The following is a 53,654-nucleotide window of genomic DNA, read 5'->3' on the forward strand; positions in this document are numbered from 1 at the left end:
TAATGAAGCATTGTTCCAATATAAATAATATCGGTGTAATCATCACCAGCTTTCGATACTGCCTTATAAAACCAGTCGGATAGTTTCTTTCGCTGGTCAACCGTTCTTACATTTTCATCATTCTCAATATCATCAAGAACCAATAAATCAGGCCTCCAATTCTTGTGCTTTCTACCACGAATCTTTTTGCCTGAACCAATAGCTTCAATTTTTATGTTTGTCTTTGTTAATAAAACGTTCGAACGCCATACCTTACCATCTAGTTTTCCGAAATCTTCGATGATATGTTCATTTTCTTCCATCTCGGTTTTAATGGAATCTAAGAAACTCTCAGCCTGTTCTGAACTATCGGACAAGATAATGATGTAGTGCTTATACTCATATAACGCTGCATGAAGTGATCCTTTGAATGTAAGGTTCGTTGATTTAGCATGACCACGAGGGGCAGCAATCGCTCTTTTACAGCCTGCCATTCTGCTTATCTTCTTTTGAACGCTTTTTGAAAGTGGTACTTCGTCTTTCATAACGCCATGCTTCCAAATATTGTCGAGTTCTTCGTGGAAGCGTGGAGACTTCCTGACAAAGTAATGAGGGAGGTAGGCTCTTCCAAAAAATTCCATATCAAACGAAGCTAATTTTTTTCGTATACCATTCTTGCCAGTTAAGGGAGCTCCTCTTTCAAAATCATCAAGAAGTTGTTTTCTTAAAAGGTTGTTGTCCTTTTTTAAAAACTCTTTTAAAAGGTCGTTCAAATAAACTTTATATTCTTGCGTATCATATGCTTCGCTATCGGCAATTTGATTTTCAGCTTCTAAAATTCCATCCAAAAGCATGTCTAAACTTCTTTTTTTGAGTCTTCCCATCCTATCATCTCCTTTCGCCTTATAAAAAAATCGCTATAAAGCGATTTTAAGCGTTGTTTTTGCTTGTACCCCACAATTACTCAACTTTATGCCTAATTCGTTTTTTAAAGGGGTTTTTGCGCGAATTAAAAGGTAATGCGCCCTTTACGAACATTAGAGTGTGCTTCGCCATCCCAGATATTTTATTTTCTAGGATAGTTCATGCTATTTAACCACCAATTTCCGCTTACAGGACGAATCAACCGTTTGTTTCTGTTGGCTTTGTAGTGTCAATCACATTCAAACTCAACGTGATTTCTTTAATTTCATTACATACAGTAATTTCAAATGTTGCTTTTCTTTGTCTTTTATTAAAACTTTTTATTCTGCTTTTAAATTTTAAAAGGATACCTTTTAAAATGATGACATTTCCATCTTCATCTACCGTTACCTCAGTTGGTTCTAATGGATGACCATCGTTGTTTAAAATTTTTACCCATTCTTCTTCCAGGAAGGTAAGAGTGGATGGGGAAGTTTTGTCCCCCAAGAAACGTTGAACCCCATTAATACCTTTGATTTTGTAAAAGTCTTCGGCTTTGAATTCGGTTTGTACGAAAACATAGTTAGGAAATAATATGTATTCTCTTTGCATCCAAGCGCCTCCTGAACGAATCAAGCGACTTTCTCTTGGAACAAGAGCTTGATACCCAGCCAACTCTAATTGCTTCTGTATTTGAAGCTCTTGGCTTCCTTTCACTTGTATCACGCACCACATATCTATCCCTCCATTTCTTCTGTTTTCTTTGTGTTTAAATACTGGACAAGTTCCTTGTATAGCTCAGGTTTTTCCTTCGCCATGGAAGAGAACAGTAATGTTTTAAATTCTTCAATCGCTGCATCCTTAACATCTTGGTTTTGGATTTCAACTCTTTTCTTATAAGCAGTCGCACGAATAAGTGCATTTGACTCCTTCATAAGTTTCGCTAAATCTACTTCATCCCAATCTTCTTCTTTCGTGCTTGCTAAGCGATTAAACACGTTTCCTGATGTGATACGAATGATTGCTTCTGCCATATCTAAATCAGGATTACGATCCAATTCTTCTTTTACTAACTTGAAGTTCTGATGTGTCATCTTCAATGCTTCCATATTGGCATTGAACGAACGAGCATATCTACACACACTAGCTACTGATACCGATTGTTCATTTGCTTTTAGAAACTCTACAATTTCAGTATAAGTTGCATCAGACTGAAGCATAGTTTCAACTACAGATTTAAGATCTTCAGGCAAGTTGTCAATCTTACTGTGTTTCCGATTGGCCATAGGTTTAAACCTCGATCATATCGTCTACAATGTTTCTTGCTAAAAGCTTTATTCCTTTGCTAGTAAGTTTAGCTTCAAGGTTTCTGTAGTTGACATCCTGAGATAGCTCCAACACTTCATTTCTTGTAGCGATATCTCTTAAACGAATATATTTTTCTTCAGTCAAATAGTTGATGCAGTCTAAAAACTCCCATTTTTCAACTCCATCCATTTCTAACACTGTTTCAACGCTTTTAAGTTCGTTGTACTTGTATCTAAGAACATTAATCGTTCTTAACACACGACCATTGTTGCTGATAAAGTTTGCAGCTTCTAGTCGCTTCTTTAATGTTTCTTTATCTGCCATTTCTATACCCTCTCTTTCAATAGTAATTTATAGATTTCATCTAGTTTATTTTCTGTTTTTCGTTGTTCACGAATAAAGTCTTCTTTCGTTAAGAACTGTTTTTGTGCTTCTTTTAAATCGTTTCTGAATTCTTTGACCGATTCTTTGAATTCGGTTTTAGGTGTGTAGTCAGTTTTAATATCTTGAATATCTTTCTTGACTTCTTTAATGATCTTTTCATGAGCAACTTCGGTAAGATAATCTTTTTCAATCTCTTGTATTTTTAAATCTGTTTTATCAATCTTGTCCATGGTCTTTTTTAAAAAGTAAGTGATAATTGTAATTACTGTACCAATTGCCAATTCTAAAAAATAATCCATTTCTATACCTCCTTGCTCGTTATTACAAGGCAAATTTTAGATAAAAAAAAGAAAGTGGTAAAATAAACTACTTTATAGTTAAACTTTACTACTTTCTTTAAATTTTCTATAAATCAAACAATGTGACTTGTCCTTCGTATGGATCGATTTTTTTGTTTTTGAACAAATCGCCGATGATTGTTCGTATCTGTATTTCTGATAAGCCATACTTCAATGCGAGTGCTTTGATATCCCCATTTTTTTCATACTCAATGCGTATTTTCTCGTTACGTTTTCTTCGCTCGATTTCACTGAACTTAGGAATATAAATGCTTGTTCCTGCATAATAGTGAATCAACCTCTTATAGGCTTCTAAACCAATGACTTCAACGACTTGTAACTGTTCTTCATTTAAATCATCTAATGTTACATCTGCACTTTCTGTCATTAATTCATCCATTTTCTTTCAGCCGTCCTAACGTAGTTTTTTAAAATTTCAATCAGTTTGTTTCCATCATCTCTTGAAAGACGATTAAATATGCGTTGTGGGGTTGATTTTACTTGGAACTGTCTTTCTATAATACCCGCCAATCTTTCGCCTACAGGAGCATTATTTGGTTCTCTATCCAAAGATTGAAGCTCATACATCAATGACCAGCACTTTTTCTTTTGTCCTGCTGTCATAACTTCATCAATCTTATTATTCTGTTGTTTTTCCAAGTAGGCGATGATTTCATTGGCTTCACGATAAGTTAGTTCTTTAGTTGAATGTTTACCTGCCTGACTAAAAATAATCATATGCAAGATGTCATTATCTTTATCTTGGCGGTCAACATATCCTAATGCATTTGCAATAGCATATATTTTTTTGGTTTGCCAGCTCTCAACAGTTTTCATAAGATTGCTCCTTTCCGTTATTCCGCTTCTAGCGTTACCTTGATTGAATCTTCAACAATCAATGAACTCTTGATTTTAGCGACTGCTTCTTCAACCGTTCCTTCAAATCCTGAAGCTTCAATAATTCTCAAGATATTTTGATAAGCCATAACATCCTGTACAAGAAAAGCATAATCACTCGCTTCTTTTTCACTAAGGTCAGTGTACTTCAGGATGTTCTTTTGATCTTGTTTGTATTTTCCTTTTAACCGTTTCATAAGAAGCGTTTGTTTCTTCTGATCAGGAGTCATATGAGTGACAACATTGGATAATGTATCTTCAATATAATCTCCCTTAAACATATTTGCCAACATTGTTTTTGCAACATCGGTCAATGAAAACTTTGTTTCTTCTTTAATAAAATCAGGAACAGTCTTTCCTAAAACCTCTTTGATAACGACCCACGAAATTGGTTTGACTGTTGCTGCATTTTGTACGATGACTTTAGCACCATTATTTCCATAGATTTCTACGGTTTTTAGTTTTGTATCCTGCAAATCTTTTTCGGCGTATTCTTCAAAATCAGCCTTTAAATTTTCCATTTCATTTTTGATGCCAGCCAATTGTGCATCTAGCTCTGCATAACGATCCACTTTCTCTCTAATTTCCATGTTCGCTACCTCCAGCGAATTTACTAGCACATGTAGTGCATAATTCTACATTATTAAATACTTTTACATGTTCAGCCGTTCCACAACACATGCATGTAGGGATATGCTTTTTGATGAGAAGGCTATTGTCTTCCGTTTGAACGATTTCTACTGCTGCACCTTTTGGAATGTTCATCTGATGTCTAATCTGTGCAGGAATCGTAATTCCACCAGTTCTAGAAATCTTTTTAAATAGTTTGTTTTCCATCTGTTTTTCCTCCTTTGCTTTCCTATGCTCCACTCTGCATTATCCGAGGGCTTGTGACCTCCGTTGGCTGCATTAGAGCAATGGGTTATTTATCCCCAGTGCATTTTTTGTATTCATCTTCTGTAATCGGATAGGCTTCTTTAACATATAAAGAAAAGTAAGCCATAAACTCTTCCGCTGTTAGCTCTTCATCAACCTCGACAAATCGCTTTTCACCGTTCAGATTCTTGATCACAAAATACTGTGATTTCATATTGAGTACCTCCTATCAGTTCTTTTGCTTTTAATACTTTTTTAGAGTAGTCTGTTTCATAAATGCCTTGTTCCCATAACTTTTGAGCTCCTGCAACACCAATGTTATAAGCCATAAGCATTTGATGTTCGCTTTCGTTCCATTTCAGCTTGCTTAATAAGAAGATGCCAGCCTTAGCGCCTTGGTATGGATCAAGCATATTTGTTAGTCCTAACTCTCTTTCTACCTCTTCAAAATTGACTTTATTGACTTGCATAAGTCCAAAATCATCTGTGCATGATATAAGTTCTGGATTGAAATTACTTTCTACTTTCATAATCGCAAGTACTAATTTCATATCTAATCCTGCATCTATGCATTCTTGTCTTATATAATCTTGCAAATCCATATCAAGAGGGACATTGTAGTATGTTTGAGTTTTCAATATCTCAACTTTTTTAGGTTCAACCCTTTGAGTTTTAATTTCTATTGATTTATCCACTGGCGCAATTGCCAAGGCATATATCTTATTCGCTACTATGATAGTGATTATTATTGAAACCATCAGAAGAGATCTTTTCATTGCTCCATCCTCTTGCATTTACTCATTTCTTTTTGAAGTCTTCTTTTGTGTTTTAACAGATCTCTTTTTCTCATTGGTGAAGAAGTGCTTTGTAAATCTACTTCGCAGTTTTTAAGTTTGTTTAAAACCTCTTTTTTATCCATGTTAAACTCCTATTTCATCGTCACTTTCTCTTATTTTTTCTAGATCTTGATACATAAGAAGTACGCTTAAGTATGCAATTGAACCTAACAAGGTTGATGTAAGGACTTTTGGCTTTGACTTTAGATATTGCATTTGCGTATTGAAATGTATGTTGCTTTCGTATAAGTGCTTGTATCTAGGGTTTTTAGTTACTTTTTCAAAGAATTCTTGTCCAGTCATACTATTTTTCGTTTCTAGCTTCCAATATTGCCTGAAGCGTTCTTTTTTCCTTTTCATACTCGTGTACTAAACTCCAATCACAAGCATCCCATCGGTCTTTCATATCGATATAGAACAACTCTCTGTCAATCCATTCAATTCTTCTTTTGATTTCTTCGTTGGTCATATTCTGATATTCCATTTTTATCACCTCACAATTCCCATACAGGCTTAAGAACTTCAATGATCTGTTCATATGTCATCTTATTATCGTTCTCTTGAAATTTTTGATCCAACACCATCGCACATTTTTTAAGTTTTAAAATACCAAGATCTTCTTTACTTACACTCCCATATCGACCTGAATTCGTCATCATTCCTAAAACGATCATGAATGTATTCAGTTTCGCATAATCTCCTAAGTGGTAATCTTTCCATTCATCACAAACTTCTTGAGCGAACTTCTTTCTGTTTAGTCTTGGCTTATCAGGTGGAAGAATCCCTTTTTCCTGCAAATTCTTTTTGATACGTTTTCTTTCGTCTTTTTCACGATTGGTCATACGTTTATATTTCTTCGTTGCCATATACTCCTCCTACTTTAAGAACTAGTTTCCATATCTTCTTTTATCGTCATGTTTTTTCAACTTGCATACTAATTCAAAAGTCGTTTGTATCTTTTCTGCATTAAACAATGCATCTTCTTTGATTCGATAAACATATAGATATCGTCTGTCATCTCGGATATAAACTGTTTTCGTTGCCAACTTTAACAATTCTTCAGCAAGATAAGTATCACCAAACCAATGCAATGAGCCGACCATAGTGATAACTCTAGCTTCAAAGTATAGAGAATCTTTTTCTAATCTCATTAGCTTCACCTCCTCACTCTGCATTATTCGAGGGCTTGTGACCTCCGTTGGCTGCATTAAGGAGGACTTTATTCGTCCTCAGTTTTGAATGTGTGTGTGCATTGGCAATTTAGCGTTTGTTTGCCTTCTAAATAGGCTTTTTTAATTCTAATCTCTAGATCTTCAGCCATAATAGATGCAGTTACAATCACAAGAATCAATAGAATAGATGCGAATAACAAACAGTCTTGTATGCTTAGCTTAGAAGTCACTTGACTAAGCAAAACACCCAAAATCACTCCGAATACAACGCTAATCAATGTCTTTTTAATTTTTCTCTTTCCCACTTTCGTTTCTCTCCTTTTTATTGTTTTTTATACTTACATAGATTGCATATACAACTATGGCAGTGCAGATTTTATAGATCATTTGTACTAATTTATTTAGCATTTAAATAACCTCTATTCCTAACGTTCTAGCCATGGCAAACAGTCCATTCACTGAAACATCATCATTGTTAATGCTATTTTCATAAACATTGGTTGCTCCACGAATGCCCCATTTTGATTTACAAACACCTTTTAAGAAGTTCAATTCTTTATTCAATCCTTGTTGTTTTAACGCTGGGAATAATTTTTCTACATCATCATCGGTAACATTGGATGTTGAATAGTATCGGCTCATCTTAATTCTTGAAAACAGCTGAGCGAATTGTGCTTCCTGTTTTCCTTTCATCTTTGAATAGACCTCTGTATTACCAATCAACACGATTCCAACACCCTTTGTTCCTGTGATTGAGTTTGGATCAGCAAGGGTTCTTATCTGTTCAAGAGCAGATAACTTCAAGTGTTGAGCTTCATCGATGATGATCACTCTGTTTGTTCCTTCGAGCTTATCTCTAATCGAAAGCATCAACTCCATCTTGTTTCTGCTTTCAGGAATTTTAAGTGTCCTAGCTAGAAGTCTAAGCATATTGCCTAGAGTTCCAGCTACAGGACTCATTTCCATATAGATTGCTTGCGTTAGATTTTCTCTTACATATTTCTGCGCTGCTTTTGTTTTACCAATTCCTGCATCACCATGAGCGATTGCGATACCTCCATTTAATTGAGCATATCTAATCATCTTATAAATATCTTCGCTGATAGAAATAGGAATGTAATCTTCCATCGGTTTATATGTTTGAACCTTTTCTTTGATTTCCTTTTGTTCAGTAATAGTGTCTAAATATTCAACGATTTTAGCTTCTACTGCTGTTACATCGCCTTTGTATTTACCACCTCTATACTGCGAAAGAGCTGTCATACTCACGCCAATCAGTGGCGCAATCTTCGCTTGAGAAACACCAGCTTCTTTCATGTATTTCTCAAGTCTTTCTTTAACTGCAACGTTAAGCATAATAATCTCCTCCTTGTCGCTTAATTGAGTTTATATTCATCTTGTCTAAATCCACATCATGCACTTTGTATAACATTGGCTTTTCATCCGCATTTAAGATCTCTAAATCGTAGTTTGGTTTAGAAACATCACTGTCTTTGTTGTCTTTAGCAGATTTCAGCAACAATTCAAGTGCAGTATTTCTATCGATATTAGCAATGATTGAATCCTTGATTGCTTCCTTAGCAACTTTCTTAAGTTCTCTAGTTTTAGCCATCGCAAGTTTTACTTCGTCCTTACTTGCTCCATATTCAAGCACTGCTACATTGTCGGATTCAACTTCCATGATGAATCTATCATCAAGGTCATATACTCTAACTTTGGATAAATCATCAGGATCATATCTTAGATATACTTTCTTATTCAGCATTTGCATGATTAATTCATTATTGAAGTAATCTAGCTGAGTTCCACCAATCTTCAAACTAACGCCACGTCTTGTCACTTTTTGAGCTCGAGTGGATCTTAACATCATAAGATTTAACTGCTCTTCGGTTGCAGTTGTCTTCGTATGTAGGTTTTCCTGATAAACATCAATCTTTCTTTTACCTTTATCCGCTGCAACTGCACCGTTGTATTCTTCATAATTCAAGTAATATTCAATCAGCTCTTCTATTTCTTTGATAAATGCTTGTTTTTCAGGTATATTTCCGTTTTTAAGTTCAACTTTTAATATTTCAGGCTTTTCAACTACGTTACCGCCTGTATAAGTTGCAAACAATCTAGAAATACTATTTTTGAAATCTAAGAATCTTCGTTCAATGATCTTAGCTTTTGCGTTTCTAACGAGTGCATTGACCATATTGATTCCTAAGCGTTCAAGAATTGGAGGAGGAGTAAATTTATCTTCGTCCTTTTTCTTCTTTCTGTGTCCTGAACCGCCGAAGTCAAATGTTAAGAACTCTCGTCCGTTGTCCAGGTAAACATTCTTAGGTATTCCATACTTCTTAATGCCTCTCCTTAATGAATAAATTGAAGCTTGCGATGATGGGGTATCTGTAATGTAGATACATGTCATAATTCCGCTTCGTGCATCCATAAAGGCTGTCAGATATAGCCTGAAGGTCTTTTCGCCATCCCCAACAATTACATCAATTGTATGGTTATCACCAATCCAGTAATCGTTTGAATCCATGTTGTCGTACGTCCTTCGGATGTATGGCGCACATCTATCGTCAAATGCCTTATCTCCATCTCTTCCAAGAGTTAGGATTGCATCAGGAATATCGGATTTTACATGCCTTGTAAAAGTGCAATAAGCTGGTATATCCTCATATAACTCAGGTGCTTTATTTTGAATATATAGTTGAGTATATTGATAGCATTTTCTAAGTGGATGCTTTGCTTGATCTAACAAGAAGCTCAAGAACACCTGCCACACATGTTCATCAATTTTTGTGTAGCCTTTCTTGGCTTTTCCTCGTTTATCAATCAAGCCTTCTAGATCTCCATTCTTTAAGGCTTTAAACTTACGATAAAGAATACTTGTAGAGATATTAAGTTCAGGATGTTCTAACTTCATCTTAGTGATGAATAGTTCATCAACTTCACTCTTATTTCTTGCGTTTTCTTTATTCCTGAAGGATTGCCATTCATTAATGACGTTTTCCCAAAATACACATTCCTCTCTTTCTTCGGTACTCATAAGCTCCAGCTTTTCAGCATTCTGTACTTCAATTTTGGTGTTTAAGATACCTTTAGATTGGTAGTATTTTTGTTGTTCCTCTTCTGTCAGTTGATCTAGAGGTATGGCATGAACTAATCTACCTCTTGAATTTTTAACTTGTACAGATTTATAAAAGCCTTCTGTAACAAGTTGTTGAATTCTAACTCTGTGACATCCTTTTAATTCTGCTAATTCTTGAAGTGTTAGCGTCTCCATTTAACCACCTCCTCACTCTGCATTATTCGAGGGCTTGTGACCTCCGCTGGCTGCATTAAGAAGGAACTACTGTTCCTTGTAGTGTTTTTCGTAATAACTTTTTACTGCTGGAGAAGAAATTGGATAACCAGCTACAACGCAATATCTAGCGATTGAACTAAAATTGAATTTCTCTTGATATATCATTTCTTCCATCATCGCATTTACTGCTTTCTTGATTTCATCAGGGAATTGATCCAGCTTACACTTTGAATAATCAATTACGACTTCTTTTTGTGTTTGTTCAGCTTTCTTTTTATTTTCCAGCTTGCTTTCTTTAATTACCATTGCTAGATATTGACAAATTTCTGTCGTTGATTGCGTTAGAGTTAACAAATTTTTTGAAAGTTCAATCATATTTTCAATTACAACTTTATTACCATCCTCAGCATCTTTGTTTTGGTTAATTGAATATGTGCCTCGTTGTCTAAGAGTAGGCAACACTTCGCTAGTCACCCATCTTTTGACTTTTCTTGCTTCAGGTAGTTTAGAGCCAAATATAAGAGAGTAAACACCTGATTCATTTATAAGAATAGGTTTCTGTTCTCTGCCCATGGAGTCACGAATAGTTACCCCATTTATTTTGTCTTCGTTATCAACATGATCAATGATTGCCTTCCTTGGATTTGAAAATCCAAGTACTGTAGCAACATCTTTTCCAACAAAGTATGGATTTCCTTCAATTAACATACTTCTCACTTTTTGGCCTTGAAAATCAAATTTAATTATTTCGTTCACTTTAGCTCCTCCTTAATAATTAGTTCTTTAGAATCTACATTTAGTGCATCAGCTATAGCTTTAATACGTACTAAGCTACATTTACCAGCTTGATTATTTTCAATTTGCGAAATTGCATTTTTACCTAAACCTGCTTTTATACTTAATCCATGTCTTGTTAAGCCTGATTTCAAACGCAAGTTTTTTATTTTTTCAATATTTACTAGGACTAACATATTTACCTCCTTAAACTTACCTCTTTCGGTAATCTTTAAAATAAGTATATATTACCCTATACGGTAAGTCAAATGTTTTTGTTGCTTTTTATTCCCTTAAACGGTAATAACTGATATACTAATCATTAGGTGATAAAGATGGATACAAAAAAAGAGATTGCAAGAAAAATTAAATTATTAAGGCAGGAAAAAAATTTAACTCAACAAAAACTATCAGAGCTTACAGGCATCACACTAAGATCTATAATCAATTATGAAAATGCTGTTCATGAACCTAATTCAAAAAGTATGGTTTTATTGGAGAATTTTTTTAATGTATCAGGATCATATCTTCGTGGAGAAACAGAAGAAAGGGATCAAATGGTTTGGGATGATTCTGAAATCATGGACGAAGTTGAAAAACAACTGATATCATCGATGAAAGCTTTATCTAATTTAGCCATTGCTCAAACAGACGCTAACAAAAAGATTCTGTTTAATTTTTTTGTTGAGTTTAGAGGTTTAGTCGAATCTTTGGAAAGCAACGATGATTTCTATTTGTTAACTGAAACGATGATTAAAAATTTCAACACGTTAGAAAGAATTATCAGACATTCTAAATCATCCCAAGACTAAAATACTATATATGGTACACTTTATCTTCCCTTATATCCAAGCGTGATAGGATATATCAAAATACGATATTTTTATAAAAAAAAGATGCAAATTCATTATAAAATCTGCATCATTTTTATGTTTTCATTGACATAGTAGGCATACTATGTTATAATAATAATGTAAAGAGGGAAGGAGGTGTTAAGATGGATGAACATATTAGCGAGATTATAAAAGACCTCTCAGAAGCTTTCCTAGCAATTGTTAGTTCGATCTGCTTAATCATTACTACTGCTAGAAAAAAATCCAAGAAGTCCAAATCCAAATCTCGAAAAAGGGTAAGATGAGGGAAACCTCATCTCCCTATTTCAATTATAATATAACATGTTCGTCTATCATCATCAATGAAAATCTTAGATATTATTGTATGCGCATTATCCTTAGTTGTTATTATTGAAGGCTTCGAAGGAGAGTTTGCCAATCCTACTATTTTTGATATTACGAAATGGATCAGCTGTATAGCAATGATTGCATGCTATATCAACTACAGAAAAAGAGATAATATGAAATGACTGAATTTAATGAAAATGAATATAAACGAGAATGGAGAAAAGAGAACATGAAACCCGTTCGTGCGAGTTTTAAAAAAGACTTCGTAGATCAATTCAAAGAGGCATGTAAAATTCTTGGAATTAGTCAAGCAGACGCTATTCGTGAAGCCATGAATAATACTATTCAAAAAGCTGATAAAATCAGTAAAAAATAATAGCTTAAAATCACCTTTTAAGAAACGTAAAAAATTAGTCTTTTTTTGAAAATCTCACTGTAAATCCATTTTTATTAAAAGGTTGTTGAAAACTATAAAAAAGCCGATAAAATGGGGGTTTTTGAGAATTTACAGTGAAAATCCTAAAAACTTACAGTGAGATTTCTTTTTTTACCTCTTAAAATTAAATTTATATATACAGATTTTTAATTCTTTTAAAACCTTAAAACTTACCTTTTAAAAGTCATAAAAGCCTTTATTTATCGGCGATTATTGACTTTTTTTATTTTTGTTTAAAAGGTAGTAAAAGGTTTTTAAAAGTTCATTTTTCATTATTTTTTTAAAATTCTTTTATTCTTCAAAAATGCTCTTTTTTTACGATTTTTTTGTTGCAAAATAAAAATTACTGTTTTTCATAGTATTACAGTAATTTCACTCAAAATTGCACGATTTTATGGGCTTTTTTAAACTTTTTACGGGTTTTTACGGATTTTTTCAGCTTAATTTCTCACTGTAAATCTTTTCTATTCTATTTGATAACTCACACTGATCATTCAATTTTTCCAGTTCTGCATGATTTTCCGTTTTCAGTAAATCATCAAATTTATTTTCACGGAATCTGATCAGAATTTCTTCCAACTGGTCTAAAACTTTCTGATGACATGCATCTTCTTTTTTCTTCCAATAAAGTAAAAAAGTCAAAAGAAGCACGCATATCACAGTGCTTACAGCACCGGTCACCATAACCTGATGCCGGAATTGCAAATAAAATGCATTCCCTTTATTCCCCCAGTATCCATATTGTTCCAATAATCGCCTTCCCTGTTCGTTAGTTTCAATATCCTTATCCTTAAGCAATTCCGAAATAGCATCCAGCTCGGAAAATTCTTCCTTTGTAGCAATCTCTGTCATAAGATTCATTTTATATTTATAATCTTCATAAAACACATACGTGGTAAAGCAATTTAATATTGCAAACAATACTATGACAGGCAATACCCCGAAGAGCACTACTGTGATCTTCTTGAGATATCTCTTTGTCACTGCCTTACCTCCTGATTCCATATATACCCAAGACCTCTGATATTCTTTATATAGACCGGTGCAGCCGGATTGTCTTCAATTTTCTCACGGAGTCTTCTGATATTGACAGCGATTGTATTTTCATCCACAAAATCCCCTTCCAGATCAAACACATTTTCCAATATTTGTGTTTTTGAAAGAATCTGTTTCGGATTCTGAAGAAAAAAAGTCAGCATTTTCAACTCTGTTTTTGTCAGACTGATTTCACGACTCTTTATCAGGACTTTCATTTCTCCTGCGATAAATACGATATCTCCCGAAATCATCTTTTCGGCTTCCTTTTTCTCCTGTCTGCGGCGGAAATGTGCTTCTATTTTCAAAAGAAGTACCGAAAGACTAAACGGCTTTGTAATATAATCATCTGCCCCTGCTTCATATCCCATGACCTGATCCATCTCCTGATCTAGTGCTGTAAGGCAAATAATGTATGTATTATAATTGCATCTCATCCACCTTACAAATTCCAGTCCATTCCCATCCGGAAGATTCACATCACAAATGGTAACATCCACATTATGATCACTTGCAATTCTTTTCGCTTTTTTTATTGATTCTGCTGAAAAGACCTCATATCCGGCTTTTTTCAGTGAGAATATAATTCCACGATTTAAATTTTCATCATCTTCAACCACGAGTATACCTGGCATAGCATATGTACCTCTCTTTATTCACTTTCAAGAATGCCTCGACACATTCTTTTCCTTGTCACGCATAAATGTTTTCATAGCGGTTTGAAATTGTTGCACCTCAATTTTTCTATATTTGATTATATCACAGATGCATCTTTCTTTATTATATGTTCTGACAGTATTTCCGTAATTTGTTTCGACGTCAGCGATTCCCAACTGATATGCGGACTGTTTTTCCTAACGCACGATTACACCTTTGCTTCTCAATTGTTGATTGCCAAATTATTTAAATAGGAAATCTTTGATAACTGTTTATAAGCCAAACCTCAACCTCCTTGTGCTTAAAGTATATGAAGTTTTGGCTTTATCTTGCAGTTTGCGAATATCTGTATAAATAGAAAAATCCCTTTGAGAATAGGATTTCTCCACTCTCAAAGGGCAAGTTGGCAAACTGGAAATTGTCAAATTCTTTGTAATAGGGTAATCCTAATCTATAAATTACCATTTAGTCATTGCATTTTTTATAAAGAAAAACAGCTACGATCCATGCAAAAATAATAGTAAATATACCTGTTTCACTCACAAAAAACATTTTGTTATTAGCAACGGTTACTGTTCCAAAAATCAACTGGTCAAAAGTATTATGAGCTGCATGCAAAAAGATAGCAGGCCAAATACTTTTTGTTTTTATCGTTATTATTCCGTAAATCATTCCAACAGGTATAATCATAAAAAGAAAAGCCGGAACAGAATACCATGCGGGAGTTCCCGGCATATACAGACCTGATATAAGAATAGGCAAGTGCCATACACCCCAAAATATAGAAGTATATATTAGTGCCTTTTTTATTCCTACTCTTTCTAAGGTAGCTGGAACTAAATAACCTCTCCACCCAATTTCCTCACCGATAGCTGTAATCAAGCCTATGAAAATCCCAACAACAGACATAAGAACCAACTGAATGACGGATGCTTTACTCATATCTAAACTATTGGGAAAAGCAATCCAAAAAAGCACATATGGTATTCCTATGTAAACTGCCGGAATTAAACAAGATAATAGTATCCATTTAATTGATGTCTTCTGAAATCCAATACTCTGAAGTAATTTTTTGAATGATATTTTTCCGTTACTTTCTTTCTGCGATATACATCCTGCAATTATTGCCGCTATTGTGGGAACCCACATTAAAAAAACAGCTAACCCCATAGCTCTTAGTGCAATAACTATCGTTTCGAATATTGCACTAACTGAAATGACTATTACTAAAAAAAGTGTAACTGATTTATTCGTAAACATTTTTTTCTGTTCATCCATTACTTTTTCCTTCTTTCATAATTCCGATTTGTATTTCTGTTAGTTTTAAAAATGAGCAATCCCGATTGGAATTGCCCACTCTTTGTACTATTTATGCGATTTTTTTGCTTGCACAAATCTCAGCATCAATTGATGTAAATCACTGTTTTTTCAGTTGTTTATCAAATGAAATACGTCCCGTCTCTTTGGTAAAACGGTACATCTTAGTAAAGCTTAGCTCCTGCAGGAATATTGTCATCAACCATCAATAAGTTCAAGCATTCATGACCATCTTCTTCATGTACAGCTGAGATCAACATACCTTCAGAATTGATACCCATCATTTTTCTTGGTGGTAAGTTTACAATCGCAATCGCAGTCTTTCCAACCAATTCTTCTGGTTCATAATATTCGTGAATTCCGCTTAAAATAACGCGATCTTTACGTTCTCCGTCATCCAAAGTAAACTTTAATAGCTTCTTAGATTTTTCTACAGCTTCACAAGCTAAAACCTTAACAGCACGGAAATCTGACTTACTGAATGTTTCAAAATCTACCATATCTGTGAAGATTGGTTCGATTTTTACATTCGAGAAATCAACCTTTACAGGTGCAGCTTCCACTGGTTTTTTAGCTGCTGCTTTCTTGTTTGAATCCCCTAAGTTCTTCATGTGAGGGAATAATAATACTTCACGAATTGTTCTTTGATCTGTCAACAACATTACGAAACGATCAATTCCAAGTCCTACACCACCAGTTGGAGGAAGACCATATTCCAATGCTTCTACATAATCTGTATCTACTTCGTTAGCTTCATCATCACCTAATTCACGAAGCTCTAATTGTTTTTCGAAACGTTCTCTTTGATCAATTGGATCATTTAATTCAGAGAATGCGTTCGCATATTCGTGTCCACAAATGAACAATTCATAACGATCCGCAAATCTAGGATCTTTCTTATTCTTTTTAGCTAATGGAGAAATGGATGTTGGATGACCATATACAAATGTTGGTTGTACAATTGTTTCTTCAACATATTTTTCGAAGAACAAGTTAATAATGTGTCCAACTGTATTATGGATCTTTTCAACTTCAATATCATGTTCCTCAGCCAATTTCACAGCTTCTTCATAACTCATATCTTGCCAGAAATCTACACCACAAGCTTCTTTGATCGCATCCACCATGTGAATACGTTTAAAAGGAGCTTTTAATGATAATTTTGTTCCTTGATAAGTAATATCTGTAGTACCCAATACTTCATTAGCTACTGAATCAAACAATCCTTCAATCAAGTCCATCATTCCGTGTAAATCACTATAGGCAACATAAGCTTCAACTGTAGTAAATTCAGGGTTATGCATCGCATCCATACCTTCATTACGGAATAAACGACCAATTTCATAAACACCTTCTAAACCACCAACGATCAAACGTTTCAATGGCAACTCAGTCGCAATACGCAAATAGAAGTCCATATTTAATGTGTTGTGGTGCGTTACGAAAGGTCTAGCACTTGCACCACCTAAGATTGGCTGCATAACTGGAGTTTCAACTTCCACTAAACCTTGACCATCCAAATAGTGTTGGATTGCACGAATGATTTTTGGTCTTGTTAGTGCAATATGCTTAGCTTCTGGATTCATGATCAAGTCTACATAACGACGACGGAAACGCTCTTCAACATCTGTCAAACCATGGAATTTTTCTGGTAATGGACGAAGTGATTTTGAAAGATGTGTATAATTTTTAGCACGAACAGACAATTGTCCATGATCTGTCTTCATGACAGTACCTTCAATACCTACAATATCTCCAATATCATTTTTCTTGAAGATTTCATATTGATCATCACCAATTTCATCTTTACGAACATAAATCTGAATTTGACCTTCACGATCCTGGATGTTCATAAAACCAGCCTTACCCTGACGACGCTTCGTCATGATACGACCTGCAATTTTAACAGTTACTTGTAACTCATCTAATTCTTCTTTTGTCTTGTCTTCATAAGATGATTTGATAATACCTGAATTTGAAGTACGATCATAACGAGATCCAAATGGATCAATACCCATGTCGATCAAATCTTGCATCTTTTGACGACGAACTTGTTCTTGTTGCGTTAACTTTTCCATTGTTTTCTCCTTTTTCTTTTATCCATAAAAAAAGGCACTTGCCACAAAGGGACGAAGTGCTCGTGTTACCACCCTAATTTACCAGACAAATCACTTTGTCTAGCCTTAGTCACTGTCTATAAACAGCGCTTCCTTTAATGCAGGAAATACAAATAGCTCCAAGTCTTTATTCCCAATTAGTCCTACGCTTTTTTTCACCAACCAAAAGCTCTCTAAAGTATTTCTAAAAGGTACTCGCCCTCTTCATTGCCTTTTTATACGCTTTTATCCTACTAGACAATACACAATTTGTCAATTTAAGATTTATCCATATATCGAATATTTAATTCTTTAATACTGTTTTTAAATAAAACATCGATCTTGGCATAATATGTTTCTACATCCGGCTCAAAATTACGAGAAATCCAATACTTTAAAAAGTATAACAAATCATTCGCATAATAATCCACTAAAAAATCTACTGTAAATCTTGAATCCATCCCACTCACATCTAAATAAGAAAATACATTTCTAAATATTTCTTTAAACACATTACTCATTAAATCTTCAAACCCATTCTGTCCTGTGATTCTGTAACAAGACTTAAAGAAATCACGATTATCACTTACAGTCTGAAAGATGTGTTTTATAATTTGAGGATTGGATTCATGCTCAATCCCTTTATAAAACATACGATGAATCAAGTATTCTAAAGCCTCATACTTATCCATAAAATGATTATAGAAAGTTCCACGAATAACACCTGTTTTATCGCAAATCTGTTTGATTGTGATCTTTTCGAAAGGCTTTTGTTGCATCAAAATATACAATCCCTCGCTCAGAAGATCTTTCATTGTCACCTTTTCATTTAACGTCATGAAATCACCTCTACAATCGAATTAATTTAAAAATTAATGATAAGCTCATAAATAAGTATACGACACCGCAAAGAAAATAATAAGCCTTTTGATATCCGGCCCCATTATAATATCCAATATAGAAGTGAATCATATAGCCAGCAAGTACAATTAAAAATAAGACTAAAGACTCCATCAAATAAGGAAGATTCATATAATAACAGCCAACTCCAACAAAGAAACAGTCCAGTCCTCCAATAAGAGCCAATTTAATAATTTGTTTTGTATCAAACTCTTGTAGCCTTTCCACAAACTTTCCACGCTTAAAACTATAAATGATCATTCCATTTCCAAGAATCAAAAAGACAAATATCGCAACATATTTATTCAATGTTGCCAATGGACGTCCAAAAATATATGTGGACATTTCATGTCCTAATAAAAACATACCCGAACTGCATAGCGCAAAAATCAATCCATAAACCAATGCTTTTGAAAAGCGAATATTACGAATTGAAGCCCCCTGTTCTAGTGCACATACAAATACGTCTAAACTCAAACAAATACACAAAATTCCAAATATCAACATATACAATCCACCTTCACTAACCTTATTGTATACGAACTTGGATTATTTTAAAATTATCGATGAACATATTTCAATAAATGTATTTCTGAACTACAATAAAGCTATGAAAAACATCATTGACTACATTAAAGAATACGGAAATTTAACCCTTGAAGAATATCCATTTAATAACGTGGACTCTTTGATTCTTTCACAAATTTCCTATATTAAATTTGAAAACTCAAGCATTGACATCGAATCTGAAATCCATTTATTAAGCGATTTTGAAAATGAAATTGATACTTTATGCATCGATACCCGAGTACCTGAATTAAACGAAGAATTATTCCTTCAGTGCATACACTCCCTTCGTTATGAATCCATTACCATTTCTCATCTACAAACGAATTTTGACAAAGATAATGAAAAACAATTCTGTGCTATGACTTTTCATTTACCCAACCAAACAGACTACATTGCCTTTCGCGGTACAGACGCAAGTTTTGTAGGATGGAAAGAAGATTTTAATCTATGTTTTCAAGAAAATATTCCAAGTCAAATTTCTGCCTTAAACTATGTGAATAACTATAAGACAAATCACAAGCTCATCTTAGGAGGACACTCCAAAGGAGCAAATCTTGCCCTATATGCCGGTATCCATACACACAACCCCATTTATTGTATATACAATCATGATGGACCTGGATTTCTTACACCTTATCAAACCGATAAGAAAGTATTTAAAACCATACCACAATCGAGTGTTATTGGACTCTTACTTGAAGAAACACATAATTATCAAATCATCCAAAGTAGTGCCATATCCATCCTTCAACACGATCCATTTACGTGGTGCGTAGAAAACGGAGACTTTATCTATCTCAAACAAAATGATCAACTATCCAAACATACACAATCCACACTATCAAAATGGCTTAAATCTATTGATGTCAATACCCGCAAACAAGTTATTGATACCATTTACTCTATCTTTTCAGATTATGAAAACCCAAAAGATTTAAGGAAGAATATCGATATAGCTGAAATGATCAAATCCATTCAAAATATGGATGGTCAAACGAAGAAAATGATTAGTGAAACGATTCAAGTCTTATTCAAATGTATTCATAATGAAATCAAGCGAGGATTCTAAATTCCTCGCTTAAATAATATATAACTATAGATACACGGAATAATAGTCGCTACAAGAATCACAACAATGCCCATTGTCATATAACCAAGTAATCCAAGTACTATATATAAGATTCCAGCTATCACCATACAATAGCCACCCACACGATTTGACAACACCCAGTTTTCATCACTATTTAATGCCCATGAAGTTTTAATTCCAACCGCATAATTCCGTTTTACTTTTGGCAAATAATTTCCTAATACAATTAATAATACACCAACAAGAATATTCATCACAAAACCAACATCAAACGAGTAGCCCAAACCAAAATAAATAATCGTCATATTTGTCACAATGCAAACGACAGGACAAATCATAAATAAAATATTCATCATAAAATCTGGAATATTATTTCGCTTTGGATCTTTTATCGTCACAAAACAAGTAAATACATGAATTGCCAAGCACAAAAACAACATGCCAAACAACCCCATAAACTTAGGCATTGTACCATCGACTTGTCCATTCACATCAAAATGGGTTGGTACAACATCCGGTAGTTGACTATAGAAAACCAGATTCAAAGCGAATGGAATCACAAACAAAGCTAAACTAAACATAAACCATTTATTTTTCAACATCTTCATTCCCTCCAATAAAAGATTTAAAATAACACAACATCTCCTCAAAAACAGATGCGTTAATTTGATAAAAGATAAAATTTTTATCCTTCTCTTCACAAATCAAACCTGCATCCTTTAATAAGGATAAGTGATAAGAAACAGTTGCCTGAGACATATCAAAATGACTTGCGATATCTCCAGCTGACATCTTGCCTTTTTTTAATAAACTCAAAATGTCTCTTCTGACTGGAGCACCTAGTGCTTTAAACGTTTTTTCAAACAAAATATCACCACCTATTTAGAAATATTTCTAAATAGATTATACATCGTTTCCATAATATTGCAATCCTATTTAGAATTTTTTCTAAATAGATAATAAAAAGAATCAGGAAGACTATTCTCCCTGATACGTTGTATATTTTTGATATTCCTTTGTCGTTTCTTCATCAAAACAATACAAACTGATTTTCATTGTATAATCACTATTCGCATCCAACCAATCCGCAATTGTCTTTAATACTAATGGCACAGCCTTTTCTACTGGATAGCCATAAACGCCACATGAAATAGCTGGAAATGCAATCGTATGAATATCATACTTTCTAGCTAACGTTAAGCTATTCCAATAACAATCTCTTAACATATGCTCATCTTCATGTTGTCCTGAATAAATGGGTCCCACAGTATGAATTACATACTTTGCCTTTAAATCATACCCCTTAGTAATCTTGGCCTGACCTGTATGACAGCCATTTAATAATTTACACTCTTCAAGTAATTTAGGGCCTGCCGCTCTATGAATAGCGCCATCTACACCGCCGCCACCTAAAAGCGATTCATTCGCTGCATTGACAATACAATCTCCATCAAAAGTAGTAATATCTCCTTTTACTACTTTGATTTCACTCTCTAGATTCTTATTGTCTAAAATCATTTCAATTAAAACCTTTGGTAAAAAATATGAATCTTTCCAAGGATTTAATACAACTCCACTTACACCTTGTGTATCATGCACCATATTTAATACATCCATCACACTTTGATTTAATGTTTCTGTAGCCTGACCCAAATCCACTTGAGCCTGTGTAGTAAAAGCTACAAATACATCTTGACCATCATCTAAAGATAATCTTCGATAGACCTTTTCACCATTTGCATCACCGACAGGAATAATAAATTGTTTTTCTTCTTTTGCCAGTTTACGAATATGCGAAAGAACCTCCATATTTTTTTCACGAGTCCCCTCTTGATATAATTCTTGAATCAATGTTTCTAATTTTTCCATACCTATTTCCTTACTACAAATGTCAAACTAAAAGGAAAAGCCCCAATCACATCTTGATAAATGGAGTCATCAATAAAGAATCCTTCTTTCATTGCACTTTCCTTTAATAGTGAATCTAACGAAATAAATTCTTCTTCGCTAATTTTAAAATCATTAAAACAATACCCATCATTAAAGCGTTGATAGTTAAATACTTCATCCATTAAATCCCAAGTGCTGACTTCACTACCATCTTCTAATGTATCCATATAGTTTAATAATTCATTTACGATTTCTTGTTGTCTTTCTTGTACCATAAAAATCACCTACACTTATTCTAACACAAAACGAAAAAGAGGCATCGCCTCTTAATCAATTTCTAAATATTCTTTTATTCTTTGAATCTGATTCAAACCATCCAAATATCCCATGTAGTAAAGATCAGCGAGTTTATCCACATCCCCCTCTACACGCGATACATTCACAGGCTTGCTTGGGGCAATCGTAAAGATTCTTCCCTCATTTTCAAGCCTTACTAATTCATCACACTGTCTATTGTAGTCACTATTCATCAATTCCAACTTCTGTTCTAAAGCGGGATAGCCTGCATACAATCTTTTTGTCATTTTTTGAACCAAAGGATTTGTTTCACTCTTTCGATACTCTTTTTGACGTGTACGAACCACAATGATTTTCTCATAATCATGATCCAACGCCCATTGATACGCTATCTTATCGCTGCAGCCACCATCCAAGTATAAGCCATCCTCAATTTCAACCATCTTTGAAACATAAGGCATGGTTGCACTGGCTTGTACAGCTTTAAAAATATCCTGCGTTTTATTTTTACTAAAATATTCGGGCCTTCCCGTTTTACAATTTGTACATACCGCAATAAAATCACGCGTTGGATTCATAAAACGAGGTGTATTTAATGGATCAAAATATTGAGTTCCTTTCATCAAAAAATCAAAGCCAATGATTCCCTTGTTGTTTTTAAAAGCTTCTAAACCAACATATCGAGAATCGTGGCGATACCCTAAATTAATTCTAGCACTACGACCAATTTGACCAGCCACATAGTTAAATCCGTTTAGTGCCCCTGCACTTGTACCTACTGTACACTGCATATTGATTTCAAACTGCATTAAAGCATCTAATACCCCTGAAGTATAGAGGCCTCGAAAAGCTCCGCCTTCGAGGACAATACATCCTGGTACAATTTTATTTGAAGTATTTCCATTTGGAAGTTTGGATATTCCCGAAAAACGCTTATTATTTTTCTTCATTTTATCCCTCCTTCTTAGCTGAAAATTTTATACTCATTTTTTTAATTTGTCTACTTTTTTTGTTCATTCCAAAGCTTGTCAGCCATTGGCTTCCAGTTTTTTGCATATGGAACCGTCTTTTCCAATAAGTGATCCACATCTTCTGGGGATTCATAATCTGTATTGACCGCTTTACTTTGTTTCACCAATTCTTGAATACGACCTGCATTTTCTAACATTGGACAAGGTCTTAACATATTTTCATTAAATGGTTGATTATCATGATAAGCCTGGAATAAAGGAGATCTAAGTGCATCGAGTAATGTTGTATTGTGAATGTTACTGTTCGAATAATGAATGAATACACATGGTTCTACATCGCCCTTGGCATTGATATGAAGATATCTTCTTCCTCCAGCAATACATCCACCCACATATTGCGCATCATTTTGGAAATCCATAGTAAAAATTGGTTTTTCACTTCTGAACTTACGAATCTGATGATAAACATACGCTCTTTGTTCTGGTGTTGGAAGCAATTCTTTTACAGCCCCATTTCCTACTGGCATATAGTGGAAGAACCAGCAGAATAAAGCACCTGCATCTATCATTAAATCAAAGAATTCATCACTTGCGATATCTTTATAATTTACACTTGTATAACAAGTACTAATTCCAAAAGGCAATTTGTGTTTCTTTAATAATTCCATGGCACGTTTTACAGAATTGTAACAACCCTCACCACGTCTAGAATCATTCGCTGTTTCAAAACCTTCCAAACTAATGGCTGGCACAAAATTTTTAACTCGCAACATATCCTGGCAGAATTCTTCATCAATCAATGTACCATTCGTAAAAGACAAGAAAGCACAATCTGGATGCATTTCACAAATCTTAATCACATCCTTTTTACGTGTTAAAGGTTCTCCACCCGTATAAATATACATGTAAGTACCTAATTCTTTTCCTTGACGAATAATCGAATCAATATCATCTAAAGATAAATTTAATTGATGTCCATATTCAGCAGCCCAACAACCTGTACAATGTAAGTTACATGCAGATGTTGGATCTAATAATACGGCCCAAGGAATATTACAATTATATTTTTCTGACAATTCCTCTTGTTTTGTACTACCATTTAAAGACGCATTAAAAATAAAGTTTTTAAATACAGTCTGCCGAACGCCTGCATCCAAATCATACAACTTTAAAATGTAGTCATACCAAACACCTTTTTCATCAATTTGTTCACGAATCAATTTACGCTGCGAACCATACCAACCTTCAGGCATAACCTTATCTACTAAATTCATTAATTTAGGAATATTGGTTTCAGGATCCTTCTCCAAATACTTCAAAGCTTGATTCATACCAAACTTTTGAACACTACTCTGTAAAGAACTAAAATTCATAACTCTTCCTCCCTTTTCATTTATAATTTCATTCTAGTTCTTTAAAAATATATTTTTAATAGACAAATTTTCAAATATGTAAAAATTTATGAGCTATGGTCATTATTTTTATACCGCTTTGAGATATATATTATATATGATTTATATATTTATGAACCACAGTCATTTTTATGTCAAAAAAAGAAGGCGTTTTAAACACCCTCTTAAATTTCATTGGCAGCCTTATACCCTGTACGAATTGCACTTGCGATATCTGCTGTTCTTTCACCGCTGCAGTCTCCTACATAAGTAAATGGAACACTTAACTTACTATCGTCAAATACATTCTTTTTAGAACCTAATGCATTTACAATTGTATCTGCTGCAATTTCAACATTTGTTTCATCTTTTGTATTCACTGCATAGATTACATTATCTTTAATTTCACTAACACGTGTATTCACAAATTTTTGAACATTATGTTCTTTAAAATCAGCTTCCATCAAAGGTAATACAGTTTCAGATTCTTGTGCTGCAATTTTATCCATCATTTCTACAATTGAAACTTCTAGACCTTTATTTGCCAAATATTCAGCGGTTTCAGCACCTACTAAACCTCCACCTAAAACAACACATTTACCAGATACTTCTTGACCATTCAAGATATCCCAGCTGGATACTACATTTGAATTTTCTACCGACATAGGAAGATCCATATTGTGAGCACCAATTGCCAAGATTACATGATCAAATCCATTCAATTCTTCCATTGTTGGTTCATGGTTTAATTGAATGTCCACTTTACCAGGCAAGAATTTTTCGTAGTATTGAACCGAACGTAAAATTTCATCTTTTCTTGGAGGAACTGACGCAATATTGATTTGTCCTCCTAAACGATCTGATTTTTCAAACACTGTCACTGTATGTCCACGTTTATATGCTACACGAGCTGCTTCTAATCCGGCAAGACCAGCACCTACGATTGCGACATTCTTAGTTTCTGTACATGGTTTAATGAAAATTGTTTCTTCATCTCCATTTTCAGCATTTAAAACACAGCTTAAGTAACGACGAGATTGGATGGCATCTACACAACCTTTATTACAGTTCAAGCATTCACGAATACATTCACCTGAGCCTACTTTATTTGCGATATCTGGATCTGTTAATAAACTTCTTCCATAACCAATCATGTCAGCTGTACCATCTTCTAAAATCTTTTCACCAGCTTCAACACTGACTACACGCCCCACTGTTGCCACAGGACAATGTACAACGGCTTTCACTTTTTCACAAGCACCTAAAGTCCAGTTATAAGGAACAGCACCCATAGGAGGAATTGTATCGCCCATGTTTCCTGTGTGGTTAGCTTGAGCCACTTGAATCATATCAATGCCTGCTGCATCTAACATTTTTGCGAATTCAACCGCTTCATCTTCCAATAAACCACCTTTACCACGTAAAGATCCATCTGGATTAACTGTAATAATTGGAAGTTTATATTCGACCATCATGGATGGAGCCGCTTCTTTGATGGCTTGTAAAACTTCTAATGCATAACGAGTACGATTTTCTAAGCTACCACCATAATTATCTGTACGATGATTTAACACTGTTGAACATAATGAACCAAGTAAACGGTCACCATGAATTTCAATCGCATCAATACCTGCTTTTTGCGCTTTTCTAGCACATTCAGCAATACTATTTTTAATAGCTGTTAATTGTTCAACACTTGCTTCCGTCACAAAGTGCTGCATATCATGATGTAATTTTGCGTATGCACCCTTTGTCAATTCATCACAGATCTTTTGTTGTTTTTCAGCCTCTTCTACATCATTTGCAGCCTTCGCTTTTGCCGCCAATTGACCAGCAATTCCAGCTTCCATGATCATTTTCCCAACGCCTTGAACATCATATTCTGGATGGAACAATTGTAAAGCTACTTTACAATCGTGTTCATGTAAGGCATCCGCTAATTTTTTATACATTTCAATTTGCGATTCATCATATAGTTTTGGTGTAGGACTTGCCGTACGAACAGGAGCCACATCACCAATAACGATATAAGAACATCCACCTTGTGCAAGTCTTGTATAAAAAGCTAATGAACGAGGCCCAATCGATCCGTCTCTTTCTTCATATCCTGTTGTCAAAGGGGGAAACATAATTCTATTTTTAAAAGTTAAGTTACCAACTTGAATTGGTTGTAATAATTTACTTGTCATATTTTCTCCTAGATATTTTTTGCGATTTCATGCGCATTTGTGATCGCATCTTTTAAAGTTCCTACTTTTTCACAATCCCCAATATAGTGTACATTTTCAGCTTCCACTTCCACTTTCTTAGGCGCATATCCGACAGCGAAAATTAAAGTATCCGCTTCTGTAATTTTGTGTTCAACACCCTCTTTTACGTAAGTAATAGATTCTTCATCCACATTTGTTACTTGTGCATTTAATTCAATACGAACACCTTTCTGCATCAATCTTTGAGTCAATCTAGATTTTGCAGCTCCACCTTCACCAGGCATTAAGTTGTTTGTCATTTCTAATAATGTAATCTTACGATTCATTGGGAATAGGTCATTGATTAATGGTGCTAAATAATCGGCTGTTTCACATCCAACACTTCCACCACCTAATACAACAATATTACGTCCTGGATATTTCTTTCCAGATAATACATCGTCTGCAGTCATCCAATTTTTGAATACTTTGAATGGTGGAATTTCTTTTGGTGTAGCTCCACTTGAACATACGATTTCGTAATCTTTAAATTCATTTTCAAGCATTTCTTTTGTAACTTCTGTATTTAAACGAACTTCAATACCTTCATGATCTAATCGACGAATCATAAATTTAATAACTTTACACAATTCTTGTTTCGCGATTGGAACAGCCGCAAGTCTTAATTGTCCACCAAGTTCATTCGATTTTTCACAAAGAACAACTTCGTGTCCACGTTTTTTGGCAACATAAGCTGCTTCCATACCAGCAGGACCACCACCGATAACTAATACTTTTTTCTTAGTTTCAGCAGGTGCAATCGTATCATCTTCCACGCTTGGATTTACTGTACATCCAATACGTTTACCCATCATAATTCCTGTTAAACAACGTCCACATCCAATACATGGACGGATGTCGTCTACTTTTCCTTCAAATGCTTTATTTGCGAATTCGCTGTCACATAAGTTTGGACGTCCAATCATACACATATCACATTTTTCATTTGCGATTAATTCTTCGGCAATCCATGGTTCATTAATACGAGCTACGGTCGCAATTGGGATATTTACATGCTTTTTAATTTCTTCACTTGAGTGAGCATGAGGTGCTGGACTTGTACCTGGAGCAGGCATACTTGATCCACGTTTGATTGTGTTTCCACCAGATACGTGAATGAAGTCAACTCCGGCTTTTTCTAATTGTTTACAAACATAGATTTGATCATTTAATGTCAATCCACCTTCACTATATTCATCACCACTAATACGAACATCAATAATAAAGTCGTCTCCACAATATTTACGAACAGATGCGATTACTTCTAAACATAAGCGTAAACGTCCATCAATATTTCCACCATATTCGTCCGTACGTTTATTATATAGTGGTGTTAAGAAACCACCTAATAATCCGTGGGCATGAGCACATTGAATTTCAACACCATCACCACCAGCAATCTGAACACGGTGAGCTGCTTGACCAAATTGATCAACGATTGTATGTAATTCTTCAATTGTTGCAGGTCTAGGGGCACTTTGTGCATAGTAAGGACCCACACAACTTGGTGCAATCAATTGAGGTGTTCCTGGAACTGGGAATGCCATATAAGCTGGGTGGAACAATTGTGCTAAGATTTTAGTTCCATATTGGTGTACGCCATCCACCAATTTTTTCCATCCTGGAATAAAACTATCATCATAAATTGACATGTCTCCTGGAAGATATACATAAGTTGGTTCTACAGTTACAACTTCAGTAACGATAAGTCCAACTCCACCTTTTGCACGTGCAGAATAGTGTGCCACTAAATCATCTGTAACATACCCTTTATCGGCCATGTTTGTTGAAATAGGTGGCATAAAAATACGGTTTTTTACTGTTGTTTTTCCAATCTCAATTGGTTCAAATAAATGTGGAAAATTATTCATTTTCTAAACTCCTCCTCATAGATTCTTGTTATTTTACTCACAAATAGACGCAAAAAGCCTATCTCTTTTTTTGTATATTATTATGAATTAAAAAATAAAAAGAATACGCTATCACTATTATAACGCATTTGTTAACATAAAACTATCTATTTAGTTAATTTGTGAACTTTTTTAGTTAGGTATCCTTAACAATGATTTAGTACAACATTTTATCATTGATTGTCACAATAGGTTCTAATTCACTGTCATCCCCATTTGAAACTCTCATCATTGAAGTGCCAAGATTCTCGGAAACAAATTTCTAATAAATAAGAAAAGGACTTCAGTTTCATTTTCCTGAAATCCTTACATGTTTTATTTACCATATCTTCGATTTGGTTTGTCATCTGTAAAACGTTTTGATCTACGATCATCATCAAATCTACGTCTAGGCTTATAGTCGCCATCTTTTTTATCGTCAAAGCGACGTCTTGATTTGTCATCATCGAATCTACGTCTTGGTTTAAAGTCACGGTTTTTTCGATCATCAAAACGACGTCTAGGTTTATAGTCATCATTACGAACAAGTAGTGTAACACTTTCTACATGTGGAGTTTGACTAAACATATCGACTGGTTGAATCTTGACAATACGATACTCTTTCTTTAATACGCCTAAATCTTTAGCCAAAGTAGCTGGGTTACAAGATACATAGATCATCGTTTTGATCTTTGATTTTAAAATAGTTTCCTTCATTGTATCATCCAAACCAGAACGAGGCGGATCCACAATCAATGTATCCACTTCTTTTTCTTGCACTAAATGTGCTAAGGCACTACCCGCATCTTCACAAATGAAAGATACATTGTCTGCATGATTTAATATCGCATTTTCATTGGCATTATCAACCGCATCCTGAATGGATTCAACACCAATGATTTCTTCAGCTTTATCTTTCACAAATAAACTGATGGCACCAATACCACTATAGGCTTCAACCGTAGTCTTGGATCTTGGCATCCAATCCTTAACTACATTATAAAGATTCACGGATTGTTTCGTGTTTAACTGGAAGAAAGATCTTGGAAGTAAAGATAATTGAATATCTTCTAATTGAAGATGCATCTTTTCTTCTCCCCAAATAAAACGCATATCTCCAAATACTTCACGCTTTGTTTCTGTTTTTACACTTTGCCAGATCGAAACAACACCCTCTAATTGAGTTACGTCACGAATAAATTCTTCACTGATATCTTCTTTTCCCGTCACAAATATAATTTGAATCTTAGAATCAAATTCTTTCATGACCAACGTACGATAACCTGTTTTCTTTTTATCATCATACATCTTTAAATGATGCTCATTCATAATTTTTAAAACTTCCTGACGCGTTTGTTCCAACAATTTTGAATGCACATAACATCTTTCCATCTTTTGGAAATGGTTTGTATCACGCTCATACATTCCTGTATATAACTCCCCATATTCTTCACCAAAAGGAAGTTTGCAGCTATTACGATATGACAATGGCTCCGGATTCTTTATGATTGGTAAAATGCGACCATTATAATCCGCATACTTAATCAGCGTCTCTTTTAAATTACCCTCTTTCATCTTGCATTGAGCTGGATACTTTACATGCATCAAAGCACATCCACCACACTCTTTCCAAATTGGACAAAGTGGGTAGCGACGCTTTGAACTCTGTTCAACTAAACGAGTTAATTCTCCAACTAAATAAGTACCTTCATCACTTTTAATATCAAATTCAATGACTTCATCCGGAATGGCATTTTCAATAAATACTGGCTTTCCTTCATGGAACGCAATTCCCTCACCATTAATTCCCCATTTTTTTACTGTTGTTTTCATATTTTTTATACACAGTTACAACAAACTCAAACGTAACCTCTAACCTTTCTAATTGTTTTACACGATCAAGTCCAGCTTGACTCGTTTTATATCGATATGGTGTCATTTCCAGTAAAGACCATACATCATCTACCATCTTTTTTTCCTGAATAATTTCCTGGTTTACCAATTCATATTGTTCTAGTATTTCAGGCATTTCATTTTCGTATGGTGTGTCATACAATACTTCTTTTAATTCAAAACAATGCTTAGGACCCGGACCTACTACGATCCAATATCCATTTTCTTTTAGTATACGATAAATTTCATCTTGACCTAAAGGCACAAAAATACTTGTAACACAATCTATGCTCTCATCTAAAAAAGGCATATCAAATAAACTACCCACAATATATTGCGTATGTTTATCTTGTTTAGACGCATGAAGAATCGCTTCCTTGCTCAAATCAATCCCATAACTATGTTCAAAGTTCGCCCCTATCTCTTTTGTATAGTAACCCTGACCACAACCAGCATCCAAATAAATAGATCCATTAGCCTTTCCCTTTACATATTGACGCATAAAATCATAATAATCTTTTTCTAAAAAATCCGTACGCGCTTTGACCATTAAAGCATTGTCCCCATGATTCTTTGTCTGTTTACGTGATAAGTTCACATAACCTTGTTTGGCACAATCAAAAGAATGATTATTTTCGCATCGAAATGTTTTATTTTCTTTTATTAGTTTCTTTTTACACACCGGACATATCAACATAAAAAGATTATAACATAAAAGAAAAAGAGAAGCGCTATATTTCACTTCTCTTAGAATAAATCTTCTTCAACCTTAACTGGATGTACCCAAATATCTTCTGTATTATCTATACAATCTTGTACCATCTTGTCAAAATCCCATTTTGCCTCATATTTTTCACACTTATCCACACGAGGTTTAGTAACTGGATTCTTTGGTGTAAAAATCGTACAACAATCTTCATAAGGAAGAATACTTGTTTCATATGTTCCAATCTTTTTAGAAAGATCAATAATTTCAACTTTATCCATACAAACCACTGGACGAATAATCGGCATATTTGTGACATCATTGATTGCGAGCATACTCTCTAAAGTTTGACTTGCGACCTGTCCAATCGATTCACCTGTTGCGATAGCTTGCGCATGTCTTTTCTTAGCTAGCCCTGTCGCAATACGCATCATCATACGACGCATCAATGTGATCGCATAACTTTCATCCGCATTTTGATAGATTGCCAATTGAAGATCTGTAAATGGAACAACATGAACTAAAACATCACCTTGATAACCAGATACAAGTCTAGCTAGTTCCATTACTTTTTCTTGTGCATTTTGTGAAGTATATGGAGGTGAAGCATAATGAATACATTCAATGTGTACACCACGTTTCATCATTAAATAGCAGGCAACTGGAGAATCAATTCCACCACTTAATAAAACCATGGCCTTTCCACCGACACCCACTGGATATCCACCAGCACCTTGAATACGATCTGTCATAATGTAGGCTGCATCTTGATGAACTTCAACAACAATTTTTACATCCGGATTATGAACATCAACTTTCCAGTCACTGTTCTTTAAAATCTTAGTTGCAACCCTACGATTAATATCGTCTGAAATATATGGGAATAATTTATCACTACGACGTGCAGCTACCTTAAATGTTTTTGGTGTTGTTAAATCTAAAGATTCATAACAAGCATCAATGATTTGATCTAAATCTGGTTCCACTTTAATAGCTAATGAGAAGGAAGAGATTCCAAAAACTTTAGCTAAAATATCACTAACCTGTTTAGAATCTTCATCATGAAGATAAATATACATACGGTCGTGCTGTTTTTCAAATTCTAATGTTGGGAATGCTTTTAAAGCTTTACGAACATTGTCATAAAGCGCCTTAATAAAGTTGTTACGGTTTTTTCCTTTTAAACTCAATTCGCCATAACGAATTAAGATATGATTATAACGATAAGCCATAATTCTCTATAATCTCCTTACATGTTTCTATAAAATATTTTGCCTCTTCCAAAGTATTCTCATAAGAAAAAGATAAACGAATTCCATGTATCGCATCAAATTCTGACTTGTGCATAGCCAATAACACTTCAGAAGCATTCGTGTTTTGTGATGAACAAGTACTTTTTGCGGATACACAAATTCCCTTTTGATCCAAAGCATTCAATAAGACTTCACTTGTGATTTGATCAAATGAAATATTAAGAATATAAGGAATCGCATCTTTTGGCGAATGTACGTGCGCACCATTGATTTTAGCTAATTCTTCACGCAAATATTGATTGATTTTTAAAACATGATCATAAGCCTTTGATTGTTCCTCTAAAGCTAAACGAATTGTCTTTGCCAAAACAATATTCGCCGGTGCATTCTCTGTTCCACCACGAAGTCCTTGTTCCTGTTGTCCACCTTGAATGATTGGAACAAGTTGAATCTTCTTTTTCTTCATTAAAATGGCACTACCCTTTAGACCATGAATCTTATGTGCAGAGATCGTAGCCATATCTAGTTTTTCAAAAGGAATATCAATTTTTGAAAAACTCTGTACACAATCCACATGAAATACACACGTTGGATTTTGGTGTACAATTTTTTCTAGTTCTAAAATAGGATTGATAGCTCCCATTTCATTATTCACATGCATAACCGATACTAAAATTGTATCTTTACGCATATGAGATTTTAAGCATTCTGGTGTAACAATTCCCTCTTCATTAATCGGAAGAAATTCAACTTCAAATCCAAAACGCTTCAAAAACTCCATCGCATGACGAACACTCGAATGCTCAACATTGCTTGTGAGTACATGATGACCTCGATGTTCATTGGCCAAGGCATATCCTACAATAGCTAAAGTATTTGATTCACTTGCAGCTGATGTAAAGATAATTTCACTTGGATCTACATGAAGCATAGAAGCAATATTTGATCGACTTTTTTCCATGAGCGAACTTGCCTGGCGACCAGCCGCATGCAAACTATCTGGGTTGCCATAACAAGTTTCTAACATTTGCCCATAAACACGACGAACCTCTGTACGTACAGAGGTTGTCGAAGCATTATCAAAATAAATCATTACTGCACCTGGTTCATGACTGCAGGATCTTTTTGAGCTACTAACTTCTCATAAATTCCTGGGTGCATGTTTTCGATTGCTTGAATCGCAATCTTAAGTGCACGAGTATATTCTCCATTTTGGAAACATAACTCAGCACGAGTTAAATCCGAATCCATTTGTGCATGCGTACTACGGAAACGGTTACCAAACACAATCGCATTTTCTACCATAACGGCAACACCGACTAAATTGTTTGCGTTATTGTATAACTTATATACAAAGTCGATGGCATCCTGCAAATCTGCATTTAATGTTTGTACATCTAATGGTGAGTGATCCAACACTACACGAACACGTTGAATCAAGCGTTCGCCTTCTTTTAAATCTGCAGAAAATTGAGATGAGATACTAGGTAAATGACGTGTTACTGTATTTAAACGTACTTCATTTAAAATCAATTGTAATTTTGTCAATTGTTTTTTAGCACGTGATTCATCACTGCTTGCTCCCACTAACATCTCTTTCATATCCTTGACTTGATCGTGGAATTCATTAACATCTTCTGAAAATTTACGATAACCATGAACTACATCTACGCTAGGACGTTGATTTTGCTTCAATTCTTTTTGAATTTCATCACGACGATTTGATAAATCTTCCATTTGGATTTGTGCCAAAGAGAAGCGGTGTGTCCAATCTTCTAGACCAAAACGATCTTTAATATTGGCATAAAGCGCCATAATTTCCTCAAGTTCCTGACCAATGACATTAACTAGATCTAAATTAGATTGAAGACTTACATGGATTTCATCATAAGCTTCTTTTTCATTCGTTACATCATCTTGTAATGCTAGAATGTGATCTCCAATGATTTCCAAGTTTTCTTGTGCCATTTCAAATTCACCTGCATCCAATTGATCAATTGAACTAGACAAAGCACTTTGAATGGTTGTTAATTTTTCTTCTGGTTCTAAATAAGATAAGTCGATATCTTTTTCCTGTAATTCCTTAATGTGCAAACGAACTTCGTTAATTGCACGAGGCAATACATTTTTGGCCTTTTCATAGAGTCCAGGGAAGGCTGCAATTTTAGAGCTAATCTCATCCACCATTTTTGAGATTTTTTCTTGTTCTTCCTTTGCCTTGTTAAATTCTGAAGCAAACATCCACTCTTCAAAATTAGAGAATTCATTTTCAATTTCCTCTAAGCATGAATCTACATAATTAACAGATCCATAAAATGAAGAACGATTATCTTGGTAAACGGTTTTCACATTGCGGAAACGCTCTTTTAAAGCATTTGCCGATTCACGAACTTCTGTTTCACGAGCCAAGATGTGATCTAATGACTGAGTAACAATACGAATTCTTTCTTTTGTCTCATCCATCATTGTTTCTAAATCGTCCATAGCTCGCATAGATTTACGAAGACGATGTCTAGAAACGTAATCATCTGCTTCATTAAACAAATCATCACAAGCACTTAAGTTTTTTTGACAAGTATCATATTTTGGAGTCAAGCTTTTCACTTTATCCATGATATCATCATTCACTCTTGCGAATGCCGATGCTTTGTTGAATTTGTAGGCCAAGGAATTGTTACGAATTTCATTCATTTCGATTTCAAGATCTGAAAGTCGTTTCGACGCCTTTTTACGTTTGATCATACGCATAATGATCCAAATCAAAATCAAGACTAGAATTGCTATACAAAGATAGATAATTACAGTCACAGAAAGTTGATTTCGAATGAACGCGTATACTGATCGAAAGAAATTCAAAACACTATCCATAGTGGTACCTCCTTGCAAACCATTCTTATTATAGCAAAACTTCAAAATCATTGCATCATTTTCTTGATTTTATTAATGTTCTTTGATATGATACATAGGCATAAATTGATAGCAGCATACAAAGTTAAAGGATATGCGTTGCAGCCTTATTAAGCGATATGAGTAAGCTAATAGCTGATAGCGGAAAATATCATTGTCAACACAACCTTTAAAGATTTGTACTGTTATTGTTTTGTGGATGATATAAAACAATAGGAGGAAAAATTATGTCAAGAAACACAGGAAGCGTTTGGAAAAAGTCACGCCGTCTTGGATTCTCAGTATTAGAAACTGGTGAAGAATTAACTCGTCGTAACACAATTCCAGGACAACACGGAAATGCTCGTCGTCCAAAATTAACAAACTACGGTATCCAATTACAGGAAAAGCAAAGAATTCGTCACACTTACCAATTAAGTGAAAAACAATTCTACAACACTTACTTAAAAGCAAGTAAAAAAGCTGGTTCTGCTGGTGAAAACTTCTTAGTAATGTTGGAATCTCGTTTAGATAACATCGTTTATCGTATGGGATTTGCACGTACTCGTCGTGCTAGCCGTCAGTTAGTAAACCACGGACACGTATTAGTAGATGGTAAGAAAGTAGATATCCCTAGTTTCCAAGTAAAACCAGGACAAGTTATCGAAATTCGTGAACGCGCTAAAAACTTAAGCGTAATCAACGAAGCTTTAGAAGCTGCAACAGCAACTGTTGATTTTGTTGAAGTAAACAAAGATGCTAAGAAAGGTACTTATGTTCGTTACCCAGAACGTAAAGAACTATTCACAGCTCAAGAAATCAACGAATTGTTAGTAGTAGAATTCTACAACCGTTAATCTTAGGCATAGAACAAGAAAGAAGCGAATTGATCGCTTCTTTTTTTGTGGATGTGTTTTCTTAATTCATGTATTTTATCTGTTGATCAACGTAGAAAATCAACTTTTTCAGCTACAAAGCCATAGTTTAGATATACCCTGTCATCCTTCTGGTATTTACGAGAATGAATACGACCATTAATTCCTACATAATCTCCAATCTTACACGAAGCACTTACAGTTTCTGCAAGACCTCGCCATACTTCAACGACCACATCATCACTTTCATAAACACCTTCTGAATTTGGAAAATTACGCTGCACTCGAATTGGAAGCTCACAAGTCTTTAATCCATTGCTAGCCTCCTTTAATACGGGCATATCCGTAATTCTTCCCACGATACTAAACGCATTCATAATTGATTATCCTCCTTCAATTCTGACCACCATATTTATCACCATCCTTCTTCAATGGTATTCTACAAATATGTAACATATAAAACAAACGACCTATCTTATCTATAGGTCGTCTTTTTTTACGTTTTACATGCGTTTTTCCCCTCTAATTCGTTTAAAAAAACACAAATTAGATCAGATAGAGTCATTCGGAAGAATTTTTGTCACACAAGAATGTGAGAAATCCAAATCCTTAATATAGGCATGTACCTGCTCAATTTTCATATTTTGAATGCTATTTAAATTTTCAATATAGTCATACTCCTCAAAGTGACTTCGAAGTAAATCATTGGCCAAGCCATCAAAATGATCTAAGCCACGCAAATTATTCGCGATTGCCTGTGCATGCAACGACTGATAATCTTCATCAGAAATCGACTTATTCTCGACAAGCTTGTTTACAAGTTCAATAAAGGCATTTGGATTTACTGTTTGAGCATAAAACAAGATATAACTATGATCCAAAGTAAAGTCCGCTTCTGCGCCTACAAACTGTGTAAAGATTCTTTGATCTAGCCATTCCTGAAATTTAGGATTTAAAGGACCCATAATAGAATCTAACCACATATTCACTGCAAAATCTTTTTCGAATGCTTCTGCCTTTGTCTTGCAAGCATCCATCTTATAGCCAACACATACAAATGGCTGATGAATATCCATATGATCGACATACTCTTTGCGATTTACATCCTTTGGTTCTTCTTTAAAGACACGCTCAATCTTTTTATTTAACTTACTCAACACATCTTTTTGACATTCCTTGATCCAATCCATAATTTCATTTGTATCTTTTCCAGTTACACCCACAAGACACAATTTACTAGGATCATAATTTAATGCATAAAATTGTTTTAAATCGTCCATGCTCATATCTTGAATATCTTCTTTTGAGCCGAGTACATCCACTTTCATTGGATGATATTGAAATAAAGAAATCAAAGTTTCTTTAAAAAGACGTTGTTCAGGCGATTGTTGATACATATCATATTCACTAAGAATAATCCCCTTTTCTTTTTCAATCGTTTCATTTGTCACATCTAAATTTTCAACAAAATCTAATAAAAGTTTTAATGGCTTTTTCACATCCGCCGTAGTCGAAAAATAAAATGCCGTTTCTGTATAAGACGTATATGCATTTGTAGAACACTGTAAGTTCGCAAATAAATCACTTACATCTTCTCCATCCAAATAAAACATTTGATGCTCTAAATAGTGTGCAATTCCACTCTTATGTCTAATCACTTGCCCATCTACTCTTTGATCAATATCAAATCCACCTACTTTAGCTCCTAAAAGAAATAGTGATTTTTGATAATCTGGTTTATGAACAAGAATCACCTGTAAACCATTTGACAATGTTTCTTTTTTAATATCCAAATTATAATTCATTTTCTTTCTCCGCAACAATGGCCACTGAAGCCAAATTCAATCGTAAGGCAACACGTGAAATATCTTCCTTTGTCACCTTCATAATTCTCTCAATTCTTTGCTCAGGCGTGAGCTGGCGATGTAAAAGATCATCTAAAAAAGCTTGCGCAATCAAAGATTGAGCATGATCTAATCCACTAATAATACGGTCCTTATAGTCCATCTTTGCGATTTCTAAATATCGATCATCATAATCCATATTCAATAATCGATCTATTTGTGTTTCTATCAAATTTAATACTTTTGTGACATCCTTACGATTCACACCCGTATGAATTAATAAAGCTCCATCAAAGCGAATAATAGAAGAGCTTATAGAATAACAAAGACTATTCTTTTCACGAATTTCATCAAACATTAAATTCTTCTGGCTTTGCCCCAAAATACTATTTAAAATTAGTTCAGCCTCATAATCCGAACTTGAAATATCAACACCTGTCGAATAGACTTGCGAAATACAAGTTTGCGCAATATCCTTTTCAAACGTTTTATAGCTTGTTTCTACTACAGGAAGCAATGTTCTTTCTGATATAAAAGCACAATGTGAATCTAAACTATCAATATAATCATACAATTCATCCGTTACATAACCACAGATATAGAAGTGTTTTGCCATATCCATATATAGCGTATAGACTTTTTTCACATCGTCTAAAGTAAGTGTCTCTAAATCTTTTAAACTTCCCTGCACTGGAATTGAAATGGAATGTTTATCATGTGCCATCTCAAAGGCATACATACATGATAAATTAGCAGGATCATCCATTTGTGCCAATAATCTATTTTTTAATAAGTACACAGACTCCTTAAAGTTATCCTCATCCAATACAGAATGAAATAGAACTTCATCCATAATCTCTTTAATTTTATCTATATAGCTTTTATCTTCAATCCAGTCGGGACGAACAAACTGAAAACGAACATCGAGTTGAACAAGATCTCCATAAGATGTTAAACCATAAGACACCTTTGTTCCATAAGCACGATTTAAAGTAGAAGCTAATTTTTGTTTCGAATTCATTTTCTGCGTTTTCGCCTTCATCATATACACAAGCACGTTTAAGGCACTGATTGTATTTCGATGAAAAGGCATCATGGTTTTACAAGAAACATAAACATCACTAAATTTTTGCGTTTGTATATAGTTCATAAGTAAACCTCCTTGAAAATATATTAATAATTCTACCACAAAAACAAAAAAAAAGGCTAGAATTCAATCTAGCCTACGTGAACGTATCCAATTAATGCCTTGTCACAAGAAACGCTTGCTACAACAGTCTGGCTTCCGTACCATCCACCATGAACTGCTTGTCCGTTTCCAATGTAAATAGCGACATGTCCTGAATAAACAATAATGTCACCTGCAACTGGACTTGATGTAATTGTACCAAGACTCAAATAATCTTCTGGCCAACCGTGGAAATTAATTCCTACAGCTCTCAAAGCGTTTGTTACTAACATTGTACAATCTTGTGTAGCTCCTACTTGTGCTAATGCAGCAGCAGCGATTGCTGAACTGTTCACACTTGGGGTTGGGGCTACATAATTATTAGCTGGAGCACTAGGAGTCGATGTCTGTGCTGGCGCTTGTGTTGTAGTTGTTGTACTTTGAGCTGGAGCACTTTGAGTAGTTGTTTGTGCTGGAGCGCTTTGAGTAGTTGTTTGTGCTGGATCCTGAGTCTGAGATTGAGTCGTTGTATCTTGAGTTGGAGTTGTTTCCTCAGAAGGGGTTACTTCAGTCGCAACACCATTTTCATCAATCTTATATCCATCTTTTTCGGCATTTTTAATCAAATTACCATTTTCATCGAACGCATATTTAGTACCTTCGATTTCAACGATTTGATTCTTAGTTACTTCACCATTTTCTGCATAATACAATTTTTGACCGTTGATCTCTTGCCATCCTGTACGGAAAGTACCGTCTTCTTGAGTGAAATATGTTTTTCCGTCTACATCAAATTGACCTGTAGCCATCTTTCCATCTTCACCAAAGAAATACTTCTGGCCATCGATTTCCTGCCATCCTGTTACACAATTTCCATCGGCATCAAAATAATATTTTGAACCATTTTCTTCAACCCAGTTTGTTGAAGTTTTGTTTCCCTTTTCATCGTAGTATGATTTACCATCATTACTCCAACCATGAAGAAGGACACCTTCTTTTTGGAAATTATACTCACTACCCTGAATAGTTACAGAACCTGTTGCAGCAGTTCCGTCTTGTTGGAAATAGTAAGTTTCATCTGAAACAGTCTGCCATCCAAACTGCATTTCTCCATTATTATTAAAATAATAAAGTTCCTTATCGATTTTTGTTAAACCAGTAGCTGTCTGACGATTTGATTTTAAAACATAATAACGATCTGCGCCTTCACCATGCCATCCTGGTTGAACTTCTTTAGCATACATTGTCGAAACAATGGGTCCAGAAGTCAATAGACATAGGCTTACGGCTAAAATTTTACTGTGCTTTTCGATAAAATTCATCATATCACCTCTTCGTTACAACACTTGCAGTTTAACAAGATTTAATTTTTGTTGCAAATTTTCGCAAAAAAATCATTTGCATTTTTTAGTAATTAATTTCTTAAATATTTCTTAATAACCTTTATATAAAGCATCTCAATATAAATTGTGGTAAATTGTGTGATTTTGTAAAAAATTGTACATAATTTATAAAATGTATAACGTTGTCTACAAATTGTGAACAAATCTATCGTGTTCTAAGATTATTCGTACCAAGCCAAAAAGCCATTGAAGAATCACTATACCAACAAGGATCAAACCGCCTATTGAAAGCCATTTTAAACAATTTATTACCAAATATACACTTGCAGAATTCATACCTTTTACAATCCAAAGGGTACACCAAATGTATTTAAATACATTTAAAATCATAATAATTCGATATTTTTGAGCCAAAATCAACAATCCTACAATCCCCATTATGTCTATCAATTTTATACAACTAACAAGACCAGCCATGTTCAATGATGGATTTGAAATCACATAATATATAATACGAATCAAAACACTCGATTCATAATTGGATAGATGCGCCTGCAAATTGAACAAGCTTTCATAATCAGTTATAAAATATACTTTATAAAATAATAATAACTGCCAAATATTCTGCCACAACCAATACATTGTTATAAATATAATAAAAATAAAGATTCGCTTTTCAAACGAATCTACATAACGATCAATCAATCTTAAGATTTTCAAGCCAATCCTCTCCCTTAAGTTCTTCATGTGTACTTAGTCCAGGATAATCAAGTTGGCGTAATACTTCATAAACGATAATGGCAGCACAATTGGACAAATTCAAACTTCTCGCATTTGCGACCATAGGCAAACGCATACATGTATCTAAATGATGTTGAAGAATTTTTTTATCAACACCCGTACTTTCTTTTCCAAGAACCAAATAAACATCGCCTTCTTCTTTAGTAAAATCAAATTCACTAGGTGCTTTTTTACCATAACGAGTCATAAAATAATAGTGTTCACTTGGATTTTCAGCCACAAACGCATCCCAATTTTTATGAATGTGAATATCCGCATCCTTAATATAATCCATTCCTGAACGACGCAAATGCTTTTCATCCAAAGAAAAACCCAGTGGTTCAATTAAATGTAAACGCGAACCCGTAGCCATACAAGTTCGAATGATATTTCCTGTATTCTGAGGAATCTCAGGTTCATACAATACTACATGCAACATATTATTTACTCCAATCCTTTAAAAATTTCTCAAGTGCAACCCCTCTATGAGATACACTATTTTTCTTTTCTTCACTCACATTGGCAAGTGTTGTATTAAATTCAGGATAATAGAAAATTGGATCATATCCAAAACCATTTGTTCCAACCATTTCATCATGAATCAAACCTTCACACTCTCCACGATATACATGTTCTTTTCCATTTTCATCAATATAGGCAATGACACACACATAACGAGCCGTACGCGTTTTTCCCTTTACCTGATCTATAATATATTGATTCTTGATATCATAGCTTGTGTCTTCCCCTAAAAAGCGAGCTGAATACACACCTGGCTTCTTATCCATCGCATCTACTTCCAAACCAGAATCATCACTGATTACAGGTTCATGAAGTTCATTAAATAAAGTACGAGCTTTAATTAGCGCATTCTCTTCAAATGTTGTACCATCCTCTACAATATCAATCTTATGACCTAGATCTTTTAAGCATTTAACTTGGCAATCCTTCAACATCGTCTGAAACTCTTCGACTTTATGAGCATTGCTCGTTGCTATCCAAATTGTTTTTTTCATTTTATCACCGATATATATTATAGAAAGAAAAAATGGGGTTTTCAACAAGAGTTGTGCTAAAATAAAAGACGTTTTTGAAAGGATGATTAATTATGAATAAGAAACAATGGATGCCACTTATCGGTATGACGATAGCCGCATTTATTTTTAACACGTCTGAGTTTATGCCCATCGGACTTTTGACAGATATTGCCCATACCTTTTCTATCACACAAACACAAGCCGGTATTATGATTACCATCTATTCCTGGGCTGTTATGTTACTTTCTTTACCATTAATGATTTTAGCTTCTAAATACAACTATAAGAAAATACTACTAGTTACACTTTTCTTATTTGGACTAGGACAAGCCATCAGTGCAACCTCAACGAACTTTCTCATATTAATTATAGGAAGATTAATTGTAGCTTGTGCTCACGCTATATTCTGGTCTATCGCAAGCGTCATAGCCGTAAGACTTGTTAATGAAGATAAACGTGAATTTGCGATGAGTATGATTGTGACAGGTACAAGCGTTGCCATGATTGCCGGTTTACCACTCGGAAGAATGATTGGTCTATGGATTGGATGGAGAATCACATTTCTAATTGTAGGTATCATCAGTATCGTTCTACTACTTTTTCAAATACACTACTTCCCTAATCTTGAAACAACTTCTGCCTTTTCTTTAAACAAATTACCCACACTATTAAGAAATAGACAACTGATCACCATTTATGATATTTCCCTATTATTTGCGAGTGCCTACTATACAGCCTATAGCTATATTGAACCCTTCTTATCGCAAGTCGCAAATTTATCCAATACAACAATTACACTCGTACTCTCCTTATTTGGTGTTGCCGGAATTGGTGGAAGTATTTTATTCTCTAATTTCTACAACAAGAATAGAAAAAGATTCATCTTAGCTTCACTATTCTCTCTTACACTTGTTTTATTCTTATTAAAACCAAGTGCAGCATCCATGATCACACTATTGTTGATATGTATTGTATGGGGTACAAGTTCTACTGCATTTAATGTGGCTTGCCAATCAGAAACAATGTTGGCAACCAATGAAAATACAAATTCTGTTGCGATGTCGATTTTCTCAGGTATTTTTAATCTAGGTATTGGATTAGGATCTTTTATTGGAGGACAAACCATTAATCTTCTTAATATTCAATCCATTGGATACATTGCCGGTATTATCGCTATACTCAGCATAATCTTCTATATAAGACGCCGATAATATGTGATAAAATAAGTAAGTTGGAGGAATTTATGGAATACAAGAACGACAATAAATTTTATTTTGAAATTGAAAAAAGAATTCCTGGTCATTTAGGAAGAGCCGGAATTATACATACACCTCATGGAGACATTAAAACGCCGGCATTCATGTGTGTAGGAACACATGGTGAAGTTCGCTTTGTTTCTATGAAAGAATTAAAAAGTATTAATGCTCAAGCCATGTTGAGTAATGGATATCATTTACGAAACATTTCCCCAGAAATTGCTGAAAATGGAGGTTTATCCGCATGGTCAAAATGGAACGGTCCAACCTTAACGGATTCCGGTGGATTTCAAGTGATGTCTTTAGGTTCAGGATGTGGAAAAGTTGTCAGCATGAAACGTGAAGACAACATGAAAAATACCGAAGAAGAAAAACGTTTGGCCCACGTAACAGAATATGGCGTACACTTTCACGATCCATTTACAGGTCAAGAAGATTTTATTGGTCCAGAAGAAAGTATGCAAATTCAATGTCGCATTGGAGCCGACATTCATATGGCCTATGATGAATTAACTTCTTTAGCCGATACATACGAATATAACGTTGAATCCTTGGCAAGAACGGAGCGTTGGGCAAAGAGAAGTCTTGATGAACATAAGAAACATTGTGATGATTTAGGCTATCACCAATCTTTATATGGTGTCATTCAAGGTGGGCGTTGGGAAGATCTAAGAAGATCAACTTGTAAAAAGTACGCTCAGATGGATTTTGATGGCTACGGCTTAGGTGGTGCTTTCCTTAAAGAAACACTAGGTGATATCTTAACTTGGTGTAACGAAGAACTCCCTGAAAATAAACCAAGACACTTATTAGGGTTGTCTCATCCAGATGATATCTTGATTGGTACAGAAAATGGTGCTGACACATTCGATTGTGTAGCTCCTACAAGAGAGGCAAGACATGGAAGATTGTATACAATGCATGGCCCTATCAATCTATCAAAATATAGAGATAGCGATGAAATCATTGATGAAGGTTGTGATTGTCCTACATGTCAAAGTAGAATCACATTAGGTGAATTAAGAAGACTTTGGAAATCTCAAGACCGCACGGAATCCGCAAAATATTTCGAACTTGCTTCTATACATAATCTTCGTTTTATCATTCGTTTAACTGAACAAGCTCGACAAGCTATTTTAGATGGAACATTTAAAGAATTCAAAGAATCTTTTTTAAATTCATATTACGGGAACAAATAATTGTTCCTTTTTTTCATAAGAAAAAAGAGAAATCAAACGATTCCTCTTAAATAAAGTCTTGGCAAGATACCAATAAATCAATTTTCTTCCATTGTGTTTCTTCGTCAATGCAGTTACCTTCTTCAACAGAGGCAAATCCACATTGTGGAGAAAGTGCAATATTATCACCGACTACAGCTTTAGCTTGTTCATAACGTGCCTTAATCGCATCATGCTCTTCTAATTCTGGACGCTTTGTAGAAATCAAACCAGCCACAAATGTACGGCCAGTACCTTTTAAAACAGCCCAAGGATCAAATGTTCCGCTACGAGCATCATCATATTCTACAAAATATCCATCGTATGGAATGCTCGCAACAGACTTGGCAATCGTATCATAGAATCCGTGGAACAATGGATTTCCTTTGAAGTTTCCTTTACAGAAGTGTGTCGCAATCTGCATATCTTCTGGACGATTTTCTAAAGCCTTAGTACTAACACGCACAAACCAATCTAATACTTGTGCCTTTGTATATCCCAATCCTTCTACTTTTGATACAAATGTATCATCAATCATATAGGTCCATGAAGTATCATCAATTTGAATATAGCGACATCCATGATTGTAGAAATCACGAATGGCTGCTTGATATGCCAATCCAATATCTTCAATGACTGCTTCAATATCTGTTCCATAGTATGGCGTATCTTTGATACCTAACTGTAAAAAATGATCAATCAAAATCATGTTTGGCCCAGAAATACACTTCTTGGCTTCTACACCATATTTACTTGCCTCATTCTTCAAAAAATCCCATGCGTACATTTCTTTATGTGCCTTATTTGGATCATAAGAAATCTTACCTTCAATCATACCTAATTCAATATGATTGTTTCTTCCATTAATAAATTTATCCAAATGTTTTGTCGTAAAACCATCAAATTCTTTTAACCAATCTAAATGCCACCAGCGACGACGGAATTCTCCATCTGTCACAAACTTCAATCCATGTTGTACTTCCTTCGCAACTAATTTTGCGATTTGTTCATCCTCTACATCACGCAATTGTTCATATGTGATTTCATTATTATTAAATTTAGCACGGGCCTCTTTAATTTCCTGTGGTCTTAAAAAAGATCCCACAATATCGTATTTAATATTCAACATTAGTAAATTTCCTCCAACGTCATCATTTTATCATTTCTAGTTAATTATTGATAATATTTAATAATATGCATCCGTTATAACTTTTATCTATAATAGAAAATTAAAGAATGTGATAAAATAATTTCTATGAACACAAAATCATATATACTCAACCAATTTCAAACATACCCACAACTAGAACTACAGGATTTAATGAAATTTTTATACCAAAGCAGTTTTGGGTGTGAACACTTACTTTCAAATCCTGACACAGTTAAAAAACGGATCCAACAAGAACTCGATGCAAAACTGGATACATGTAATTCCATCGAATATCTAGATGGGGATTATGTTCGTCTTCATTTAAATTATGGATTGAGCGTAAATACACTGAGTACTTTATTTATTTTATCAAGTCAACAAGAAAAAAACGGCAAAGAACAGCTCGAAGAAAAGCTTCAAATCCTTATCGATATGATTTCCAATAAGGAACTTCCATTTTCTTTAAACAACGCTAAGCTAACTCTTTTAAAATGGAAAGAAGATGGATATCCTGCCATTCATCATTCCAATACATTCAATGAATTGTACCATCCATCTTATCGCTTAATACATAAAAAGTACGTTCCCTTCTTAAAACTATTTAAAGATATCGACAACAAGCAACCTTCTATTATTTCAATCGACGGGCGTTGTGCTTCGGGTAAGACTACACTTTCAAATCTTTTAAAACAAATATATGACTGTAACGTATTTAAAATGGATGACTTTTTCTTACAACCCCATCAAAGGACAAAGGAAAGGCTTGAAAGTCCAGGAGAAAATGTAGATCATGAGCGATTTGAACAAGAGGTCTTGATTCCATTATCCAAACATGAAGATATAAAGCTGCGTAAATTCAATTGTTCAACTTTGTCAATACAATCTGCTCAATTAATTCCATATAAATCATTTAATGTCATTGAAGGTTCTTATTCGATGCACTCAGATCTTCAAAGATATTATTCGTATTCTGTTTTCTTAACCGTGAGTAAAGAAGAACAACTTTCAAGACTTGAAAAAAGGAACCCAAATATGTTGAACAATTTTATTCAACGATGGATTCCTTTAGAAGAACTTTATTTTAAGACTTTTTCAATCCAAGACATATGTGATATAAAAATAGATACATCAAAGGCCTGAATCATCAGGCCTTATTTACATTATTCAACTTGTTCATCTTCCATACTAACAATACGACCTTCTCTTTGTCCAAGATCATATTTTTCACGGTACTCAGCCAATGTTGTTTTATAATCGTCACCTTCAATCGCATATACTTTGGAATCGTGAATATGAATATCTGTATCTTTTTCACGAATCTTAATCAAAGCCACCATACTACTTGCACAGTGTGTGGCAATACGGTTTAAACTATTTAATAAATCATTGAATACTGTACCTTCTTCAAGACCACAGTTTCCTTGTGATAAACGTTCAACGTGACGCAATTTCATTTCATCGCAAAGTCCACGAATGACAATTCCTAATGGAGATACGCGTCGAGCCAAAGCTAAATCATCTTCTAAATAAGCATGATATGTCATATTCATAGATTCACGAACGGCCTCCATAACAAGGTTTAACTCATTCATAGCGGCTTCTGACATTTCCATACGATTCTCATTGATACTCTTTGACATCTCGGCAATATCTGCAGCGTGATCCCCAATTCTTTCAAAGTCACTAATTGTATGAAGATATAAAGAAGCTTGTCGAGTTTGTTCTGTATTTAATGCTTGTTTTGTCAGCTGCATTAAATAAGAACCTAAACGTGCTTCATATTTATCAATCAAATTTTCTTTACGATGTACTTTATCATATTTTTCTGGTTTAAACTCATTAATCAAGTTCATTGAACGATTCACGTTATTACGCACCTTTTTAGCCATACCATTCATGACACGATGACATTGTGCAATCGCCAAAGCAGGATACGGAATCAAACGTTCTTCTAGTAAATCAAAGTCAGCTTGTTCTTCTAGATCTTCTGGACTGTCTTTGACAATACGCATCAATAATTTTTCAATTTGAGGAATGAACCAGAATAATACTAATACATTTCCACAACGAATAGCTGTATTCATTAATGCGATATTTACTGGAGACATAACTTTATTCACAAAGCTATACTGCATAAATACATTTGAACCATAGAATAGAATTGACCAGATAATCATACCAAATAAGTCGTTGATCAAATATTCTAATGCGGTACGTTTACCATTTTTATTTGCACTTAAGGCAGAAATCAACACAGGACATGCAGCACCAATACCAATTCCTAAGTTAATTGGAAAGGCTGCCGCAAATGTCAATGAGCCTGTCATAGATAGTGCCTGCAAAATACCAATCGCAGCACTTGCACTTTGTAGAACGGCAGTAAACAAAATACCAACAAGAATACCCATGATTGGATTTGAGAACATTGTAAGCATACTAATGAATGTTTCGTTTGTTCTTAAAGGCGAAACGGCTCCACTCATTTGTTGCATACCTGTCATTAAAATCGCAAATCCAAGCATGATATTTCCAACATTTTTATGTGTTGTACGTTTTCCAAATGTTTTTAAACAAATACCAATAAACGCAAACAATGTTGTGATCGTAGCTGTTGAAAATAAGCTTGCGATTCCACTTGATCCACCAACATAAGATAAACACAATATCCAACCGGTAATACTTGTACCAATATTGGCACCCATGATAATACCGATAGCTTGTCTTAGTTTCATCATACCTGAGTTAACAAAACCAATGACCATTACTGTCGTAGCACTACTAGACTGAATAACAGAAGTAACACCTGCACCTAAGGCAACACCTTTTAAGCTTGTGTTTGTCATCTTGTACAAGAATGCTTCTAACTTGTTACCGGCTACGCTTTTTAGTCCATCGCCCATTAATGACATACCGAACAAAAATAACGCAATGCCTCCTAATAGGGATAAGACCATTGTAACTATTTCCATCTTGAACTCCTTTATAAAATGAATATTTAATTTTCAATTTTTACGCATATCGCGACGTCTTTATTATGCAATAAAAACAATGTCAAAACAATATTAAATTTATGTTAATTTTCTGTAAAATGAAGTTTTTTTCTGAAAACGCTTTAAAAAAGATGACTTTAGAAACCTAAAATCATCTTTGCGATCATCTCAAAAAATTGAATCATATTTGAACGTAACATACCCAACGGATAATCTAATAAACCTGAAAAAATCAATAAGATAAATAATAGATTCATCCATGGTGCACCATCAATAAATTTATAGTATTTATCGTCGGGTAAAAACGAAAACAATACTTTTGAGCCATCTAATGGTGGTACTGGAATCAAGTTAAAAATGCCAAAACCAGTTGAAATCAATCCTGTATATGTCAATGTATTCGATATAAAATATCCTACACTAGACATCATAAAATATGGAGCAAATTTATAAAGTGCATAAAATAAGAATATACAAATAAAGCTTAATAGAAAGTTTGCGATTGGACCCGCAAAACTTGTCCATATGATTCCTGTCTTCGCATCTTTGTAGTAACGTGCATCCACGGGTACTGGTTTTGCCCAGCCAAATCCACATACTAATAGACAGACAAGTCCAATCCAGTCAACATGTTTAAAAGGATTTAAGCTCAATCTACCTTCCATCTTAGCCGTAGGATCTCCCATCCAATAGGACACAAGTCCATGTGCCGTTTCATGAATCGACATGGAAAGAACAACGGCAATGACGAGATAAATAATATTTGATAAATTAAACATTAAATCTAAAGTGCATTACATCGCCATCTTGCACGACATAATCCTTTCCTTCTAGGCGCAAGCGTCCTGCTTCTTTAATAGCTAATTCGCTACCTAATTCATCGATATCTTCAAAACGATATACTTCAGCACGAATAAATCCCTTCTTGAAATCTGTGTGGATAACACCTGCACAATCTGGTGCTTTCATGCCTTTTTTAAATGTCCATGCACGACATTCATCTTCTCCAGCCGTTAAGAATGTACATAGATCCAATACGGCATAAGCCTTTTGAATCAATTGATCCAAACCAGATGTTTCAACACCTAATTCTTCTAAGAATGCATCTTTTTCTTCTTTATCTAAACCAGACAATTCTTCTTCCATTTGCGCACATAAAGCAACGACCTGGTTATTTTGACTTTGTGCATATTCTTTCACTTGATTATAGTAAGCACATGAATCTGGATCCATGATCCCTTCATCATCTAAGTTGGCAACATAGATCATAGGTTTAGCTGTCAATAAGTTATAGCCTTTCATCAAGATTTGTTCATCTTCATTCAACTCTAATGAACGAGCTGGTTTTCCTTCTTCTAAGATTGGTTGTAAACGATCCAATAAAGCTAGTTCATCCAATGATTCTTTATCCTTATTTGTTTTAGCCTTACGTTCGATCTTACTTCTACGATTTTCAATTGTCTGAAGATCCGCTAAAGTTAATTCTAGATTAATAATTTCAATATCACGAATTGGATCCACACTATTTTCAACGTGTGTGATATCTGGATTATCAAAACAACGAACTACGTGACAAATCGCATCTGTTAAACGAATGTTTGATAAGAATTGGTTACCAAGTCCTTCACCTTGACTTGCTCCCTTAACTAATCCCGCAATATCTGTAAATTCAAATGTTGTATAGATTGTTTTTTTCGGATTGAAGATTTCAACTAAGCGATCAATACGATAGTCTGGTACTTCTACAACACCTACATTGGGCTGAATTGTCGCAAATGGATAGTTTGCGGCTTCTACTTGTGATTTTGTGATAGCGTTAAATAAAGTTGACTTCCCTACGTTTGGAAGACCAACGATTCCTGCAGTTAATGGCATAAATTCAATACATCCTCTCTATTCTTCTTCATGTCGAATTACTTTTTTTAATTTCTTTTCAAATTTTTGTCTAGGCATTAAAACACTGGCTCCACAACCTAAACATTTAATTCGAATATCAGCACCCATACGAATAATTTTCCATTCATTGGACTTATGACAAGGATGCTCTTTTTTCATTTCTACAATATCATTTAATCCATATTCCATAATTATTCTCCTTGCATATGCATATGATATGCATCCAGCGTATTCGATAATAACATACAAACCGTCATTGGACCAACACCTTTTGGCACTGGACTTACATAACTTGCCTTTTTCGCAACCGATTCAAAGTCACAATCCCCTACAAGTTTTCCATTGACACGATTGATACCTACATCAATAACAACAGCCCCTTCTTTCACCCAATTTTCATTGACCATTTGAGCGACACCCATCGCAACAATTAAAATGTCGGCTTGTGAAGCAATCTTTTCAATATCCGGTGTCTTTGAATGAACGATTGTCACTGTCGCATTCCGGTTTTGAAGCAACAAGGCAACTGGTTTGCCTACAAGGTTACTTCTTCCACAGACCACAGCACGTTTACCAGATAAATCTTTACATCCAATGGAATCTAACATAGCCATAACACCTTGTGGCGTACAAGGAATAAAGCCTGGGCGATTCGTAAGTAAACAACCAGCGTTCATGGGGTGTAAGCCATCTACATCCTTTTGTGGATCAATCAATTCTAAGGCTGCTGTTTCATCTAAATGCGAAGGTAAAGGCATTTGTACTAAAATACCATCGACTTCAGAATCTAGGTTCAAACTCATAATCACATCATTTAATTCTTTTTGCGATACATTTTCATCTAGACGAATTGTTCTTTGAAGCATCCCAATAGAAGAACAAGCCTTTTCTTTACCACGAACATAAGACATACTTGCGGGATCATTTCCAACAAGTACAACACTTAATAATGGTAGCCTTGCCCCTTCTGCACGGATATCATCAATTTTTTGTTTCATATCCGCCTTGATTCGATCCGCAAGTGTATTTCCATATATAATTTCCATTAAAATAACTCCTTTGAATCCAATACAATTGTTACTGGACCATCATTCAATAATTCAATCTTCATATCAGCACCAAAAATACCTGTTTCAACATCCATACCTTGTTCTTGTAGTTTCTGATTGAATTGATCATACAATGTTGTAGCTAAATCTGGTTTACCTGCATTTGTAAAACTTGGGCGATTTCCCTTTTTACAATCCGCATATAAGGTAAATTGAGAAATAGAAAGAATACTTCCTTCTACATCTTGTATGGATTTATTCATCTTCCCATTTTCATCTTCAAAAATTCGCAAGAATAAAATCTTATGAATCATTTTATCAATAATTTCATTTGTATCTTCATTATTGAATCCTACAAAAATACAATATCCATAATCAATTTGACCTGTTATTTGACCATCTACCGTACATTTTGCGTTCTTTGCCCTTTGAATTACTACTCTCATCCTTTTTTCTCCAATATACAAACACTAAGGCTTACAATGCCCTCTTCATTTCCTACAAAGCCAAGTTTTTCTCCACGCGTAGCCTTAATTGAAACATCTTCTATATCACAATGCAATACATTTGAAATATTCGTTCGCATAGAAATAATGTGTGGTGCCATTTTAGGTCTTTCGGCCAAAATAGTCGCATCTATATTACCAATCTGATATCCCATTTCATCCATCATATCATAGATATGTCCTAATAAGACAAGACTGTTCGCACCTTTATATTTAGGATCAGTATCCGGAAAATGTTTTCCTAAATCACCTAGTGCAAGAGCGCCTAAAATACTTTCGCCGATCGCATGTGTTAAAACATCGGCATCCGAATGACCTAAAAGTCCTTTAGAATGTTCAATTTCAACACCGCCCAAAATAAGTTTGCGACCCTCTACAAGCTGATGAATATCTACGGCTTGTCCAATACGTATATTATGCATAAACCACCTTAGACGTTCTTTCAGCGCGTTTTCCAAGTTCTTCGTCTCTATAGCCTAAAATACAATGTCCAATGCCTCCATAAGATTCTGGTATTCCCCATTTGTTCTTTAATTCTTTACCATATTCTGTTTCAAACACTTCTTTAGCACGGTGAATCCAACATGAATCAACACCTAAAGCATTTGCAGCATTCATTAGATTCCCCATAGCCAAAGCTCCATCGTATAAATATGTAGGTGCATGGGTATCCGCGAAGACAATAATCAAACTTTTTGCACCATAAAATGGGTCTGCCGATGAATTCATAACCTCTGCATTCTTTTTAGATAATTCTTTTACTAATTCTTCATCCTCAACAGCGACAAAGGCAAAGATTTGACGATTCATGCCACTAGGTGCACATTGCCCGGCATAAATGATTTTTTCAACCAAATCATGACTCACCTTTTTGTTATTATATTTTCTTACACTTCTTCTCTCTACAAGATTTTTATATGCTTCATTCATAATATTTTGCCTCCAAAACCACCTCATATTATACAATACAAAATCTTATTATACAAAAAAAGCCTGGCTAAAAAGCCAAGCTAAAATGGGTATCCAAATTTTCTAGGGGGCTCGAATTTAGGGGGCAATCTGGGGGACAAT

General features: G+C 34.6%; 62 protein-coding genes and 1 other annotated feature (1 of these 63 only partly in view). Of the genes, 7 read left to right on the forward strand and 55 right to left on the reverse strand.

Annotated features, from left to right (window positions below; translation table 11 throughout):
* From terL to NE544_RS00420, 20 genes are all read right to left on the reverse strand, one after another.
* A protein-coding gene (terL, locus tag NE544_RS00325; RefSeq protein ID WP_256267940.1) for a phage terminase large subunit crosses the window boundary here: on the reverse strand, positions 1-863 show its 5' end (the start). The gene continues 904 nt to the left of window position 1, outside the view; the window shows 863 of its 1,767 coding nt (coding positions 1-863); the start codon lies at positions 861-863; its stop codon lies beyond the left edge, outside the window.
* Positions 864-1,101: 238 nt separating this feature from the next.
* Positions 1,102-1,617, reverse strand: a complete 516-nt coding sequence (locus tag NE544_RS00330; RefSeq protein WP_256267941.1) for a transcription termination/antitermination NusG family protein — start codon at positions 1,615-1,617, stop codon at positions 1,102-1,104.
* Positions 1,618-1,619: 2 nt separating this feature from the next.
* A complete protein-coding gene (locus NE544_RS00335; RefSeq protein WP_256267942.1) occupies positions 1,620-2,168 on the reverse strand; it encodes a phage protein Gp27 family protein in 549 nt (182 codons plus the stop codon).
* A gap of 4 nt (positions 2,169-2,172) precedes the next feature.
* Positions 2,173-2,514: a hypothetical protein gene (locus NE544_RS00340; RefSeq protein WP_256267943.1), complete on the reverse strand. Its 342-nt coding sequence runs from the start codon at positions 2,512-2,514 to the stop codon at positions 2,173-2,175.
* 2 nt (positions 2,515-2,516) lie between these two features.
* Positions 2,517-2,873: a hypothetical protein gene (locus NE544_RS00345; protein ID WP_256267944.1), complete on the reverse strand. Its 357-nt coding sequence runs from the start codon at positions 2,871-2,873 to the stop codon at positions 2,517-2,519.
* 106 nt (positions 2,874-2,979) lie between these two features.
* Positions 2,980-3,312, reverse strand: a complete 333-nt coding sequence (locus NE544_RS00350; protein ID WP_256267945.1) for a Mor transcription activator family protein — start codon at positions 3,310-3,312, stop codon at positions 2,980-2,982.
* Complete coding sequence (locus NE544_RS00355; RefSeq protein ID WP_256267946.1) at positions 3,300-3,749, reverse strand: regulatory protein GemA; 450 nt, start codon at positions 3,747-3,749, stop codon at positions 3,300-3,302. Before NE544_RS00355 ends, NE544_RS00350 begins: the two co-directional genes overlap by 13 nt.
* 17 nt (positions 3,750-3,766) lie before the next feature.
* Complete coding sequence (locus tag NE544_RS00360; RefSeq protein ID WP_256267947.1) at positions 3,767-4,399, reverse strand: hypothetical protein; 633 nt, start codon at positions 4,397-4,399, stop codon at positions 3,767-3,769.
* Positions 4,389-4,646, reverse strand: a complete 258-nt coding sequence (locus tag NE544_RS00365; RefSeq protein WP_256267948.1) for an AbrB/MazE/SpoVT family DNA-binding domain-containing protein — start codon at positions 4,644-4,646, stop codon at positions 4,389-4,391. Before NE544_RS00365 ends, NE544_RS00360 begins: the two co-directional genes overlap by 11 nt.
* A gap of 85 nt (positions 4,647-4,731) precedes the next feature.
* Positions 4,732-4,899, reverse strand: a complete 168-nt coding sequence (locus NE544_RS00370) for a hypothetical protein (protein WP_256267949.1) — start codon at positions 4,897-4,899, stop codon at positions 4,732-4,734.
* The gene (locus tag NE544_RS00375) at positions 4,859-5,461 is read right to left on the reverse strand and encodes a transglycosylase SLT domain-containing protein (RefSeq protein WP_256267950.1); all 603 of its coding nucleotides are present in this window, start codon (positions 5,459-5,461) and stop codon (positions 4,859-4,861) included. Before NE544_RS00375 ends, NE544_RS00370 begins: the two co-directional genes overlap by 41 nt.
* Positions 5,458-5,604, reverse strand: a complete 147-nt coding sequence (locus tag NE544_RS00380; protein WP_256267951.1) for a hypothetical protein — start codon at positions 5,602-5,604, stop codon at positions 5,458-5,460. Before NE544_RS00380 ends, NE544_RS00375 begins: the two co-directional genes overlap by 4 nt.
* A gap of 221 nt (positions 5,605-5,825) precedes the next feature.
* The gene (locus tag NE544_RS00385; RefSeq protein ID WP_256267952.1) at positions 5,826-6,005 is read right to left on the reverse strand and encodes a hypothetical protein; all 180 of its coding nucleotides are present in this window, start codon (positions 6,003-6,005) and stop codon (positions 5,826-5,828) included.
* Positions 6,006-6,015: 10 nt separating this feature from the next.
* A complete protein-coding gene (locus tag NE544_RS00390) occupies positions 6,016-6,387 on the reverse strand; it encodes a hypothetical protein (protein ID WP_256267953.1) in 372 nt (123 codons plus the stop codon).
* A 21-nt stretch (positions 6,388-6,408) separates the two neighbouring features.
* Positions 6,409-6,672: a hypothetical protein gene (locus tag NE544_RS00395; protein ID WP_256267954.1), complete on the reverse strand. Its 264-nt coding sequence runs from the start codon at positions 6,670-6,672 to the stop codon at positions 6,409-6,411.
* 68 nt (positions 6,673-6,740) lie between these two features.
* A complete protein-coding gene (locus tag NE544_RS00400) occupies positions 6,741-6,998 on the reverse strand; it encodes a hypothetical protein (protein WP_256267955.1) in 258 nt (85 codons plus the stop codon).
* A 103-nt stretch (positions 6,999-7,101) separates the two neighbouring features.
* Positions 7,102-8,049 (reverse strand): AAA family ATPase, encoded by a 948-nt coding sequence (locus NE544_RS00405; protein ID WP_256267956.1) that lies wholly within the window; start codon positions 8,047-8,049, stop codon positions 7,102-7,104.
* The gene (locus NE544_RS00410; RefSeq protein ID WP_256267957.1) at positions 8,042-9,970 is read right to left on the reverse strand and encodes a Mu transposase C-terminal domain-containing protein; all 1,929 of its coding nucleotides are present in this window, start codon (positions 9,968-9,970) and stop codon (positions 8,042-8,044) included. The genes NE544_RS00405 and NE544_RS00410 overlap by 8 nt, the downstream gene beginning before the upstream one ends.
* Positions 9,971-10,036: 66 nt before the next feature.
* On the reverse strand, positions 10,037-10,747 hold the full coding sequence (locus NE544_RS00415) for a BRO family protein (protein ID WP_256267958.1): 711 nt from the start codon (positions 10,745-10,747) through the stop codon (positions 10,037-10,039).
* A complete protein-coding gene (locus tag NE544_RS00420) occupies positions 10,744-10,962 on the reverse strand; it encodes a helix-turn-helix domain-containing protein (RefSeq protein ID WP_256267959.1) in 219 nt (72 codons plus the stop codon). Before NE544_RS00420 ends, NE544_RS00415 begins: the two co-directional genes overlap by 4 nt.
* Positions 10,963-11,100: 138 nt before the next feature.
* On the opposite strand from NE544_RS00420, the gene NE544_RS00425 reads away from it, so the two are divergent.
* Together NE544_RS00425 and NE544_RS00430 are read left to right on the forward strand one after the other, a co-directional pair.
* Complete coding sequence (locus tag NE544_RS00425) at positions 11,101-11,577, forward strand: helix-turn-helix domain-containing protein (RefSeq protein WP_256267960.1); 477 nt, start codon at positions 11,101-11,103, stop codon at positions 11,575-11,577.
* 547 nt (positions 11,578-12,124) lie between these two features.
* The gene (locus NE544_RS00430) at positions 12,125-12,322 is read left to right on the forward strand and encodes a hypothetical protein (RefSeq protein ID WP_256267961.1); all 198 of its coding nucleotides are present in this window, start codon (positions 12,125-12,127) and stop codon (positions 12,320-12,322) included.
* A 495-nt stretch (positions 12,323-12,817) separates the two neighbouring features.
* Here NE544_RS00430 and NE544_RS00435 read toward each other — a convergent pair whose 3' ends face one another.
* The 6 genes from NE544_RS00435 to NE544_RS00460 all read right to left on the reverse strand — a co-directional run bounded on the left by NE544_RS00435 (position 12,818) and on the right by NE544_RS00460 (position 18,894).
* Complete coding sequence (locus NE544_RS00435; protein WP_256267962.1) at positions 12,818-13,366, reverse strand: hypothetical protein; 549 nt, start codon at positions 13,364-13,366, stop codon at positions 12,818-12,820.
* Entirely contained in the window at positions 13,363-14,052 is a 690-nt protein-coding gene (locus NE544_RS00440) for a response regulator transcription factor (protein WP_256267963.1), read from the reverse strand. The genes NE544_RS00435 and NE544_RS00440 overlap by 4 nt, the downstream gene beginning before the upstream one ends.
* Positions 14,053-14,539: 487 nt before the next feature.
* Positions 14,540-15,352 carry a CPBP family intramembrane glutamic endopeptidase gene (locus tag NE544_RS00445; RefSeq protein ID WP_114000749.1) on the reverse strand — a complete coding sequence of 271 codons (813 nt, stop codon included), beginning with the start codon at positions 15,350-15,352 and terminating at the stop codon, positions 14,540-14,542.
* Positions 15,353-15,555: 203 nt separating this feature from the next.
* Entirely contained in the window at positions 15,556-17,469 is a 1,914-nt protein-coding gene (lysS, locus tag NE544_RS00450) for a lysine--tRNA ligase (protein ID WP_256267964.1), read from the reverse strand.
* Positions 17,470-17,513: 44 nt separating this feature from the next.
* Positions 17,514-17,725, reverse strand: a binding site (T-box leader).
* Between the two features lie 40 nt (positions 17,726-17,765).
* On the reverse strand, positions 17,766-18,326 hold the full coding sequence (locus NE544_RS00455) for a TetR/AcrR family transcriptional regulator C-terminal domain-containing protein (RefSeq protein WP_256267965.1): 561 nt from the start codon (positions 18,324-18,326) through the stop codon (positions 17,766-17,768).
* A gap of 10 nt (positions 18,327-18,336) precedes the next feature.
* Positions 18,337-18,894, reverse strand: a complete 558-nt coding sequence (locus tag NE544_RS00460; protein ID WP_256267966.1) for a manganese efflux pump — start codon at positions 18,892-18,894, stop codon at positions 18,337-18,339.
* Positions 18,895-18,997: 103 nt separating this feature from the next.
* Here NE544_RS00460 and NE544_RS00465 point away from each other — a divergent pair, with 103 nt between their 5' ends.
* A complete protein-coding gene (locus tag NE544_RS00465) occupies positions 18,998-20,026 on the forward strand; it encodes an Mbeg1-like protein (RefSeq protein WP_256267967.1) in 1,029 nt (342 codons plus the stop codon).
* Here NE544_RS00465 and NE544_RS00470 read toward each other — a convergent pair.
* The 13 genes from NE544_RS00470 to NE544_RS00530 form a co-directional block, all read right to left on the reverse strand.
* Positions 20,023-20,649, reverse strand: coding sequence for an SdpI family protein (locus NE544_RS00470; RefSeq protein WP_256267968.1), 627 nt, complete (start codon positions 20,647-20,649; stop codon positions 20,023-20,025). The two genes, NE544_RS00465 and NE544_RS00470, sit on opposite strands and share 4 nt — an antisense overlap.
* Entirely contained in the window at positions 20,636-20,914 is a 279-nt protein-coding gene (locus NE544_RS00475; protein WP_278464257.1) for an autorepressor SdpR family transcription factor, read from the reverse strand. The genes NE544_RS00470 and NE544_RS00475 overlap by 14 nt, the downstream gene beginning before the upstream one ends.
* 111 nt (positions 20,915-21,025) lie before the next feature.
* On the reverse strand, positions 21,026-21,916 hold the full coding sequence (locus NE544_RS00480) for an O-acetyl-ADP-ribose deacetylase (RefSeq protein ID WP_256267969.1): 891 nt from the start codon (positions 21,914-21,916) through the stop codon (positions 21,026-21,028).
* A 2-nt stretch (positions 21,917-21,918) separates the two neighbouring features.
* A complete protein-coding gene (locus NE544_RS00485) occupies positions 21,919-22,212 on the reverse strand; it encodes a hypothetical protein (RefSeq protein WP_117923966.1) in 294 nt (97 codons plus the stop codon).
* A gap of 51 nt (positions 22,213-22,263) precedes the next feature.
* Positions 22,264-23,184, reverse strand: a complete 921-nt coding sequence (locus NE544_RS00490) for a patatin family protein (RefSeq protein WP_256267970.1) — start codon at positions 23,182-23,184, stop codon at positions 22,264-22,266.
* A gap of 50 nt (positions 23,185-23,234) precedes the next feature.
* Positions 23,235-24,578 (reverse strand): radical SAM protein, encoded by a 1,344-nt coding sequence (locus tag NE544_RS00495; RefSeq protein WP_256267971.1) that lies wholly within the window; start codon positions 24,576-24,578, stop codon positions 23,235-23,237.
* A 203-nt stretch (positions 24,579-24,781) separates the two neighbouring features.
* A complete protein-coding gene (gene bilR, locus NE544_RS00500) occupies positions 24,782-26,785 on the reverse strand; it encodes a bilirubin reductase, long form (RefSeq protein WP_256267972.1) in 2,004 nt (667 codons plus the stop codon).
* An 8-nt stretch (positions 26,786-26,793) separates the two neighbouring features.
* Positions 26,794-28,716, reverse strand: a complete 1,923-nt coding sequence (locus NE544_RS00505) for an FAD-dependent oxidoreductase (protein ID WP_256267973.1) — start codon at positions 28,714-28,716, stop codon at positions 26,794-26,796.
* Positions 28,717-29,070: 354 nt separating this feature from the next.
* The gene (gene rlmD / locus NE544_RS00510; protein ID WP_256267974.1) at positions 29,071-30,567 is read right to left on the reverse strand and encodes a 23S rRNA (uracil(1939)-C(5))-methyltransferase RlmD; all 1,497 of its coding nucleotides are present in this window, start codon (positions 30,565-30,567) and stop codon (positions 29,071-29,073) included.
* The gene (locus NE544_RS00515; RefSeq protein WP_256267975.1) at positions 30,536-31,309 is read right to left on the reverse strand and encodes a methyltransferase domain-containing protein; all 774 of its coding nucleotides are present in this window, start codon (positions 31,307-31,309) and stop codon (positions 30,536-30,538) included. The genes rlmD and NE544_RS00515 overlap by 32 nt, the downstream gene beginning before the upstream one ends.
* Before the next feature lie 65 nt (positions 31,310-31,374).
* Positions 31,375-32,565 carry a tRNA uracil 4-sulfurtransferase ThiI gene (thiI, locus tag NE544_RS00520; protein WP_117923944.1) on the reverse strand — a complete coding sequence of 397 codons (1,191 nt, stop codon included), beginning with the start codon at positions 32,563-32,565 and terminating at the stop codon, positions 31,375-31,377.
* The gene (locus tag NE544_RS00525) at positions 32,549-33,679 is read right to left on the reverse strand and encodes a cysteine desulfurase family protein (RefSeq protein WP_256267976.1); all 1,131 of its coding nucleotides are present in this window, start codon (positions 33,677-33,679) and stop codon (positions 32,549-32,551) included. The genes thiI and NE544_RS00525 overlap by 17 nt, the downstream gene beginning before the upstream one ends.
* Positions 33,679-35,454 (reverse strand): septation ring formation regulator EzrA, encoded by a 1,776-nt coding sequence (locus NE544_RS00530; RefSeq protein ID WP_199593085.1) that lies wholly within the window; start codon positions 35,452-35,454, stop codon positions 33,679-33,681. Before NE544_RS00530 ends, NE544_RS00525 begins: the two co-directional genes overlap by 1 nt.
* Before the next feature lie 266 nt (positions 35,455-35,720).
* Here NE544_RS00530 and rpsD point away from each other — a divergent pair, with 266 nt between their 5' ends.
* The gene (rpsD, locus tag NE544_RS00535; RefSeq protein WP_117570841.1) at positions 35,721-36,329 is read left to right on the forward strand and encodes a 30S ribosomal protein S4; all 609 of its coding nucleotides are present in this window, start codon (positions 35,721-35,723) and stop codon (positions 36,327-36,329) included.
* Between the two features lie 86 nt (positions 36,330-36,415).
* Here the strand turns inward: rpsD and NE544_RS00540 are convergent, their stop codons facing one another.
* The 7 genes from NE544_RS00540 to rdgB all read right to left on the reverse strand — a co-directional run bounded on the left by NE544_RS00540 (position 36,416) and on the right by rdgB (position 42,498).
* Complete coding sequence (locus NE544_RS00540) at positions 36,416-36,724, reverse strand: single-stranded DNA-binding protein (RefSeq protein ID WP_256267977.1); 309 nt, start codon at positions 36,722-36,724, stop codon at positions 36,416-36,418.
* Positions 36,725-36,898: 174 nt separating this feature from the next.
* On the reverse strand, positions 36,899-38,152 hold the full coding sequence (gene yfmH, locus NE544_RS00545) for an EF-P 5-aminopentanol modification-associated protein YfmH (RefSeq protein WP_256267978.1): 1,254 nt from the start codon (positions 38,150-38,152) through the stop codon (positions 36,899-36,901).
* Complete coding sequence (locus NE544_RS00550; RefSeq protein ID WP_256267979.1) at positions 38,142-39,341, reverse strand: pitrilysin family protein; 1,200 nt, start codon at positions 39,339-39,341, stop codon at positions 38,142-38,144. The genes yfmH and NE544_RS00550 overlap by 11 nt, the downstream gene beginning before the upstream one ends.
* Before the next feature lie 68 nt (positions 39,342-39,409).
* Positions 39,410-40,681 (reverse strand): NlpC/P60 family protein, encoded by a 1,272-nt coding sequence (locus NE544_RS00555; RefSeq protein ID WP_256267980.1) that lies wholly within the window; start codon positions 40,679-40,681, stop codon positions 39,410-39,412.
* Between the two features lie 207 nt (positions 40,682-40,888).
* Complete coding sequence (locus NE544_RS00560; RefSeq protein ID WP_256267981.1) at positions 40,889-41,422, reverse strand: hypothetical protein; 534 nt, start codon at positions 41,420-41,422, stop codon at positions 40,889-40,891.
* A complete protein-coding gene (locus tag NE544_RS00565; RefSeq protein ID WP_256267982.1) occupies positions 41,400-41,921 on the reverse strand; it encodes a tRNA (cytidine(34)-2'-O)-methyltransferase in 522 nt (173 codons plus the stop codon). Before NE544_RS00565 ends, NE544_RS00560 begins: the two co-directional genes overlap by 23 nt.
* Position 41,922: 1 nt before the next feature.
* Positions 41,923-42,498 carry an RdgB/HAM1 family non-canonical purine NTP pyrophosphatase gene (gene rdgB / locus NE544_RS00570; protein ID WP_118115727.1) on the reverse strand — a complete coding sequence of 192 codons (576 nt, stop codon included), beginning with the start codon at positions 42,496-42,498 and terminating at the stop codon, positions 41,923-41,925.
* A 92-nt stretch (positions 42,499-42,590) separates the two neighbouring features.
* On the opposite strand from rdgB, the gene NE544_RS00575 reads away from it, so the two are divergent.
* Both NE544_RS00575 and tgt read left to right on the forward strand, forming a co-directional pair.
* Entirely contained in the window at positions 42,591-43,730 is a 1,140-nt protein-coding gene (locus NE544_RS00575) for a sugar transporter (RefSeq protein WP_256267983.1), read from the forward strand.
* A gap of 32 nt (positions 43,731-43,762) precedes the next feature.
* Positions 43,763-44,974, forward strand: coding sequence for a tRNA guanosine(34) transglycosylase Tgt (gene tgt, locus NE544_RS00580; protein ID WP_256267984.1), 1,212 nt, complete (start codon positions 43,763-43,765; stop codon positions 44,972-44,974).
* 46 nt (positions 44,975-45,020) lie between these two features.
* On the opposite strand, the gene NE544_RS00585 is transcribed toward tgt, so the two are convergent.
* A complete protein-coding gene (locus tag NE544_RS00585; protein ID WP_256267985.1) occupies positions 45,021-46,121 on the reverse strand; it encodes a methionine synthase in 1,101 nt (366 codons plus the stop codon).
* Positions 46,122-46,313: 192 nt separating this feature from the next.
* On the opposite strand from NE544_RS00585, the gene NE544_RS00590 reads away from it, so the two are divergent.
* Positions 46,314-47,282: a hypothetical protein gene (locus NE544_RS00590; protein WP_256267986.1), complete on the forward strand. Its 969-nt coding sequence runs from the start codon at positions 46,314-46,316 to the stop codon at positions 47,280-47,282.
* Between the two features lie 20 nt (positions 47,283-47,302).
* Here the strand turns inward: NE544_RS00590 and NE544_RS00595 are convergent, their stop codons facing one another.
* The 8 genes from NE544_RS00595 to NE544_RS00630 all read right to left on the reverse strand — a co-directional run bounded on the left by NE544_RS00595 (position 47,303) and on the right by NE544_RS00630 (position 53,513).
* A complete protein-coding gene (locus NE544_RS00595; protein ID WP_118115228.1) occupies positions 47,303-49,111 on the reverse strand; it encodes a Na/Pi cotransporter family protein in 1,809 nt (602 codons plus the stop codon).
* Positions 49,112-49,269: 158 nt separating this feature from the next.
* The gene (locus NE544_RS00600) at positions 49,270-49,911 is read right to left on the reverse strand and encodes a site-2 protease family protein (RefSeq protein WP_256267987.1); all 642 of its coding nucleotides are present in this window, start codon (positions 49,909-49,911) and stop codon (positions 49,270-49,272) included.
* Positions 49,904-51,007, reverse strand: a complete 1,104-nt coding sequence (gene ychF, locus NE544_RS00605; RefSeq protein ID WP_117570827.1) for a redox-regulated ATPase YchF — start codon at positions 51,005-51,007, stop codon at positions 49,904-49,906. Before ychF ends, NE544_RS00600 begins: the two co-directional genes overlap by 8 nt.
* Positions 51,008-51,025: 18 nt before the next feature.
* On the reverse strand, positions 51,026-51,217 hold the full coding sequence (locus NE544_RS00610; protein ID WP_117570826.1) for a DUF951 domain-containing protein: 192 nt from the start codon (positions 51,215-51,217) through the stop codon (positions 51,026-51,028).
* 2 nt (positions 51,218-51,219) lie between these two features.
* Complete coding sequence (folD, locus tag NE544_RS00615) at positions 51,220-52,074, reverse strand: bifunctional methylenetetrahydrofolate dehydrogenase/methenyltetrahydrofolate cyclohydrolase FolD (RefSeq protein WP_117570825.1); 855 nt, start codon at positions 52,072-52,074, stop codon at positions 51,220-51,222.
* Positions 52,074-52,523 (reverse strand): D-aminoacyl-tRNA deacylase, encoded by a 450-nt coding sequence (dtd, locus tag NE544_RS00620; protein WP_256267988.1) that lies wholly within the window; start codon positions 52,521-52,523, stop codon positions 52,074-52,076. Before dtd ends, folD begins: the two co-directional genes overlap by 1 nt.
* The gene (gene ispF / locus NE544_RS00625; RefSeq protein ID WP_117570823.1) at positions 52,520-53,005 is read right to left on the reverse strand and encodes a 2-C-methyl-D-erythritol 2,4-cyclodiphosphate synthase; all 486 of its coding nucleotides are present in this window, start codon (positions 53,003-53,005) and stop codon (positions 52,520-52,522) included. Before ispF ends, dtd begins: the two co-directional genes overlap by 4 nt.
* Positions 52,998-53,513 carry a nitroreductase gene (locus tag NE544_RS00630; RefSeq protein ID WP_256267989.1) on the reverse strand — a complete coding sequence of 172 codons (516 nt, stop codon included), beginning with the start codon at positions 53,511-53,513 and terminating at the stop codon, positions 52,998-53,000. The genes ispF and NE544_RS00630 overlap by 8 nt, the downstream gene beginning before the upstream one ends.
* Between the last annotated feature and the right edge of the window lie 141 nt (positions 53,514-53,654).

The sequence above is a fragment of the Holdemanella sp. MSK.7.32 genome, assembly GCF_024460475.1.
In the GTDB taxonomy this organism is placed as follows: domain Bacteria; phylum Bacillota_I; class Bacilli_A; order Erysipelotrichales; family Erysipelotrichaceae; genus Holdemanella.

Coding starts and splice junctions, on each gene's coding strand:
- NE544_RS00330 (WP_256267941.1), bottom strand. CDS start 1,617: ATGTGGTGCGTGATACAAGTGAAAGGAAGCCAAGAGCTTCAAATACAG.
- NE544_RS00335 (WP_256267942.1), bottom strand. CDS start 2,168: ATGGCCAATCGGAAACACAGTAAGATTGACAACTTGCCTGAAGATCTT.
- NE544_RS00340 (WP_256267943.1), bottom strand. CDS start 2,514: ATGGCAGATAAAGAAACATTAAAGAAGCGACTAGAAGCTGCAAACTTT.
- NE544_RS00345 (WP_256267944.1), bottom strand. CDS start 2,873: ATGGATTATTTTTTAGAATTGGCAATTGGTACAGTAATTACAATTATC.
- NE544_RS00350 (WP_256267945.1), bottom strand. CDS start 3,312: ATGGATGAATTAATGACAGAAAGTGCAGATGTAACATTAGATGATTTA.
- NE544_RS00355 (WP_256267946.1), bottom strand. CDS start 3,749: ATGAAAACTGTTGAGAGCTGGCAAACCAAAAAAATATATGCTATTGCA.
- NE544_RS00360 (WP_256267947.1), bottom strand. CDS start 4,399: ATGGAAATTAGAGAGAAAGTGGATCGTTATGCAGAGCTAGATGCACAA.
- NE544_RS00365 (WP_256267948.1), bottom strand. CDS start 4,646: ATGGAAAACAAACTATTTAAAAAGATTTCTAGAACTGGTGGAATTACG.
- NE544_RS00370 (WP_256267949.1), bottom strand. CDS start 4,899: ATGAAATCACAGTATTTTGTGATCAAGAATCTGAACGGTGAAAAGCGA.
- NE544_RS00375 (WP_256267950.1), bottom strand. CDS start 5,461: ATGAAAAGATCTCTTCTGATGGTTTCAATAATAATCACTATCATAGTA.
- NE544_RS00380 (WP_256267951.1), bottom strand. CDS start 5,604: ATGGATAAAAAAGAGGTTTTAAACAAACTTAAAAACTGCGAAGTAGAT.
- NE544_RS00385 (WP_256267952.1), bottom strand. CDS start 6,005: ATGGAATATCAGAATATGACCAACGAAGAAATCAAAAGAAGAATTGAA.
- NE544_RS00390 (WP_256267953.1), bottom strand. CDS start 6,387: ATGGCAACGAAGAAATATAAACGTATGACCAATCGTGAAAAAGACGAA.
- NE544_RS00395 (WP_256267954.1), bottom strand. CDS start 6,672: ATGAGATTAGAAAAAGATTCTCTATACTTTGAAGCTAGAGTTATCACT.
- NE544_RS00405 (WP_256267956.1), bottom strand. CDS start 8,049: ATGCTTAACGTTGCAGTTAAAGAAAGACTTGAGAAATACATGAAAGAA.
- NE544_RS00410 (WP_256267957.1), bottom strand. CDS start 9,970: ATGGAGACGCTAACACTTCAAGAATTAGCAGAATTAAAAGGATGTCAC.
- NE544_RS00420 (WP_256267959.1), bottom strand. CDS start 10,962: ATGTTAGTCCTAGTAAATATTGAAAAAATAAAAAACTTGCGTTTGAAA.
- NE544_RS00425 (WP_256267960.1), top strand. CDS start 11,101: ATGGATACAAAAAAAGAGATTGCAAGAAAAATTAAATTATTAAGGCAG.
- NE544_RS00430 (WP_256267961.1), top strand. CDS start 12,125: ATGACTGAATTTAATGAAAATGAATATAAACGAGAATGGAGAAAAGAG.
- NE544_RS00440 (WP_256267963.1), bottom strand. CDS start 14,052: ATGCCAGGTATACTCGTGGTTGAAGATGATGAAAATTTAAATCGTGGA.
- NE544_RS00445 (WP_114000749.1), bottom strand. CDS start 15,352: ATGGATGAACAGAAAAAAATGTTTACGAATAAATCAGTTACACTTTTT.
- lysS (WP_256267964.1), bottom strand. CDS start 17,469: ATGGAAAAGTTAACGCAACAAGAACAAGTTCGTCGTCAAAAGATGCAA.
- NE544_RS00455 (WP_256267965.1), bottom strand. CDS start 18,326: ATGACGTTAAATGAAAAGGTGACAATGAAAGATCTTCTGAGCGAGGGA.
- NE544_RS00460 (WP_256267966.1), bottom strand. CDS start 18,894: ATGTTGATATTTGGAATTTTGTGTATTTGTTTGAGTTTAGACGTATTT.
- NE544_RS00465 (WP_256267967.1), top strand. CDS start 18,998: ATGAAAAACATCATTGACTACATTAAAGAATACGGAAATTTAACCCTT.
- NE544_RS00470 (WP_256267968.1), bottom strand. CDS start 20,649: ATGTTGAAAAATAAATGGTTTATGTTTAGTTTAGCTTTGTTTGTGATT.
- NE544_RS00480 (WP_256267969.1), bottom strand. CDS start 21,916: ATGGAAAAATTAGAAACATTGATTCAAGAATTATATCAAGAGGGGACT.
- NE544_RS00485 (WP_117923966.1), bottom strand. CDS start 22,212: ATGGTACAAGAAAGACAACAAGAAATCGTAAATGAATTATTAAACTAT.
- NE544_RS00490 (WP_256267970.1), bottom strand. CDS start 23,184: ATGAAGAAAAATAATAAGCGTTTTTCGGGAATATCCAAACTTCCAAAT.
- NE544_RS00495 (WP_256267971.1), bottom strand. CDS start 24,578: ATGAATTTTAGTTCTTTACAGAGTAGTGTTCAAAAGTTTGGTATGAAT.
- bilR (WP_256267972.1), bottom strand. CDS start 26,785: ATGACAAGTAAATTATTACAACCAATTCAAGTTGGTAACTTAACTTTT.
- NE544_RS00505 (WP_256267973.1), bottom strand. CDS start 28,716: ATGAATAATTTTCCACATTTATTTGAACCAATTGAGATTGGAAAAACA.
- rlmD (WP_256267974.1), bottom strand. CDS start 30,567: ATGAAAACAACAGTAAAAAAATGGGGAATTAATGGTGAGGGAATTGCG.
- thiI (WP_117923944.1), bottom strand. CDS start 32,565: ATGGCTTATCGTTATAATCATATCTTAATTCGTTATGGCGAATTGAGT.
- NE544_RS00525 (WP_256267976.1), bottom strand. CDS start 33,679: ATGATTTATTTTGATAATGCTTCGACAACCTCTGTACGTACAGAGGTT.
- NE544_RS00530 (WP_199593085.1), bottom strand. CDS start 35,454: ATGGATAGTGTTTTGAATTTCTTTCGATCAGTATACGCGTTCATTCGA.
- rpsD (WP_117570841.1), top strand. CDS start 35,721: ATGTCAAGAAACACAGGAAGCGTTTGGAAAAAGTCACGCCGTCTTGGA.
- NE544_RS00540 (WP_256267977.1), bottom strand. CDS start 36,724: ATGAATGCGTTTAGTATCGTGGGAAGAATTACGGATATGCCCGTATTA.
- yfmH (WP_256267978.1), bottom strand. CDS start 38,152: ATGAATTATAATTTGGATATTAAAAAAGAAACATTGTCAAATGGTTTA.
- NE544_RS00550 (WP_256267979.1), bottom strand. CDS start 39,341: ATGAACTATATACAAACGCAAAAATTTAGTGATGTTTATGTTTCTTGT.
- NE544_RS00555 (WP_256267980.1), bottom strand. CDS start 40,681: ATGAATTTTATCGAAAAGCACAGTAAAATTTTAGCCGTAAGCCTATGT.
- NE544_RS00565 (WP_256267982.1), bottom strand. CDS start 41,921: ATGTTGCATGTAGTATTGTATGAACCTGAGATTCCTCAGAATACAGGA.
- rdgB (WP_118115727.1), bottom strand. CDS start 42,498: ATGAAAAAAACAATTTGGATAGCAACGAGCAATGCTCATAAAGTCGAA.
- NE544_RS00575 (WP_256267983.1), top strand. CDS start 42,591: ATGAATAAGAAACAATGGATGCCACTTATCGGTATGACGATAGCCGCA.
- tgt (WP_256267984.1), top strand. CDS start 43,763: ATGGAATACAAGAACGACAATAAATTTTATTTTGAAATTGAAAAAAGA.
- NE544_RS00585 (WP_256267985.1), bottom strand. CDS start 46,121: ATGTTGAATATTAAATACGATATTGTGGGATCTTTTTTAAGACCACAG.
- NE544_RS00590 (WP_256267986.1), top strand. CDS start 46,314: ATGAAATTTTTATACCAAAGCAGTTTTGGGTGTGAACACTTACTTTCA.
- NE544_RS00595 (WP_118115228.1), bottom strand. CDS start 49,111: ATGGAAATAGTTACAATGGTCTTATCCCTATTAGGAGGCATTGCGTTA.
- NE544_RS00600 (WP_256267987.1), bottom strand. CDS start 49,911: ATGTTTAATTTATCAAATATTATTTATCTCGTCATTGCCGTTGTTCTT.
- ychF (WP_117570827.1), bottom strand. CDS start 51,007: ATGCCATTAACTGCAGGAATCGTTGGTCTTCCAAACGTAGGGAAGTCA.
- NE544_RS00610 (WP_117570826.1), bottom strand. CDS start 51,217: ATGGAATATGGATTAAATGATATTGTAGAAATGAAAAAAGAGCATCCT.
- folD (WP_117570825.1), bottom strand. CDS start 52,074: ATGGAAATTATATATGGAAATACACTTGCGGATCGAATCAAGGCGGAT.
- dtd (WP_256267988.1), bottom strand. CDS start 52,523: ATGAGAGTAGTAATTCAAAGGGCAAAGAACGCAAAATGTACGGTAGAT.
- ispF (WP_117570823.1), bottom strand. CDS start 53,005: ATGCATAATATACGTATTGGACAAGCCGTAGATATTCATCAGCTTGTA.
- NE544_RS00630 (WP_256267989.1), bottom strand. CDS start 53,513: ATGAATGAAGCATATAAAAATCTTGTAGAGAGAAGAAGTGTAAGAAAA.